Origin of the sequence: Mycobacterium sp. 852002-53434_SCH5985345, from assembly GCF_001667155.1 — a bacterium.
Taxonomy (GTDB): domain Bacteria; phylum Actinomycetota; class Actinomycetes; order Mycobacteriales; family Mycobacteriaceae; genus Mycobacterium.
Genome location: NZ_LZIE01000074.1, coordinates 226,164 through 282,739 on the forward strand (window position 1 = coordinate 226,164; position 56,576 = coordinate 282,739).

A 56,576-nucleotide genomic window follows, 5' to 3' on the forward strand; every position below is an offset into this window, starting at 1 on the left:
CAACGGCGACCCCGGTATTGCGCCTATCGAACCGGTTCGCGCCACAGAGTGAGCAGGCCGTCGCGCCGCCCGGCGATCAGCCGCTCGTCCCGCAGTGCGGACCCGACCGCCACCCCGCCCTGCCCGCGCCAGGCGGTGACAAGGGCGTCGACGGAGCGGATCTGCTTGTCGGTCAGGCCCGTTGCGCCGCCCGCCAGGAGCCAGCCGCGGATCACCCGGCGCCGAACCGGGACGGGCAGCACGGCCAGCGCCTGCGTCTGCAGTCCCGCGCCCGCCTTCGCCTCGGGCAGCGCCTGGGCCGCGAGCGAGTCGATGAGCTCGGTGTCCTCCCGCAACGCCGTGGCCGTGCGGGCCAGCGCCTCGGCCACCCCACCGCCCAGCACATCCTCGAGCAGCGGCAGCACCTCCAGGCGCAGCCGGGTCCGGGTGAAGCGGTGATCGACGTTGTGCGGGTCCTGCCACGCGGTCAGCCCCAGCTCGCGGCACGCGGCGTGGGTCACAGCGCGCCGCACACCCAGCAATGGCCGGCCCCAGGGCGCGTCGTACGGGCGCATCCCGGCGATCGACCGCACGCCCGACCCGCGGCCCAGCCCCAGCAGCACCGTCTCCGCCTGATCGTCGAGCGTGTGGCCCAACAGCACCGGTCCGCCGTGGTACGCGCTCAACGCCGCATACCGGGCGGCACGGGCGGCGGCCTCTGGACCGCCTTCATTTCCGACGTGCACGCGAACGACCTGTGCCGCAACGCATCCCAAGGTGACGGCTTGCGCCCGGGCGGTCTCGGCGACCGCGGCGGAGTCGGGTTGCAGGCCGTGATCGACGATCACGGCGGTGGTGGGCAGCAGCTGGGCCGCCACCGCCGTGAGCGCGAGGGAATCCGGGCCGCCGGACAGCGCCACGCACCATTGTTCGGCCGTGGCGACATGGGCCTGGATGAACGCCTCGACGGCAGCGCGCAGCTGCCCTACAGCACCCTGTCGATCCATCGCTGGGGTTCCTCGATTTCGGCGGGCAGGGGCAGCGTATCGGGACCCGTCCAGATCGCGTTGAACCGTTCCATGCCGACCTTCCCCACCACGTGGTCGACGAACGCCTTGCCGCGCGTGTACTGGTTGAGCTTCTCGTCGAGCCCCAACAACGCGCGCAGCAGGCGCTGCAGCGGCGGTTGCTTGCGATTGCGGCGCTCGTCGAATCGACGGCGGATGGTGGTCACCGACGGCACCACCATCGGCCCCACGGCGTCCATCACGTGGTCGGCGTGGCCCTCCAGCAGCGTGCCGAGCACCAGCAGCTGATCGAGGGCCTGCCGCTGCGGCTCGGACTGCAGCGCACGCACCAGACCCACGATTCCCGACGAGCTGCCGTCGGCCGTCCCGTTGCCGCGGGTGCGGACGTACTCAGCCAGCCGGCTCGCCACCTGCGCGATGTCTTCACCGGCGTCCCGCGTCAACAGCGCCAAGGCGCGGGACATGTGCTCGGACAGCCACGGGTTGGCGGTGAACTGCACCCGGTGGGTCACCTCGTGCAGGCAGACCCACAACCGGAAGTCGGAGGGATTGACCCGTAGCTGCCGCTCGACGGCGATGACGTTCGGATACACCAGCAGCAGGCAGCCCTCTTTCGCGGCGGCGAACGGGTCGTACTGACCGAGGATTCCGGACGACACGAACGCCAGCACGGCGCCCGTCTGCGCGCCGGTGACGCGGCCCGTCAGGAACCCACGCGGCTTCTCGGCCCCGTTCATCATCACCCGCATCGACTCGGCCGCCGCGCCGATCCATTCGGGGCGGTCGACGATGCGGGCCGCGGGCACGACACCGTTGGTGACCAGGCCCGTGACCTCGCGCACCGGCGGTTCGGCCTTGGCGGCCGAACTGGTGAGCTCGTCGATCACCTGACGCCGGGTGTATTCACTGGACGGCGGACCGGGCCGGGCCAGCCGCTGACCGACGGTGGCGGCGAAGCGCCAGTCGACAGCGGTACCGAGGGTCAGCTCCGAGGGCGCGCTCATGAACAACCACACGACCAGAGCCGGCTGGCCAGGGCGTCCATCACGTTGCGGCCGTTCGGACCGGCGGCGTTGGAGATGACGGCGAACGTGAGCACCCGCCCGCTGCGGTCGGTGAGCACCCCGGCCAGGGCATTGATGGCGGTCAACGAGCCGGTCTTGGCGCGCAACCAGCCGGCCGGCCCCTGATTGGAGGCCGCGTCGGTGAAGCGGTCGGCCAGCGTCCCGCTACCGGCGGCGATCGGGAGCAGATCCAACAGCGCCCGCAGCGTCGGCTGGTCGGGTCCGGCGGCGGCCTGCAGCACACCGTCGAGGGTCTTGGCGGTGAGCCGGTCGTCGACGGAAAGGCCGCTGGAATCCATCAGCGTGACGCCCCCGGTGTCGACGTGGGCGGTGCTCAACCGGTTCGTCACCGCGTCGGCCGCTCCGGCGAAGCTGCGCGGGCGGTTGATCGCGGCCGCCACCTCGCGGGCGATGCACTCGGCCATCACGTTGTCCGAGTGGTCCATCATCTCGGACAGCCGCTGCACCAGCGGCGCCGACTGCACGACGGCGAGCTGCCGCGCCCCCGAGGGTGCCGTCGCGATCGTCACGGCGCCGGGATCGAGGCCCAGCGCCTTGGCCAGCTCTCGCCCGGCGTCGAGCGCCGGGGTTCGCGACCGCCGGGAGTTGACCGTGCTCGGCTGGATGCGCCCGGCGTCGATCATCACCGACTCGATCGGCGCGATGTCGCCGTTGTCGACGTCGGCCCCATCCCAGCCCTGCGCCATCGTCGGCCCGGCGAACGCCGAGGTGTCCACCTGCACCGCCGTCGGCGTCACGCCGCTGCGGCGGATCTGCTCGACCAGGTCGCCGAGCCGAGCGGATCCCCGATACCAGGTGTCCACGCCGGGCGGCGCCGCCGACAACACCGGGTCGCCGGCACCGACCAGCACGACGGGGCCCTGGGCGTTCTGGCTGCCGGCCACCACCCGCGTGCTGATCCGCGCCTGGTGGTCCAGGGTCAGCAGGGCCGCGGCCGCGGTCAGCACCTTGTTGGTCGAGGCCGGCACCAGCGGCATGTCGTCGGCCACCTGCCAGAGCTCTTTCCCGGTCAGGGCGTCGGTGACCCGGGCGCCCAACCTGCCCAGGTTCGGATCGGCCGCGATGGGCGCCAGCGCGGCGGCCACCCCGGCCGGGCTCGGCGTCTCGGCGGTGTCACTGACCGGGATCATCCCCGGCTTGACCGTCGGCGCATGCGGGGGCGGTATCGGGGCGTGCGAGCTGTTGCCGCCGTGCCCCGCCGAGGTGAAAAACGTTGCCGCCGCCACCACGGCGGCGACAAACGCCAGCACGGCCAACCCGACGAACACGTGGGTGGATTTCTGCCAGCGAGTGGGACCCATCGCTCTCCTGACTCTCTTCAGCCCATTCTGCCGAATCCGCCGCAAATGCCTCGACTAGGGTGATCCCCGACGCAGACGGACCACCGCGATACGCCCAGATCTAAGGAGCACACAGTGCAATTCGACGTGACCATCGAAATTCCGAAGGGCCAGCGCAACAAGTACGAGGTCGACCACGAGACCGGCCGGGTGCGTCTGGACCGCTACCTCTACACCTCGCTGGCCTACCCCACCGACTACGGCTTCATCGAGGACACACTGGGTGAGGACGGCGACCCACTGGACGCCATGGTGCTGCTGCCGCAGTCTGTGTTCCCGGGCGTGATCGTCGAGGCGCGCCCCGTGGGCATGTTCCGGATGGTCGACGAGGCCGGGGGCGACGACAAGGTGCTGTGCGTGCCGGCTGGCGACCATCGGTGGGACCACATCCAGGACATCGGCGACGTGCCCGAATTCGAACTGGACGTGATCAAGCACTTCTTCGAGCAGTACAAGGCGCTGGAGCCGGGCAAGTTCGTCAAGACCGCCGACTGGGTCGGCCGCGCGGAGGCCGAAGCCGAGGTTCAGCGTTCGGTCGAGCGGTTCAAGTCGAACGGGCACTGACCGCTTACCTGCGGTAACGCTCGTGGCATAACCGCACGCCGATTTCCGGTGGCATCCTGGCGATGTGACCCCGGTGCTGCATTTCGCCACCAATTTCTGGTGGCTGGTTTTCCCGCTGGGCGGTGCGATCGGCGGCGGCCTTCGGGCCATAGCCGCCGCGAACGAGCGTCGGGCCGAGCGTCGGCTGGAACGATATCGGCTGAAGCAGCAGGCCAAGATCGCGGTGGCCGAGGCATCGGGCCGGGCACGGACCAACGACGAAAGTGATCGGCGAGAGATCGCCAAACTCGTTGCGGCGCATGACCGTACCGACATCCGGTGGTTCGACTACGAAGTCGATATCGCGCGATTGCTGGATTTCCCGATGATGACCGATATGCGGGCCCCGCTGACCATCGCGTTCCATCGGGCGAAGCGGCACGCGGATTTGCTGCGGCCCGAACCGCCCGAGAGCCTGGTCGGCAACCGGGACGCGTTGGTGGAATACCGCGACGCCGTCCACGAGTACATCAGTGCGTTCGAGATCGCCGAGGCCGAGGCGATCCGCCGGCGTCGCAGCGACTTCTCTGCGGACGAGCAGCAACGGATGGCGCGGGCCCAGAGCTTGCTGCACCTGGCGCAGGACGAGGCGGCCACCCGCGACGAACGACAGAATGCCTACGCGCGGGCGAGCAAGGAACTCGACGGCCTGATCGTGCTGCCGGCCCCCGCAAGAGCCGGCATCGAAAGGCGCATCGCGGGCCAGATCGAGGCCTAAGCGGCCGACGCGGCCTTTGCGTTGCGCCGATTGCGCAGCACGCTCCAGCTCAGCGCCGCGCCGATGAACACCACTCCCACCGACGCGGTGATCGCCTCGGGAACCTGGTATCGCGGGTTGACGGAGAGCAGCATGATCACGGCAAGCACCCCGATCGCCCAGTGTGCGCCGTGCTCCAGGTACACGTAGCGGTCCAGCGCATCCTGCTTCACCAGGAAGATGGTGATTGACCGGACGAACATCGACCCCACCAGTCCGAGGCCCAGCGCGATGACGATCGGGTCCGACGTGATCGCGAATGCACCGGTGACCCCGTCGAACGAGAAGGCGGCGTCGAGGACCTCGAGATACAAGAACAACGTCAAGCCGGCCTTGCCGACCGCCGTGCCGGCCGACACCGCCTCGAGGTCCGGCGGGCGAAACGCCCGGCTGAGACCGTTGACGACCAGATAGGTCACCAGGCCCAGCAGTCCCGCGGTGAGCACCGTCTGGCCCTCGTCGGTGGAGTGCGTCAATCGCGTCCCGACGAGCACCAGCGTCACGACGGCCACCGCCACCGATACCTGCCCCAGCCGCCCGATGCGGGCGAACGGAGCCTCAATCCACTTGAGCCATTTGATGTCTCGGTCGTAGACGATGAAGTCCAAAAACAGCATCAGCAGGAACGTCCCGCCGAACGCCGCGATCTGTGGGTGCGCGGCGACGATCAGCTTTTCGTAGCTGGGCGAGCCATCGGGGAACTCCAGCGCGCCGTGCGGCGGCGGGTGCAGCGCCAACTCCATCGCCCGGACCGGATCGAGGTGCGCGGTGGCCCAGACGATCAGCAAGGGGAAGATCAGCCGCATCCCGAACACGGCGATGAGAATCCCGACGGTCAGGAACATCTGCCGCCAGAACGGGCTCATCTGCTTCAGAATCGCGGCGTTGATGATGGCGTTGTCGAACGACAGCGACACCTCGAGGGTGGCCAGCACCAGCAGGAGAAAGAGGTCCTTCAGGCCGCCGTGGGCATACCCGACCGCGAGGGCCGCGATGCTGACCAACAGCGAGATCCCGAAGATGCGCAAGGCGGCCAAGGTGTCCTTTCCGACAGCCGCCCACGATAGCGAACCCCGGTTGCCGCCACCGACCAGCATCCACGGCCACTTACTATTTTCGAATTGTGGCCATGCCCGAAGTCGGCGGTACCCAAGCCTCCACTGGCGCCGGTCCGATCACGCGCGGCAGCGTGGCCCGGGTCGGCGCCGCGACGGCGCTGACCGCCCTGTGCGGTTACGCCGTGATTTACCTGGCCGCCCGTGACCTGGCGCCGGGCGGCTTTTCGGTATTCGGGGTGTTCTGGGGGGCATTCGGCCTGGTCACCGGCGCCGCGAACGGGTTGCTTCAAGAGACCACCCGGGAGGTCCGCTCCAGCCGCCACCTCCCGGCGGCCTTGCCGGGCGGAGACGAACCCCGGACCCATCCGCTGCGGGCCGCCGCGCTGGTCGGCCTGGGCGCGGCCGTGGTGATCGCCGGTAGCTCGCCGCTCTGGAGCGGGCGGGTATTCGTCGAGCAGCGCTGGCTGTCGGTGGCGCTGCTCAGCGTCGGGCTGGCCGGGTTCTGCGTGCACGCCACCCTGCTGGGCATGCTGGCCGGCACCGATCGGTGGACCGGGTACGGGGCGCTGATGGTGACCGACGCCGTCATCCGGGTGACCGTCGCCGCGGCCACCGTCGTGCTCGGCTGGCGCCTGGTCGGCTTCCTGTGGGCCACCGTCGCGGGCGCGGTCGCCTGGCTGATCATGCTGGTGGCGTCGCCGTCCGCGCGGGCAGCCGCCCGAATGCTGACGCCCGGTGGCGCCCAGACCTTCCTGCGCGGGACCGCCCATTCGATCACCGCCGCGGGCGCGAGCGCGATTCTGGTCATGGGTTTTCCGGTGTTGCTCAAGCTGACCAGCAACGAGCTGGGAGCCGAAGGCGGGGTCATCATCCTCGCCGTGACGTTGACGCGGGCGCCGCTGCTGGTGCCGCTGACCGCCATGCAGGGCAATCTGATCGCCCATTTCGTCGACGCGCGCAGCAATCGGGTTCGTGCCCTGATCGCGCCGGCAGGGATCATCGGCGGCATCGGTGCGGTCGGCGTGGTGGCCGCCGGGATCGTGGGCCCGTGGCTGCTGCGGGTCGGCTTCGGGCCGCAGTACCAGGCCAGCGGCGCGCTGCTGGCCTGGCTGACCGCGGCCGCGGTGGCGATCGCCATGCTGACGCTCACCGGCGCCGGCGCGGTAGCGGCGGCGCTGCACCGGGCGTACTCGCTGGGCTGGGTCGGCGCGACGGTGGCGTCGGGGTTGCTGCTACTGCTGCCGCTGCCGCTGCAGACGCGGACCGTCGTCGGCCTGTTGTGCGGTCCGTTGGTGGGAATCGGTGTTCATCTGGTGGCGCTCTCGCGCGCCGAGCGCTTGACCGGCTGATCCTGGCTAACCTTGTGGGCTAGATGGTTACTGACTCCAAATACTCGGGCGCCTGGATCGTCATCCCCGCCTTCAACGAAGCCACCGTCATCGGCGAGGTGGTCGCCGATGTGCGCTCGATCTTCGACAATGTCGTCTGTGTGGACGACGGCAGCACCGACGGCACCGGCGAGGCGGCCAGGCGGGCCGGTGCTCATCTGGTGCGGCATCCGATCAACCTGGGCCAGGGCGCGGCCATCCAGACCGGCGTCGAATACGCCCGCAAACAGCCTGGGGCGCAGGTGTTCGCCACGTTCGACGGCGACGGGCAGCATCGGGTCAAGGATCTGGCCGCGATGGTGGACCGGCTTTGCGCGGAGGACGTCGACGTGGTCATCGGGACGCGGTTCGGCGCGCCCGGTGGCACCCGGCCGCCGTTCGTGAAGCGGCTGGTTCTGCAGACCGCCGCGCGCCTGAGCCGTCGTGGTCGCCGACTTGGCTTGACCGACACCAACAATGGGTTGCGGGTCTTCAACAAGAAGGTTGCCGACGGACTGGATATCACCATGAGCGGCATGAGCCACGCCAACGAGTTCATCATGCTGATCGCCGAAAACCATTGGCGCGTTGTCGAACAACCGGTCGAGGTGCTCTACACCGATTACTCCAAGTCGAAGGGACAGCCGCTTCTCAACGGCGTCAACATCATCTTCGACGGGTTCCTGCGAGGGAGGATTCCAAGATGAACTGGATCCAGGTGCTGCTGATCGGGTCGATCATCGCGCTGCTGGTCTATCTGCTGCGGTCGCGGCGGAACGCGCGGTCCCGGGCCTGGGTCAAGGTGGGCTACATCGTCTTCGTGCTGGCCGGTGTCTATGCCGTGCTGCGGCCCGACGACACCACGGTCGTGGCGCAGTGGTTCGGGGTGCGCCGCGGCACCGACCTGATGCTGTACGCGCTCGTGATGGCCTTCTGCTTCACCACGCTCAGCACGTATATGCGGTTCAAGGACCTGGAACTGCGATATGCCCGGCTCGCCCGCGCCCTGGCGCTCGAGGGCGCGCAGGCGCCCGAACACAGCTAGACCGTCTGGCCGCTGCGGAAGTACTCGACCGTGCGGCGCACGCCGTCGTCGAGCCGGACCTGCGGACGCCACCCCAAAACCCGTTCGGCCAAACCGATGTCGAGGCACGACCGCCTCAGGTCGCCCAGGCGGTCCGGATGAAACTCCGGGTCGTCGGGCCCCCCGACCGCCGCGGCCACGGCCGAATGCAGTTGCCGGTCCGAGGTTTCCATTCCGGTGCCGATGTTGAACCGCTGGCCGCCGCCGGCCTCCCCCGCGGCCTTGACGAAGGCGTCCACCACGTCGTCGACGAACACGTAGTCGCGGGTCTTGCTGCCGTCGCCGAACACCTTGGTGGGCTTACCCGACAGCAGCGCCTGGGCGAAGATCGCCACGACGCCGGCTTCGCCGTGCGGGTCCTGCCGCGGTCCGTAGACGTTGGCCGGAGCGATGTGCGAGCAGTCCAGGCCGTAGAGGTGGCGGAAGGTGTTCAGGTAGATCTCGCCCGCCACCTTTCCCGCGGCATACGGCGAGGCCGGGTCGGTCGGCACCGTCTCGGGCGTCGGGTACACCGGCGGGGTGCCGTAGATGGATCCGCCCGACGAGGTGTGCACGATCTTGCGCACCCCCGTCCGCCGCGCCGCCTCCGCCACGCGCACCGTACCGATCACGTTGACCGAGGCGTCGAATTGCGGGTCGGCCACCGAGTGCCGCACGTCGATTTGAGCCGCCAGGTGGAACACCACCTCGGGCCGGTGCTCGTCGAGGATGGCCTGCAGATCGGCGGTGACGATGTCCGCCTCGACAAAGACGTGCGCGGGGTTGTCGGCCAGGTGCTCGAGGTTGGTCGCGCGACCGGTGGCGAAGTTGTCCAGCCCCACAACGGTGTGGCCGTCGGCCAGCAGACGGTCGACTAGCGTCGACCCGATGAATCCGGCTGCCCCGGTAACCAGTGCGCGCACCGGCCCACCATACATACTGGCCCTGGCCGCGGCGCTGATCGCCATTCAGCTGGGCATACGCGCGGTGCTGGCGTTCGGCGGCTATTTCTACTGGGACGACCTGATCCTCATCGGGAAGGCCGGCACCCACAACCTGCTCTCGCCGGCGTACCTGTTCGACGACCACGACGGCCACGTCATGCCGGGCGCTTTCCTGCTCGGCGGCCTCATCGTCCGGCTGGCTCCGCTGAACTGGACCGGGCCGGCGATCAGCCTGCTGGTGCTGCAGCTGCTGGCCTCGCTGGCGCTGCTGCGCGCCCTGTACGTCATCCTCGGCCGGCGGCCGGTGCTGCTGGTCCCGCTGACCTTCGCGCTGTTCACCCCGTTGGCGGTACCGGGGTTCGCGTGGTGGGCGGCGGCGCTGAACTCACTGCCGATGCTGGCGGCGCTGGCATGGGTGTGCGCCGACGCCATCCTGCTGGTGCGGACGGGAAACCAGCGCTATGCGATAACCGGGACGCTGGCCTACTTCGGTGGGCTGCTGTTCTTCGAGAAGGCGGCGGTCATCCCGTTCGTCGCGTTCGCGGTGGTAGCGCTGCTGCGTCACGTCGACGGCGACCGGGCGGCGCTGCTGACGGTGTGGCGCGCCGGGCGGCGGCTATGGGTAGCGACGCTGGCGCTCACCGCGGGCTGGATCGCGCTCTACCTGGCCGTCGTCAACCAAGGCCGGTGGAGCTCGGACCTGGCGATGACGGCGGACCTGCTGGCGCGATCGATCACGCACGGCATCGTCCCCGGGCTTGCCGGGGGCCCGTGGCACTGGGACCGGTGGGCGCCGGCCTCACCGTGGGCCACGCCCCCGCCGCTCGTGATGGCGCTCGGCTGGCTGGTGCTGGGCGGCACCGTGGCGGTCTCGCTTGTGCGCAAGCAGCGCATCGTACCGGTGTGGCTGACCGCGGCCGGCTACGCCGTCGCCTGCCAGGTGCCGATCTATCTGATGCGCTCGTCGAAGCTGACCGCGCTGGAACTCGCCCAAACCTTGCGCTATTTCCCGGATCTCGTCTTCGTGTTGGCGCTGCTGGCCGCCGTCGCGTTCTGCGCGCCGAACCGGCCCGCCGCGCCGCGCTGGCTGGACGCCTCACCCAGACGCACCGCGGCGACGCTGGGTGTGACGGCGTTGTTCGTGGCCAGCAGCCTGTATTCGACGGCGACCTTCTTGATCAGCTGGCGGGACAACCCGGCCCAGCGCTATCTACAGAACGCCCGGGCCGATCTGGCCGCGGCGCACGCGGCCTCCACGGCGCCGCTGCTGGACCAAGAGGTCGATCCGCTGGTGCTGCAACGGGTGGCGGCGCCGGAGAACCTGGCCAGCCACCTGTTCGCCCTGCTGCACGACCGGCCCGAATTCGCCTCCGCCACAACTCAATTGCGCATGCTTGACAGCTCGGGCCGACTGGTCAAGGCGCGGGTGACCTGGGTGCGGACCATCGTGCCCGGCCCCATGCCGCAGTGCGGCTACTTCGCGCAGCCGGACAAGCCGGCGCGCCTGGTCCTGGACGGCCCGCTGCTGCCCGCCGACTGGAGCGTCGAGCTCAATTACCTGGCCAACAGCGAGGGAACGATGACGCTGGCGCTGACGCAGGGACCCGACGTCAAGGTCCCCGTGCATCCCGGGCTCAACCGGGTCTTCGCCCGGCTGCCCGGCGCCGGGGACGCGATCACCGTGCGCGCCAACACCACCGCGCTGGCGTTATGCGTCGCGTCGGGTCCGGTGGGGTTCCTGGCGCCGGCCTAGCCGCGCACTCGCCGAGCCATCGGCACCGACGGTCACGCCGGCGTGACGCTGGACGCCGAACGTCGCCCTGGCGTGATGCTGGGTGGAGAAGAATTGTGGAGCCGCCTGGGGGAATCGAACCCCCGACCTATTCATTACGAGTGAATCGCTCTACCGACTGAGCTAAGGCGGCACACCCTCACGCCGGGCGGCACGAGTCTACGGCAGGCGGGCGGGCGCGACGAAATTAATCGCGCAGTTCCTGGCCAAAGGTGGCCACCATGGCGTCGACGGCGAACTTGGGCTTGACGTTGATCGCCAACGCCTCGCGGCACTCCAGCACCGCCTCGATGCAGCGCAGCAACCGCTGCGGCGGGGCGTGGGCGGCCAGCGCCGCCACCCGATCGGCCATATCCGGATGATTGGGCCGCACCGAGCCCGCGCCCGACGAAACCATGAGCGCGTCCCGGAAATAGTTCGCCAAGTCGATCAGCGCCCGATCCAGCGCGTCGCGTGAGGCCCGGGTTTGACGCGACTTCTGGCGCCGTTCCAGGTCTTTCATCGCGCCCGTGGCGCCCCGCATCGCCCCGGCGGTGCCCTTACCCGTGCCGCCGGCGCCCAGCGCCGTACGCAACTCCTCGGTCTCGGCCTCGGCGCGGTCCGCCGTGAGCACCAAGGCCTCGGCTTCGGCCGCGGCCACCAGCTCCTCGGCGGCGGCGTACGCCCGCGACGGCGTCGCGGCGTCGCGCACCAGCGCCAGCGCCCGCTCGCGGCGTTCCCGGGCCTCGGAATCGGTGGCCAGCCGGCGCGCCCGGCCCACGTGGCCGCCGCTGACCGACGCCGCCCAGTTCGCGGTGTCCGGAGTCAAGCCGTCGCTCTCGATCAGGACGCGCGCGATCGCCTCGGTCGGCGGGGTGACCAGCGCGACGTGCCGGCAGCGGGAACGCAACGTGATGGCGATGTCCTCGGGATCCACCGACGGCGCGCACAGCAGGAACACGGTCGACGGCGGCGGCTCCTCGACGACCTTGAGCAGCGCGTTGGCGGCGCCCTCGGTGAGCCGGTCGGCGTCCTCGATCACCACGATCTGCCGGTGCCCGGTGGCCGGACGCCGGGACGCGATCTGCACGATGGCACGCATCTCGTCCACCCCGATGGACAGCCCTTCGGGGATCACCCGGCGCACATCGGAGTGGGTGCCGGCCATGGTCGTCGTGCACGCCCGGCATTGCCCGCACCCCGGTTCCCCATCGGAGGTGCACTGCAGCGCGGCGGCGAAGCACAGCGCCGCGACCGAGCGCCCCGACCCGGGGGGACCCGTGATCAGCCATGCATGTGTCATAGTCCCGGCGCCCGCTTCGCTGTGAACCAGATCACCGCGCGCCGCCCTCGCGGCGGCGAGCAGTTCGGCCGTCACCACGTCCTGGCCTACCAGCCGCGTAAACACCCCGGACATCACGGGTAACAGTAGCCACCACCGCCGACATATACCGATCGGCCACCGTATTGGGACAATCCCGTTACATTTCGGCTCTTTTCGGCCCGAATGGGGGCCCGCCGAGATCGTTGTAAGTTTCCGACAAGTCCCTGCTGACCGATACGGTGGGATCGTGGCAACAGCGGGAGCACTGCCCGGGCGGATCAGCGCATTCGTCCGGTGGGTGGTGCGTACCCCGTGGCCGTTGTTCTCGCTGAGCATGCTCCAGGCCGACATCATCGGCGCCCTGTTCGTGCTGGGCTTCCTGCGTTACGCCCTGCCCCCCGAGGATCGCATCCAGTTGCAGGATCTGCCGGTCCTGAATCTGGCGGTCTTCGCGACCGCGCTGGTGGTGCTGTTCCTGGCCGGCTGGATGGTCAACCTGAAGCTGCTGATGCCGGTCTTCCGCTGGCAGCGCCGCGACAACCTGCTCGCCGAGGCCGACCCGGCCGCCACCGAGCTGGCGCGCAGCCGCGCCCTGCGAATGCCCTTCTATCGCACGCTGATCAGCATGGCGGCCTGGTGCATCGGCGGCGTGGTGTTCATCATCGCCAGCTGGTCGGTGGCCCGATTCGCCGCTCCCGTCGTCGCCGTCGCCACCGGGCTCGGCGCCGCGGCGACCGCGATCATCGGCTACCTGCAGTCCGAGCGGGTGCTGCGGCCGGTGGCCGTGGCGGCCCTGCGCAGCGGCGTGCCCGAGAACGTGCAGGCGCCCGGCGTCATCCTGCGGCAGATCCTGACGTGGATGCTGTCCACCGCCGTCCCGGTGCTGGCCATTGTGCTGGCGGTGATGGCGGACAAGGCATCCCTGCTGCACGCCACGCCGGAGAAGCTGTTCACCCCCATCCTGTTGCTGGCGCTGGCAGCGTTGGGCATCGGCTTCGTCAGCACCCTGCTGGTGGCCATGTCGATCGCCGACCCGCTGCGCCAGCTGCGCTGGGCGCTGTCCGAGGTGCAGCGCGGAAACTACAACGCGCACATGCAGATCTACGACGCCAGCGAGCTGGGCCTGCTGCAGGCCGGCTTCAACGACATGGTGCGTGACCTGTCCGAGCGGCAGCGGCTGCGCGACCTGTTCGGCCGCTATGTCGGTGAAGACGTCGCGCGCCGCGCCCTGGAACGCGGCACCGAGCTGGGCGGTCAGGAGCGCCACGTTGCGGTGCTGTTCGTCGACCTAGTCGGCTCCACCAAGCTGGCCGCGACCCGCCCGCCCGCCGAGGTGGTCCACCTGCTCAACGAGTTCTTCCGCGTGGTGGTCGAAACCGTGGGCCGGCACGGCGGTTTCGTCAACAAGTTCCAGGGCGACGCCGCCCTGGCCATCTTCGGTGCGCCGATCGAACACCCCGACGCTTCCGGCGGGGCGCTCGCCGCGGCGCGCGAGCTGCACGACGAGCTGCTCCCGGTCATCGGGTCGGCGGAGTTCGGCATCGGCGTCTCGGCGGGCAGGGCGATCGCCGGGCACATCGGCGCGCAGGCCCGCTTCGAATACACCGTGATCGGCGACCCGGTCAACGAGGCCGCTCGGCTGACCGAGCTGGCCAAGCTCGAGTCCGGCCACGTGCTGGCGTCGGCGATCGCCGTCAGCGGCGCGCTGGACGCCGAGGCGTTGTGCTGGGACGTGGGCGAAGTCGTCGAGCTGCGGGGCCGCACCGCCCCCACTCAGCTGGCCCGGCCGGTCAAGCTGGCCGGAGTCACGGACTCCCAGCCCGTGCGGGCCCCCGAAGAGGTGCACAGCGAGTCGATCGGTCCGGGCTACTAGCCCGGGCTAGCTGCTGCGCTTGGCGGCCTTCTTGGCCGGGGCCTTCTTGCGGGCGGCCTTCTTCGCGGGACGCTTCACCGGACCACGGGCCCGCCGATCGGCCAGCAGTTCGGCGGCGCGTTCGTCGGTGATCGACAGGACGTCGTCGCCCTTGCGCAGGCTCGCGTTCGTCTCGCCGTCGGTGACGTAGGGACCGAATCGGCCGTCCTTGATCACCATCGGCTTGCCGGTCGCCGGGTCGGCGCCCAGCTCCCGCAACGGTGGCGCGGCCGCGGCCTGCCTGCCGCGGCGTTTGGGTTCGGCGTAGATCTTCAGCGCCTCGTCGAGCGTGATCTCGAAGATCTGGTCCTCAGTAGCCAGTGAACGAGAGTCGGTGCCGCGCTTGAGGTATGGGCCGTAGCGGCCGTTTTGTGCGGTGATCTCCTCACCCGTCTGCGGGTCCACGCCGACCACCCGGGGCAGCGACAGCAACTTCAGCGCGTCCTCGAGGGTGACGGTCTGCAGGTCCATGCTGCGCAGCAGCGAGCCGGTGCGCGGCTTGGGTCCCGTCGGCTTCTTCCCCTTCTTGGCCGGGGCGCCGCCTTCGTCGTCTTCCGGTGGCGGCGGGAGGATCTCGGTCACGTAGGGGCCGTACCGGCCGTCCTTGGCGACGATCTCGTGACCAGTCTCCGGGTCGACGCCCAACGCGCGTCCCTCTTGCGGCGTGGCGAACAGCTCCTCGGCCACCTCCAGGGTCAGCTCGTCCGGCGTCAGCGAATCGTTGAGATTGGCGCGCTGCGGCCCGAGCTCACCCTCGTCGTTGGTCACCATGCGTTCCAGGTAGGGCCCGTTCTTGCCCACCCGGACGTACACGGGGCGACCCTGATCGTCGTCAAACAGCTTGATGGAGTTGACTTCTCGGGCATCGATGCCTTCGAGGTTGACGCCGACGAGCTTCTTCAGGCCGCCGGAGCGCGCCACCGAATCGGCCACTCCGTGGTCGCCGCCGAAGTAGAAGCGGTTGAGCCAGTCGGTGCGCCGCTCCTGCCCCGAGGCGATCGCGTCGAGCTCGTCCTCCATCGCGGCGGTGAAGCCGTAATCGACCAGCCGGCCGAAATGGCGCTCCAGCAAACCGATTACAGCGAACGCGACCCACGAGGGCACCAGGGCGCTGCCCTTCTTGTGCACGTAACCGCGGTCCTGGATGGTCTTGATGATCGACGAGTACGTCGACGGCCGGCCGATGCCCAGCTCCTCGAGCGCCTTCACCAGCGACGCCTCCGTATAGCGTGCCGGCGGGTTGGTGGCGTGGCCGTCGGGCGTCAGCTCGATGGCGTCCAGCCGCTGGCCCTGCGTCAACTGCGGCAGCCGGCTCTCGGCGTCATCGGCCTCGCCGCCGGCCAATTCGTCGACGGTCTCCACGTAGGCCTTCAAGAAGCCGGCGAAGGTGATGGTGCGCCCGCTGGCGCTGAAGACGACCTGGCGGCCGTCGGATTCGCCGTTGATCCGCAGGCTCAGCGTCGTCCCGCGCGCGTCGGCCATCTGCGAGGCCACGGTGCGCTGCCAGATCAGCTCGTAGAGCCGGAATTCGTCGCCGTCGAGCTCGCGGCGCACCGCGTCCGGGGTGGCGAAGGTCTCACCGGCGGGCCGGATCGCCTCGTGCGCCTCCTGAGCGTTCTTCACCTTGCGGGTGTACTGGCGCGGCGACGGGGAGACGTACTCCTCGCCGTAGAGCTGCCGCGCCTGCGTGCGCGCGGCGTTGATGGCCGACTGCGACAGCGTCGTCGAGTCGGTACGCATATAGGTGATGTAGCCGTTCTCGTAGAGCCGCTGGGCGATGCTCATGGTGCGCTCCGAGGAGAACCGCAACTTGCGGCCGGCCTCCTGCTGCAGCGTCGACGTCATGAACGGCGCGTAGGGCCGGCGGGTGTAGGGCTTCTCCTCCACCGAGGCGACCGACAGCTGCGCCCCGTGCAGCCCGCTGGCCAGCTCGGTCGCCCGGGCCTCGTCCAGCACGGTCACCTCGTCGGCCTTGCGCAGCTGGCCCAGCGAGTCGAAGTCGCGGCCGGTGGCAACGCGCAGGCCGTCGACGCTGGTCAGCCGGGCGGTGAAGGTCGGCGGTGCGGCCTGCGGGTCGGACACGCTGGCGTCCAGCCGGGCCAGGATGTCCCAGTAGGAGGCGCTGCGGAACGCCATGCGGTCGCGTTCCCGCTGCACGATGATGCGTGTGGCCACCGACTGGACCCGCCCCGCCGACAGCTTCGGTGCCACCTTCTTCCACAGCACCGGGCTGACCTCGTAGCCGTACAGCCGGTCCAGGATGCGGCGGGTTTCCTGCGCGTCGACCAGGTCGATGTCCAGGTCACGGGGGTTCTCGGCGGCCTCCAGGATCGCCGGCTCGGTGATCTCGTGAAACACCATCCGCTTGACCGGGACGTTCGGCTTCAGGGTCTCCAGCAGGTGCCAGGCGATGGCTTCGCCCTCGCGGTCACCATCCGTGGCCAGGTAGAGCTCGTCGACGCCCTTGAGCAGGCCCTTCAGCTCGCTTACGGTGCTCTTCTTCTCGGGGCTGATGATGTAGAGCGGCTCGAAGTCGTGATCCACGTTGACACCGAGGCGGGCCCACGGCTCCGACTTGTATTTCGCCGGCACGTCGGCCGCGGCGCGGGGCAGGTCGCGGATGTGGCCACGCGAGGATTCGACGATGTAGTTGGAGCCCAGGTAACCGGCCAATTTGCGCGCTTTGGTCGGCGACTCGACGATGACGAGTCGCCTACGGCTCCCAGCCCGGCCGCTCTCGCGGTCCTTGAGATTCGGGTCGGCCAACTACGCTTACGCTCCATCCTTGATCCCGGCCCCCCTGCGAGGCCGCCCCGCAGAAGAATGACAGGCCGGCGTCAAAAATTCCGCGGAAATTCAGATACGCCAGCGTTCCTTCGCCCTCGGGCACCTGACAATTTCGCACCCTGAGGCGCGACTGCGCAAACCGGCCGCCGGAAACACAAATCTTTTTCGACGGTTATACCCGCGGCCACACCGATGACGCGTCGACGCCGTCGGGGGCGTCCCCCACGTTCTCTACCAGGCGCGATAGCCGGCGACGGCCGCTGATCCGCAGTGCCGGCCTGCCGCCGCGGGTGCCGATCAATGTGGGGGCGATTCCGACCCGCATCAAAGCCGACGCCAGTGGGGAATGGGTATCGGGCGCGTGGGGATCCAGGCCCAACAGGTAATGGTCGCCCTCGGGATGACCGGCCGCCAGCGTCCAGGCCCGCAATTCCCGCGGCCCGGGCAGCCAGCGCGGCGGCACCGTTTTGACCGCGCCGCGCGTCCATTCGGCGGCCAAACTCACCAATGCGGCGGTGACCGCCGTCCGCACCAGCGGGGTGTCCTCGTCGGTGTGGCCGATCTCGGGCTCCAGCCCCGCTTCGCGGATCATCTCGGCCAGCGCGGCGGCCCGCCAGGCCTGGTCCACCACCACGGAAAGTCGCGCGCCCTGCGCCCCCGGACCGCCGACCATGACGATCTGACCGGAAGCCGCCAGCACCCCGGAGAGATCGGCTACCGCGGGCGGCACCGACTCCGCTGTGAAGAAGGAAAGCTGGCTCACGCCACCGACAGTAGGCCAGGTCGACCATCCGCGTCTTGAGGCAACCGGCGCGGCGGCGCTTCGGGACCGGACGGAATACGAAAACCCCCCGACGGGCCCGCTGGGCGGGACTGCACGGGGGGTTCGTGGAAGACCTGCTCCGGTTAAGCGGGGCGGACTCCGGTGGCCTGGGGGCCCTTAGGGCTGTGGCCGATTTCGAACTCGACCTTCTGGTTTTCTTCGAGGGTACGGAAGCCCGAACCCTGGATCTCCGTGTAGTGGACAAAAACATCTGCGGAACCGTCTTCGGGGGCAATGAACCCGAAGCCCTTCTCCGCGTTGAACCACTTCACAGTTCCCTGTGGCATCTCTCGATCTTTCCTTTTCTTCTGGGTGCGGGGCACCGCCTGCCGATGCCCCGGGCCTGGTACGACCGCCATACCTCGCTCAGTCGCCGGAACTTCACCCGACCGATTAACCTCGCAGGAACCGCGGCCGCAACGTCGATCCTGCGAAAGTTTGCACGAACACAGAAGCTGCGACCGCGAATAGTCAACCATGTTCATCGCTTCGGCGACAGACTTGCGTCTTGGACTCATTCCAAGCCGATCCCAGGAGGGTGCGAATGGCGAGTTTCGGCAGCGACCTGCTCGCCGCCGCGCTCGCCGGTACCGACGCCGACGAGCATCCACTGCGGCACGTCGCCGAACTGCCGCCACGAAGCGGCCGTCCGCACAGTTGGCCGGGTTGGGCCGAGCCGGACGTGGTGCGCGCGTTCACCGACCGCGGGGTGATTTCGCCCTGGTCACACCAGTCGGCCGCCGCGGAACTGGCGCACGCCGGCCGTCATGTGGTGGTGAGCACCGGGACCGCGTCGGGCAAGTCATTGGCGTATCAGCTTCCCGTTCTCAATGCGCTGACCATCGATCCGCGCGCCCGGGTGTTGTATCTGTCCCCGACGAAGGCGCTGGGCCACGACCAGTTGCGGGCCGCGCACGCGCTGACGGCCGCCGTTCCACGGCTGCATGACGTGGCGCCCACCGCCTACGACGGCGACAGCCCCCCGGAAGTCCGCCGGTTCGCGCGGGAGCGATCCCGGTGGCTGTTCTCCAATCCCGACATGATCCATTTGTCGATTTTGCGCAACCATGCCCGCTGGGCCGTGCTGCTGCGCGGTCTCCGCTTCGTGATAGTCGACGAATGCCATTACTACCGTGGGGTTTTCGGCTCCAACGTGGCGATGGTGTTGCGGCGGTTGCTGCGGCTGTGCGCGCGCTACTCGTCCGCGCCCACGGTCATCTTCGCCAGCGCGACCACCGACGAACCGGGCGCGACGGCCGCCGAGCTCATCGGGCTACCGGTCGAGGAGGTCACCGAGGACGGTTCGCCGCAGGGCGCCCGGACGGTCGCGTTGTGGGAACCGGCGCTGCGCGCCGACCTGCTCGGTGAGAATGGCGCGCCAGTGCGTCGCTCGGCCGGAGCGGAGGCGGCGCGGGTGATGGCCGACCTGATCGCCGAAGGGGCGCAGACGCTGACGTTCGTGCGGTCGCGCCGCGCCGCTGAGTTGACGGCGTTGGGCACGCAGGCGCGATTGGACGAGATCGCCCCCGGGCTCTCCGGCAAGGTGGCGTCGTATCGGGCCGGGTATCTCGCCGAGGACCGCACCGCGTTGGAGCGGGCCCTCGCAGAGGGCCGGTTGCGCGGCCTGGCCACCACGAACGCCCTGGAGTTGGGTGTCGACATCGCCGGGCTGGACGCGGTGGTCCTCGCCGGGTTCCCGGGCACGGTCGCCTCGTTCTGGCAGCAGGCCGGCCGGTCGGGCCGGCGCGGGCAGGGCGCGCTGGTGGTGCTGATCGCCCGCGACGATCCGCTGGACACGTATCTGGTGCACAATCCCGCCGCGCTGCTGGGCAAGCCGGTCGAGCGGGTGGTGATCGACCCCGCCAACCCCTACATTCTGGGGCCCCAACTGCTCTGCGCCGCAACCGAAATGCCACTCGACGAGGCCGAGGTGCGCGACTTCGGGGCAACCGAGGTGGCCGAGGGTCTGATCGACGACGGACTGCTGCGGCGGCGCAACGGCAAGTACTTTCCCGCGGCAGGCCTAGAACCGCATGGGGCGGTGGACATCCGGGGGTCGTCGGGTGGCCAGATCGTCATCGTGGAGGCGGACACCGGGCGGCTGCTGGGCAGTACCGGTGTCGGTCAGGCCCCGGCATCGGTCCATCCGGGCGCCGTCTACCTCCATCAAGGGGAGAGCTATGTCGTCGACTCGTTGAACCTCGAGGATGCGATCGCCTTCGTGCACGCCGAGGACCCCGGGTACGCGACGTTTGCGCGGGAAATCACCGACATCACCGTCACCGGTACCGGCGAACGCACGCGGTTCGGGTCCGTCACCCTGGGTCTGGTGCCCGTCACCGTCACCCACCAAGTGGTGGGGTATCTGCGTCGCCGCCTTTCCGGTGAGGTGATCGACTTCATCGAGTTAGACATGCCGGAACACACGCTGGCGACTACCGCGGTCATGTACACCATCACCGAAGAGGCCTTGCTGCGCAAGGGGATTGATGCGCCGCGGATCCCCGGATCACTGCACGCCGCCGAGCACGCGGCGATCGGCCTGCTGCCGCTGGTGGCCAGCTGCGATCGGGGCGATATCGGCGGCTTGTCCACCGCGGTGGGACCGGACCCGGCCGGTCTGCCCAGTGTCTTCGTGTACGACGGGTATCCGGGCGGCGCCGGGTTCGCCGAGCGCGGTTTTCGCCAGGCGCGTACCTGGCTGGGAGCGACCGCCGCCGCCATCGAGGCATGTGAGTGCCCCCGGGGTTGTCCGTCCTGCGTGCAGTCCCCGAAATGCGGCAACGGCAACGACCCCCTCGACAAGGAGGGTGCGGTGCGGGTGTTGCAACTGGTCCTCACGGAGCTGCCGCACGTCGAGCAATCCGGCGGATGACGACCGACCCCTCGACGGTCGACCCCACGGATGCCAGCTGACGGGCCAACGGACGCTCATCGGTGAGCGGCGACACCCCGACCTCGCGGGCGCAGCAGCAAACTACCAAGGCCACAACAACATTGGCAAGTTTCACCGGCTCACCGGCGGGGCGACGCTGAAGGCCCGCGGACGGCGCCGACATGGCCGGTAGGCCCGAGGTCCCAACAATGCGGGCCGTCGCCGTAAAATCGGCGGCATGGGCCACGACTGGTTGCTCGTGGAGACGCTGGGGGGTGAACCCACCGTGGTGGCGCAGGGACGCCAATTGAAAAATCTCGTCCCGATCACCACGTTCATGCGCCGCAGTCCCTATCTCTCCGCGGTTCGGACGGCGATCGCCGAGTCGGTACAGACTGGTCAGAGCTTGACCAGCATCACTCCCAAGCGCGACCGCGTCATTCGCACCGAACCGGTGGTGATGTCCGACGGCCATATCCACGGGGTGCACGTGTGGACCGGCCCCGCCGACGTCGAGCCGCCCGAGCGGCCGACCCCCGGGCCGCTGAAGTGGGACCTGACCATGGGTGTCGCCACCGACACCCGGGAGTCGTTGGCCAACAGCGGAAAAAATCCCGAAGTCGAGGTCACCTTCGGCAGGGCCTTCGCGGAAGACCTTCCCTCGCGCGAGCTCAACCCCAACGAGACCAAGGTGCTGGCCATGGCCGTGAAGGCCGAGCCCGACCAAACACTGTGCAGCACTTGGGATCTCACCGATTGGCAGGGCAACCCCATGCGGATCGGCTTCGTCGCGCGCACCGGCCTGGAGGCGGGGCCCGACGGCCGGGACCACCTGGTCGCGCGGGCGATCAATTGGCGTGCCGAACTCAAGGGCCCGGGGGTCTCGACAGACGATCTGGCGCAACGGATCCTGAGCGGGCTCGCTCAGGCCGGCGTCCACCGCGCGCTGATCGACCTGAAGAACTGGGCTTTGCTGAAATGGCTGGACGAGCCCTGCACGTTCTACGACTGGCGCGGCAGTGAGACCGGCAAGCCGAAGGTTCACCCCGACGATCAGCACTTGGTGTCCTCGATGACCGAAGAATTCGCCCACGGTGCGACCAGCCGGGTGCTGCGAATGCCCGGCCATGACAACGATTGGGTGCCGGTGCACGTCACGGTCAACAGGGTGGAACTCGAACCGGATACCTACGCCGGACTGGTCTCGCTGCGGTTGCCCTCGGAAGAGGAACTCGCCGCCGCCGGATTTTCGGGCGGCCCCGACCCGACGGCCTAACCCACGACGGGCAGCAAGCGGTCGGCGGCGACCGACAGCCGCTGGCCCCCGAGTTGCGGCCACGCCTGCACCGCGCAGAACGGCGCGCACTGATCCTGCGACGACCTCGTGCCGACGTGCACGCAGCACTGCACCAGCCGCTCTTCGATCATCGTGGACATGTCCATGAACGGTTTGACCGTGACCCGAACGACACGCTCACCCAGCATCCGCCTCAGTTGGCGTCGCCGCCCCGGCAGGGCGGCCGACGCCACGGTGAGCAACGTCGCCATGCCCAGATCGCAGTTCTCGCAGATCATGCGCCACACGTCCGACATCGCAGGATGCGACAACGAAGACTGCTCCGACAGCAACCCCATCAGGGATTCCCGTACGGCCAGCCGCAATTCCCGGGGAATGTCGGAGTCGGCGATCCGGTTGGCGATCAACCCCAGCTTGTCCTTGAGGTTGTCGTGGCCCATCAGTGCGACCAGCGAGCGCCAGTTCCCGTTGTCCTCACGAAGCAGGTACCCGACCGAGCAGCAATGGGGGTGCGAGCATGGCAGCGCGGTCAGATCCCGCCAGGTGACCAGGCCGGTCGTCTGCGGTCCCAACCGCTTCAGCACACCGGTGTGGGTGAGGCGGCTGGCCGGGTCAATGAGACCCGAACGCCCGGAACCGAATTGCGGCTGGATGCAAACACCACCGACATAGGGCGTGTCCAGCGCCAGCTTGACGATGTCGCCGATCTCGGTGTCGTTGACACCGAGTGCCGCCGTCATCACGAGCGTGGTGAAGACCTCGCGTTCGGAAAGTCGCCGCAGCGCCGACTCCTTGAGGCGCGATAGGTCGCCGCCACGGTGATAGCGGTGCGCGGCCGGCGAGAGCCCGTCGTACTGCAGGTACACCTCGGTGCGTTCCCGGTGCTCGGTGAGCAGGTCGAGCAGCTCGTCATCCTGAGCTATCCGGATACCGTTGGTGTTCAGCAGGATTCGTGTTATCGGTCGCGAGCTGAGCTCGGCGAGCAGCTCGGGCAGCTGCGGGTGCAGGCTGGGCTCGCCACCGCTGAGCATCACCACATCCAGGCGGCCGTTCTCCCGTGCGAGCCGCTGGTCGACGTTGGCCAGCACGTCACCCACCGCGACGACATTGCGGAGGTCCGGCGAGGAATCGGCGAAACACGTTGGGCAGCGCAGGTTGCAGGTCGCGGCGATGTCCTCCAGCAGGATGCAGGTGTGTTGAGTCTGCATCGGCGGCAGGCCGCGTAGATAGGCCGACGGGATCGGGTCGAAGTTGTCCGGCTCATCGGGGACATGCGCCTTGGTGGGCGCGGTCCACTCCTCGAGGTAGGCAAGGATCTCGGGGTCTTCGTCGTACAGCGTTCGAACGAGCCCGTGTCTCGGGCAGCCCCGTTCCAGCCAGACCTGCCCGTCGCCGCGCACGGCCAGCCAGCCGCTGAGCCGTGCCACGTCGCCCAGCGGACGATCGGGTTCCTCGGCGTGACACTGGGGGCAAAACGCGTTGACGTAGCGGTGGATTCGGTCGCCCCGCAGTTCCATGCCGCTCATCGGGTGATGTGATAGAGCATCGGGTTCAATCCGGTACAGATGCCGACGGTGAAGATCGAGGTGAGTGCCCAGCCGATCATCAATCCCATGCCGATTCCCCTCGCCCAGGCACTCGTCTTCACGAACAACAGCGCTCCCCCGCCTGCGAACGCGATCAGCCCGAGCATGACGGCTCCGGCCGCGAAGGCGATCTTCGGAGCGACGGCATTGGCGAGCCCGAACAGCACCAGCGGGCCGACGACGGTGTTGATTCCGGCATACAGCGCCATCCCGGCGATGGCCGCGCCGAAGATTTCGCCGCCGCTCGGCTTGCTCGGCGGCGGTTGCCAGCCGGGGTAGGGCCGGTTCATGTCATAGGGATAACCGGGTGGGGGCCAGTCCGGGGGGCGCCAGCCGTCCGGCGGAGGCGGACCCGGCGGTGGGTTCGTCATGCGGGAACCGCCTCCCGTCGCAGCAAGGTGTCGTAGTGGCCCCGCCGATACCCCAGGCGCAGCCGGATGGCGATGAGCAGGAGCGAGGGCAGGAGAAACCACTGCGGCCGGGTCAGGCCCAGCCACACGGTCTCGTTGGCCCGGACGAACTCGACCAGGAACCGGAACACCGCATACCCCGCCACGTAGAGGACGAACAGCTCACCCGGATGACTTATCCGGTTGCGCAACCACAGCAGGACCGCGAACGCGGCCAGCTGAAAGGCGATTTCGTAGAGGAACGACGGGTGCATTGCCACGCCCGCGAGGCAACCGGGACATTTCGGTGTGCCGGCCGGGGCGTGGATGCCCCACGGCAGGCCGGTCGGGCGTCCCGGCGCTTCGGTGAGGTGGCAGCCGACGCGGCCGATCGCCATGCCCAGCGCGACCGCCGGAGCGAACAAGTCACCCGTCTTGCCGGTGTAGCCGCCGATGCGCTTGGCGATCAGGACGCCGAGGTAGGCGCCGCACAGTCCGCCCAGAATGCTGCGCGACCCGAATTCCCAGGCCTGTAGCAGCGACGGGTTGAGGCGGACGTCGAGGTGCTCGGCCCAACCGGAGAGGCGCATGCCCACCGCGCCACCGACCAGGGCGCCGGTCACCGCCACCAACGATTGTTCGTTGACCGCTCCGCGCCGGCGGGCCTCGACGATGAACACGACGGCGGCGGCCAGGACGCCCAGCGCGACGAAGACACCATGCACCGGCAACACGAACGGGCCGATCCGCCACTGCGGCACCACGTCGACAGACTATTACGCACGGGCCCGCGTCAGCCGCTAACGGGCCCCGCCCGCGCGGCGGCGATCGCCGCGCCGCCGAAGACCGCCACCCGGACCCTGACGACGACGTCGAGATCGTCCACGGCACAACTGGCGTCGCCGGTTTGCATCTGGTGGGCCACCGCCGTCGCGCGGGCGCAGGCGGCTTCGGCCCCCGCCGGCAGCCGGGCCGCCGCGGCCAACGCCGCCAGATCGGCCGCCGCCTGCGCGCGATGCCGCGCCACCACCACCGAACCGAGGTACGCCCCGCCCCCCGTGACGCACAGCAGCACCGCGACCATCCAGGCCGCGACCAGGGTGGCCGAGCCCCGATCATCCCGACGGCTCCGCCATCGAGACCGCTTTGGCCGCGATGTCGAGCGCCGGCAACAACTTCGAGCGCGCGACGACGGTGGCCACCAGGAACTCGCCGTCGCGCTGCACCTCGACCCGCGCCCCGCCGGGGGCGATGCGGCGAGCCGCGCCGAGCGCCGTGCGTTCGTCGCCGCGGGCCGCGAGCCGGGCCGCCTCGCGGGCGGCGTCCACGCAGCGAATCTGCATCGACACCGCGGTGACGCCGGCCAGACACAGCACCAGCACGACGACCAGCGTGGCGACGCCCAGCGCCGCCTCCACGGTGCTGGCACCCGCACCGCCGGCTAGACCTTGGTGTTGAGCGCGCGACCGATGATGTTGGTCAGCGCCGACACGACGGAGTCGCCGGTCACGACTGTGTACAGGATCGCACCGAAGGCGGCGGCGGCGATCGTGCCGATGGCGTATTCGACCGTGGACATGCCCGACTCGTCGGACACCAGGACCGTCACGCGGGCCAGTAGCCCTCGAAACATGTTGTGCAGCAATGCTTCCCTTTCTTCTCACCACAATCCCGACTGCAAGACGTTGCCGGCGAGCCCGGCCACCACCGGAACGATCCCCAGGCACACGAAAGCCGGCAGGAAGCACAATCCGAGCGGTCCGGCGATCAGCACCCCCGCGCGCTCTGCGGTTGCGGTGGCCGCGTGCGCGGCGTCGTGACGGGCCTGGTCGGCCAGGTCGGCGACACCCTCGGCCAGCGCCGCACCCGAGGCCGCCGACCGCCGAGCCAGCCGCAGCAACGCTTCGGCCTGGGCATCAGCGGAGTTGGCCCGCGCATCCGGCGTAATCGTCCAGGCGACAACGGGATCGGCGCCCAGCGCCAACAGATCGGCCGCGCGCCGCAGCACGCGGGCCAACGTCGGCGGTGCGGACGCCGCGGCGGCCGCCGCGGCGGTGGCCACCGCCATGCCCGCTCCCAGGCACACGGCCAGCACGTCGAGGCAGGACGCCACCGCCAGCGGGTCGGGCCCGTGCGCCGGCCCGCTCCCCGGGCGCGCTCGGTGCTCGCGGACCGGCATCCGCGCCCGCGCCCGCACCAGCGACGGACCGGGGCCGATCCACGCGGCCACCGCCAGCAACACCGCCGCCGTCGTCATGACTCGAGCCGATCGGTGATGCGGTCGGCCCACAACAGGCCGCCGCACGCCAGGGCTGAACCGACCACCAAGAGCCATCCGCCCGCGTGCCCGCCCAGCAGGAAGGCCAGCGGTCGCGCCCCGATCAGTTGGCCCAGCAGCACGCCGAGCACCGGCAGGCCCGCCAGGATCACCGCGGTTGCGCGCGCACCGGCCATGTTCGATGTCACCCGCGCCGAGAACCGTTGCCGCTCAGCGATGTCGCGCTGCGCGGCGCGCATCAGGGTGGCTATCGCCAGGCCGTGATCGCTGGCCAGTTGCCAACACAGCGCGAGGCGATCCCATTGTGCGGGCAGCGCAGACGACTTCGCCGCCACGCGCAGGCCGGCCGCGACGTCGGCCCCCAACCTGGCGCGGGCGGCCACCGCCCGCAACGACTCCGCAACCGCGCCGGCGGATTCACCGGCGGCCACGCCGAATGCGCGCACCGGATGCGACCCGACCCGCAATTCGCCGACGAGCACGTCGAGTGCGCCTTCCAGCGCGTGGCCCTCGCGCTGGGCGGACCGGATGCGGTGGCGGCGGTGATAGCGCAGGCCCGCAGTCGCCGCAACGACCGCGACCGCCAGCAGCGTCGTCAACGGCACCAGCACGGCGGCCGCGCCCACGACCGCCGCGGCAAACCAGCCGGCCCCACCCGGCCCGGTGCGCGGGCGCCACCGACTGCCCGACGGCGCCGGCGCGAGACGGCGCCGCGGTGACGCCGGAAGGACGACGAGCGCGAGCGCCAACAGCAGCGCGCCCGCTATCGGGCCGTTCATGCCGGCATCCGGCTTTGCAACAGGCGATGCAGGAGGTCGGCGTCGTCGGTCAAGCCCGCCTCGGCATGCCACACCGTGACCGCGCGGACTCGTCCCGCAATCTGGCGCAGCACGGCGACTTCACCGAGCCGGCGCCGCCCGCTGCGATCCCGGGTGACATGCAACAGCACCTGCACGGCCGCGGCGAGTTGACTGTGCAGCGCCGCGCGATCGAGACCGCCCAGCGCGCCCAGCGCCTCCAGCCGGGCGGGAACTTCGGCCGGATTGTTCGCGTGGACCGTGCCGGCTCCCCCGTCGTGGCCCGTGTTCAACGCCGCCAGCAGATCAACCACCTCGGCGCCCCGCACCTCGCCGACCACGATGCGGTCGGGCCGCATCCGCAACGCTTGGCGCACGAGTTGGCGCACCGGAACCTCGCCGACGCCCTCGACGTTGGCGCACCGCGCGACCAGCTTCACCAGGTGCGGATGCCGGGGCGCCAGCTCGGCGGCGTCCTCGACGCACACGATCCGTTCGGTGGGCGCGACGGCACCGAGCATTGCCGCGAGCAAGGTCGTCTTGCCGGCGCCCGTGCCGCCGCACACCAGGAAGGCCAGCCGGGCGGCGATGATGTCGGCGACCAGGGCGGCCGCCTCGGGAGTCAAGGAGCCCGCCGCGGTCAGGGCGGCCAGGTCCTGGCTGGCCGGCCGCAACACCCGCAGCGACAGGCACGTGCCGGCGGCCGCCACGGGCGGCAGCACCGCGTGTAAGCGCACCGCGAACCCGGCGCCGATGCCGGTGAGCTGGCCGTCCACCCACGGCTGCGCGTCGTCCAGCCGCCTGCCGGCGGCCAGCGCCAGCCGCTGTGCCAGGCGCCGCACCGCCGCCTCGTCGGCGAACCGAACTTGCGTGCGGCGCAAACCATTCCCGTCGTCGACCCACACCGCATCGGGCGCGGTGACCAAGACATCGGTGGTGCCGTCCGCGCACAACAACGGTTCGAGGATGCCGGCGCCGGTCAGCTCGGTCTGCAACACCCGGAGATTGGCCAGCACCTCCGTGTCGCCCAGCATCCCGCCGGACTCGGCCCGAATCGCGGCGGCCACGGCGCTCGGCCCCACGGGAGCGCCCAGCGGGGCGGCTTCGGCGGCCAGCCGCTCACGCACCCGATCGATCAGCGAACCACTCACGCGGCCCTGCCGTTTCGTGCCGGCCCTGACGAGGCACGCGGTAATACGGCTAGCACCTCGCGGGCCGCGGCGGCGAGCGCGGATCGCCGTCCGACCCGTAGGCCGCCGCGCTCCAGCTGCTCGGCGAAGCGCGGCTCCGCCCTCATGGACGCCAGCAACGGAAGCCCGGTGATGTCGGCGATCTCGCCCGCACGCAACCCACCCGGCGACGGACCGCGCACCACCAATCCCACGTTGGGGTTGACGGTGCCCAGCACCGCAGCCAGTGCGCCGGCCGCTGCGCACGAGCGCACATCGCACCGGCTGACCACGACCACGAGGTCGGCGGCATCAAGCGCCGCCTGCACCGCATCGGTGAGGCGACGCGGAAGGTCGCAGACCACCGTGACGGGGCCGCGGCGACCGGCATCGACGATGGCTTGCACGGGCCCCGCCGCCAACTCGTATCCGCGCCGCGTGCCGGACAGGAAGCTGACTCCGCGGTGCCGCGGCAGCGCCGCACGTACGGACGGCCAGTTGAGGCGGCCGCCCTGCAGCGCCAGATCCGGCCAGCGCAGGCCCGGCACGCTCTCGGCGCCCAGCAGTAGATCGATGCCGCCGCCCCACGGGTCGAGGTCCACCAACAGCGCGTCGGTGGCGGCCTGCGTCAGGGCGACCGCCAGCGACGAAGCGCCTGCCCCGCCACACCCTCCGGTGACGGCGACGACTTCGCCGCGCGACCCGTCGTCGCGCGACGACTCGGCGGCCTCGGCGAGCGCGCCTACCAATTCGCGCTCCTGCTCGGGCAGCCGCAACACAAGCCCGGCCCCCACCGCAACGGCAGCCGCCCATGTCGCGGTCGCCGGGTCGGCCGCCGTGAGCACAATCACATGCGGGCGGCGGGGAAGCGTCGCCCGCCCGCACCTGTCGGCCGCTGCCTCGTCCAGCACCACGGCCGCGGCGGCAGACCACGTCTTGCGACTCAGGGCGCCGCCGGCGTGGACCACCCGGACACCGACGGCCGCGGCCACGCGATCCAAATCCCCGCGCAGTCCCGGGTCCGCCAGCACCGCCAAGAGGCCCGCGGAAGCCCCCACTTCGGGCGGGGAGGTGCTCGTCACGCGCCCACTCTGGCGGGTTCGCGATGTTGGACGCCAGTCCCAAATGCGGATCTGGGGATAGAGACGCGAGTGTGCACAAAGACATCGACCGGCGCTCGGTCGGCGTAAAGGAGATGGAATGTCCGCAACCAATTGAGCGGTCGCGTCGCGCGGTCCGTATGCGCGGAACCGGCCTTGAAAAGACCTGAAAAATACCCCAGAAAAGGGACGACCCCCGCCAGGGGGGGAGGAGGCGAGGGTCGTCGTGCATCAGCCCCGGGGGGTCGGGCTGATACACCCTCGGCTCAGGCCGAGTAATGCTTACTATACACATGACAAGCCGCGATAACGCAATAGCTCTTTCTATGAAAGAACACGTTGAGCCGCAAAAACACTGGCGTTACCAGTGGTCCCACTTTGCTGAGCGGCCTTTTCGGGCCCAGAATCTCGGCGCCGCCGCGCGACCGACCTATGCTGGGTCGGTGACCGTCTTCGACCCGGCCGCGGAGCAGCACACGGCGGCAACGTCCGCTTCCCGGGCCCGCACCGCGGCCTTCTTCGATCTGGACAAGACGATCATCGCCAAGTCCAGCACGCTGGCGTTCAGCAAACCGTTCTTCAACCAGGGACTGCTGAACCGCCGCGCCGTGCTCAAGTCGAGCTACGCGCAGTTCATCTATCTGCTCTCCGGTGCCGATCATGACCAGATGGACCGGATGCGCCTCCATATGACCAACATGGTCACCGGGTGGGATGTCGATCAGGTCAAGTCGATCGTCAACGAGACGCTGCACGACATAGTCACGCCGCTGGTATTCGCCGAAGCCGCGGACCTGATCGCCGCCCACAAACTGTGCGGCCGCGACGTGGTGGTGGTCTCCGCCTCCGGCGAGGAGATCGTGGCTCCGATCGCGCGGGCGCTCGGCGCCACCCACGCGATGGCAACCCGCATGGTCGTCGAGGACGGCCGGTACACCGGCGAGATAGCGTTCTACTGCTACGGCGAGGGCAAGGTGCAAGCGATCCGCGAGCTGGCCGCCCGCGAGGGCTACCCGCTGGAGCATTGCTACGCGTACTCCGACTCGATCACCGACCTGCCGATGCTCGAATCCGTCGGCCATCCCAGCGTGGTGAATCCAGACCGCGGATTGCGCCGGGAAGCCGTCGAACGTGGTTGGCCGGTGCTGTCGTTTTCGCGACCGGTATCGCTGCGCGACCGCATCCCGGCGCCGTCGGGGGCGGCGATCGCGACGACCGCGGCGGTGGGCGTCAGTGCGCTGGCCGCCGGCGCGGTCACCTATTCGCTGTTGCGCCGCTTCGCGTTCTAGCCCCGGCCAAGGAAGTCAGCAAACACATTTCGGCATGGCTTCGCAATTTTTGCAAAATTGGGCCTTGCTGCGCTAAGGGTCTAGTAGTACAAAGGAACCACGGAAGCCCGGTGAGGCCTAGGTCGATCCGGAGGAGAAGGTTCGATCTCCCGACCCGGGCGCCCAGCACGGTGCTCGGCACCCACGCGGAGTCATAGCCGCGATAATGGCAGAAGTGTTGCGGGCCTGCGTAATTGCGAAATGTGGACGGTGTCGACGGCCCTTTGGGTGGGGTTGCGACCGGAAGCATCGCAAGATCGCCGAGGCCAACCCACGCAGCCCCGAAATGCACGCATGGTAACCGAGTTCCGTGCTAGCGGGCGGCGGACCGAATACTTCGGGACGTCGCCCGCTTCGTATTGTCCGGTGGCGTTTCTGCGGCCGCCCGGCTACCGATTCAGCTATCGGTTCGACAGCGACTCGGCGATCGTCACAGCCTCCTGCGCGCCGGCCCGCATCGCCCGGCAACACAGCACCAGCCAGGCTCCCACCCCGGCCGGCGTGCCGTCCGCGAAGCCTTGTGCGGCGTCGCGATAGTCGGCCGGCTGGCGCATCCAACTCACCTCGGGCACACCCAATCCGTGTGGATCCAACCCGCTGGCAATGGTCACCAACCGCGACACCGCGCGGGCGACCACACCGTCGGCGCTGCCGAACGGCTTCAGCGTCAGCAGTTCGCCGTGCGCGACCGCGGCGACCACCGGCGCAGGCGCCTGGGTGCCGCCGCTTACCAAATCCGCCAGCAACTCCAGTCGCGGCCCGACGCCGGCATCGGCGCGGGGCCGGCCCAGCCGGTCCTCGTCCACCTGGTCGGCCGCCGCCAGCATGTGCAAGCGGGCCAGCGCCTGCAGTGGTGCCCGCCGCCAAATCCCGACCAGGGGGCCCTCTCCGCCTTCCAGCGCCTGGGCCACCCGCAGCGCCCCGCCGAACACCGGATCGCTGACGGCCCCGGCGTCCGCGAGGTCTTCCAGCCGGACTGGACCACCGTCCAGCACCGACGAGGCTCGGGCCGCCCGCAACGCCGCTTCGGCTGCGGTCACCGGCCATCCGCGCAGGTTGGCTCGGTGCCGGTGGGCGCGGCCCAGCGCGTCGCGGGCCCGGTCGCTGGCCTCGGCGACGCCCGGCAACTCCATCAACGGAGCGAGTGGATCAGCCGTCACAGGTTGCCAACCTATCCCGGCTTCAACGATCGGATGCCGGCACGTGCGGGATGGCCTCCAGCAGCCGGCGGGTGTATTCGTGCCGGGGCCGGGTGAACAGCTCGTCGGTGGCGGACTGCTCTACCACCCGACCGGCGCGCATCACCAAGACGTCGTCGGCGATCTGCCGGATCACCGCCAGGTCGTGGCTGATGAACAGGTACGTGAGGCCCAGTTCGGCCTGCAGCTCGGCCAGCAAATCCAAGATCTGGGCCTGCACCAGCACGTCGAGCGCGGAGACCGCCTCGTCGCAGACCAGCACCTCGGGCCGCAGCGCTAGCGCCCGGGCGATCGCGACTCGCTGCCGTTGGCCACCCGACAGTTCCCGAGGCAGCCGCCCCAGAACCGATGACGGCAGCGCCACCTGGTCGACGAGTTCATGCACCGCTCGCGCGCGTTCCCCGCGGTCGCCGACGCGGTGGATGCGCAGCGGTTCCTCGATGGCGCGAAACACCGTGTACATGGGATCCAGGCTGCTGTAAGGATTTTGGAAGACCGGCTGCACCCGCCGCCGGAAGGCCAATTGCTGATCCCGGCCCAGTGCGTCGTCGATGCGGGTGCCGTCGAAAACGACCGTGCCCGAGCTCGCCGGCAGGAGGCCGAGCACCATCTGCGCCAGGGTGGACTTGCCAGAACCCGACTCCCCGGCGATCGCCAGCGTGCTCGCCCGCCGCAGCCGAAACGAAACCCCGTCGACGGCACGAAATTCCGCTCGCCGCCACGGCGCGCCTTGCGACTCGCGGTAGACCTTGGTCAGCTCCGAGGCGACCAGGATGTCGTCGGACGCCCCGCGATCCGCCGGACGCTGCCGGGCCGGGCTGTGCACCGTCAGCGACGGCGCGGCGGCCACCAGCCGCCGGGTGTACTCGTGCCGCGGCTCCCGCAAGATCGACCGCGTCGCACCGGATTCCACCACGACGCCCTCGCGCATCACGACGACGGACTCGGCGCGTTCGGCGGCTAGCGCCAGGTCGTGGGTGATCAACAGCAGCGCGGTGCCGAGCTCCGCGGTGAGCTCCTGCAGGTGGTCGAGCACCTGGCGCTGGACGGTGACGTCGAGCGCGGACGTCGGCTCATCGGCGATCAGCAGCCGCGGCCGTCCCGCCAACCCGATCGCGATCAGGGCCCGTTGACACATGCCGCCGGACAGCTGATGGGGATAGCGACCCGCTTGTTTCGCCGGGTCCGTCATGCCCGCCTGCGCGAGCAGCTCCACCGCGCGCCGCCGCGTCCGCCGGTCGGAGGTGTTGGCCCGCAACGCTTCCGATACCTGGAATCCGACCTTCCAAACCGGGTTGAGGTTGGTCATCGGGTCCTGGGGTATGTAGCCGATCTGGCGCCCCCTGATGGAGCGCAGCGTCCGGCGGTCGGCCCGGGCGATGTCCGATCCGTCGAAGACGATGCGCCCGGCGGTAATTCGGCCGCCGGGGGGAAGCAGCCCGAGGATCGCCGCCGCCGTGGTGGACTTCCCCGATCCCGACTCGCCCACCACCGCGACCGTGTGGCCCCCCAAGACGGTGAAATCGACGCCGCGGACCGCAGCGTGATCGCCGAAGCCTACTTTGAGGCCCTCGACCGACAGCAGCGGCGTGTCGTTCATGGCCGCCACGCCCGCGACGCCGGATCGAGGGCGTCGCGCAATGCGTCGCCCATCATCATGAAGGCCAGCACCGTGGTCGCCAGTGCGCCGGCGGGATAGAACAGGATGGGTGAGCCCGCCCGCAACCGCGTCTGGTCGAGGTTGATGTCGCCGCCCCAGGACACCACCGACGTTGGCAGTCCGACGCCCAGGTAGGACAGCGTGGCCTCGGTGACGATGAAAACGCCCAGGGCGATGGTGGCCATCGCGATGACCGGACCAAGGGCGTTGGGCATTGCGTGGCGCACCAGAATTTGAAAGCGGCTCAGCCCCAGCGCTTTCGAGGCGAGCACGTAATCGCTGCTGCGCACTGCGAGCACCGATCCGCGCGCGATGCGGGCGATCTGCGGCCAGCCGAACAAGGCCAGGATGGCGATCACGGTCCACACCGTGCGGTGGTGCATGACCTGCATGAGCACGATGGCGGCCAGCAGCAGCGGCAGGCCGAAGAACACGTCGCTGATGCGGGAGACCACCGCGTCGATCCAGCCTCCGTAGAACCCGGCCACTGCGCCGAGCGCACCGCCGACGACGAACACGACCAGGGCGGCCCCCAACCCGACGGTGACCGAGGCCCGCGCGCCGTAGACGGTGCGGGCGTAGACGTCGTGACCCTGCAGGTCGGTGCCGAACCAGTGCGCGCGCGAGGGCGGAAGGAGGCTCTGGCCGGGGTCGGCGTAGGTGGGGTCGGCCCCGGTGAACAACGCCGGAAACATCGCGACCGCGACGATGAAAAGGATCAGCAGGCCGGCGACGACGAACTTCGGGCGGCCGCGCAGCCCGCGCCACGTGTCGCGCCAAAAACCCGACCGCTCAGCCATACCGGATCCTCGGGTCCAGCGCGGCGTACAGCAGGTCCACCGCCAGATTGGTGATCAGGTAGATCAGCACCAGCACCGTGACTATCGACACCACTGTCGGCGCCTCCTGCCGGGTGACGGCCTGATACAGCACACCGCCGACGCCGTGGATGTTGAAGATGCCTTCCGTCACAATGGCTCCGCCCATCAGCGCCCCCAGGTCGGCGCCCAGGAAGGTGATCACCGGGATCAGCGAATTGCGCAGGATGTGCACCGTCACCACGCGCTGCCGGGACAACCCCTTGGCGGTGGCGGTGCGGACGTAATCGGCGTGCGCGTTGGCGGCCACCGCGGACCTGGTCAGCCGCACCACATAGGCGAACGACACCGAGCCCAGCACGATGCCGGGTAGCAGCAGACGCCCGAACGTCGAGCGCTCCCCCACGGTGACCGGTGCGATGCCCAACCGCACCCCGAAAACGAATTGGGCAAGGAACCCCAGGACGAAAATGGGGATCGCGATGATGACGAGTCCGGCGATCAGGACGGTGGAATCGAAGACTCCCCCCGTGCGCAGTCCGGCGATCACGCCGAACCCGATGCCCAGCACCGCCTCGACGGCCAGGGCTATCAGCGCCAGCCGCACCGTCACCGGAAAGGCATGTGCGAGAACGTCACTCACCGGCAACCCGGAGTAGGACCGGCCCAAGTCGCCGTGCAGCACGCCGCCGAGGTAGCGCAGGTACTGCACCAGGAACGGATCGTCGAGGTGGTAGCGGGCCCGCAGTTGCGCGGCGACCTCGGGAGTGAGCGGGCGGTCCCCGGCGATCGCGGCCACCGGGTCACCGGGCAACAGGAAGACCATGCCGTAGATCAGCAGCGTGGCGCCGAGGAAGACGGGCACCATGACGGCGATCCGGCGCGCGATGTACCAACCCATCTGTCAAGCCTTGACGATATTCTCGTAGTCGGGCAGACCGTTCCAGGTGAGCTTGACGCTACCGACCTGTGGCGACCATCCGACCACCGCGATGTAGTACCACAGCGGCACAGCGGGCATGTCGTGCAACAGGATTCGCTGAGCCTCGTTGACCAGCACATCCGCTTGCTGCAGATTTGGCGCGGCCTCGGCGGTGGCCAACCCGGCGTCGAATTCCCGGCTCGAGTACCCGACGTCATTGGATCCCGCCCCCGTGGCGTACAGCGGGGCTAGGAACTCGATCATCGACGGGTAGTCACCGATCCAGCCCGCGCGGAACGCGGTATCGATGGTGCGGTTAGTGATCTGGGTGCGGAAGCCCGCGAACGTGGGGTGCGGCGCGCCGACGGCGTCGATGCCCAGCACGTTCTTGATGCTGTTGGCCACCGCGTCCACCCATTCCTGATGGCCGCTGTCGGCGTTGTATGCGATCCAGTACCGCCCGCTCCAGGGCGAAATCGCGTTGGCTTGCGCCCAAAGTTGGCGTGCTCGTTCGGGGTTGAAGTCCAATCCGGCGTTGCCCGGGATGTTCCGATCGAAGCCGGGCAACGAGCTGGCCGTGAAATCGCGGGCCGGGCTGCGGGTGCCGTTGAAGATCTGCTGGCAGATCTGCGGCCGGTTGATGGCCGCCGACAGCGCCAGGCGGCGCAGTCGGCCTTCTTCGCCGCCGAAGTGCGGCAACCGCAATGGCGTGTCGAGCGATTGGCTGACCGCGACGGGCCCACTCGCGGCGTTGCCGCCGAGGTCACGCTGGTAGATCGTCAGCGCGCTGGACGGAATCGTGTCCAGCACATCAAGATTGCCGGACAGCAGGTCGGCGTAGGCGGTGTCCAGGTTGGCGTAGAACTCGAACCTCAGACCTTTGTTGTGGGGTTTGCGATTGCCGTGGTAGTCGGGGTTGGGTTTCAAGTCGATCTTGACGTTGTGTTCCCAGGCCGGCCCGTCGGTACCGCTCGCCAACTCGTACGGGCCGTTGCCGACCGGGTTGCGGCCGAACGCGGCCATGTCCCGAAAAGCCGTGGCCGGTAACGGGTAAAACGCATTGTGTCCCAGCCGCAACGCGAAGTCGACGGTCGGCGCCTTGAGCCGCACGTCGAACTCGAGATCGTTGACCACTTGCAGCCCGGACATGGTGGTCCGGGCCGGCTTTCTGTCTCCCTTCAGGCCGGCGACCTCGTCGTACCCGACGATCGGACTGAAAAAGCTCTGTTGCAGTTGCGCATTGGTACTCAGCGCCCCGTAGTTCCACGCGTCGACGAACGAATGGGCCGTCACCGGTGAGCCGTCGGTGAACTTCCAGCCGGGCTTGAGGATGATTCGGTAGTTGATGTTGTCGGTTGTCTCGACCGACTGCGCCACCTCCGGCGACGGTTTGCCGGCGGCGTCATAAGACACCAAGCCGGCGAACAGCCGATCCAGAATGCGCCCTCCGAGGCTGTCGTTGGTGGCGGTCGGGATCAGCGGGTTGGGCGGTTCACCGCCGTTGACCACCACCGACTCAGGGGTCAACGCGCCGCCGCCGCAACCCGTCAGCGACGCGGCCGCAAGGAAGCCGGCGGCCGCCATCCCGGCGGAAAGGGTCCGCATGCGACGCATGACACCCGACCCTAGGGCCTGCGACCCGCGGCCGGTGAAGTGCCCGCGCCCACTTCATCAACCTAGAATCCCGTCGTGACCGTCGCGTATCTGGCCTCGGACGAATCGGCTGAGCTAGCCGGCCGATTGATCTTCGCGGTCGGCCTTCCCGCAGTCGGCTTGGTCTGTCTGATCATTGGCCTTCTAGAGCGCTCGCGCAGGCGTCGGCAGTCCCCGCCGCCGTACCACCCCGGCTACCCGTATCGGCCGCCGCCGCCTCCGGCCATCGAGTATCCGGGCCCGTATCCCGCTCCACCGCCCTATCCCGGTTACCCTCCCGCGGTACCGCCACCGCGGCCGGCGAGCAAGTCGGCCATCGCGCTGATCACCATCGGTATCGTGCTGTTGACGTTGGGCGGGCTGAACGTCCTCGTCCACGTTGCGCGCGCCGTGTCGCGCGACGATCGTGGCTCGCACACGACCGCCCAGCCAACCCCATCGGCCAGAGCCGCGATGCCCGAAATCGGTTAGTGCTTCACCGAATTCGAGGTCCAAATGGGTTCGCTCAACCAACCGACCGACTGCGGTGATCCTGTGGCGACCTATGAGTTCGCCGCCATAGGCGGGCCGACGGCGACGTGCCCCGACAACAAGCGCGGCGGCTCTGTTTACGCGCGCCTCACCAACGAATCCCACACGCTGTGTTTTGTCCCGAACCTCAAACAAGGACTCTGCTACCTGAGGACGGGCCAGCGTGAGACGACGACGTTGACACCGGCCGATTGCGGTGAAGCACGCTACGCAAGATTAAGGGTCGACAAGCGCATCGACGGCAGCGCCGACGAAACGCAGTGTCCGCCGGGGACAAAGGCCAACGCGTATCCCACGCCGCCGCGGGTCTACTGCTTGGTGCAAGCCGAGTCGTGACGTCGATCAGACGGGCGTTACCGGATGCACCTGCAACGCGCAGGCATCGATGGCGGCCGGCACAGTCAGCACCACGGTCGTGTCCGGCGGGTTGACCAGCAGCTCGGTATAGGTGGGGCAGGGCTCGCCGTTGACGTCGATGGCGGTGCCCTCAACGATGGCCTGCGCCTGGGTGGACAGGGACAGGATGACGGTGGGCGGCACCTCGGCGCCCCCCGGCAGGCCCCCCATGTAGCCGCGCAGCGTGGGCTGGGCGTGTATGGGCGGCCCGCCCGCGCCCGAGTCGACCCCGGGGTACCCGGTCAGCGTGCAGGGCTCCGCGCCCCCGGCGAGGCTGAACACCAGGGTCGCCGCGCGGTGGCCGACCGCGGCCTGCGTCGACGAGGCGGTGACCGCGATCTGGTCCGACCAGCATGGGGTGGGCGCGTCGGCGGTGTCGGTCGGCATGGCCCACGCCGGGGATCCCAGCATGGCGGTGGCCGCGTAACCCGTTGCGGCCGCGGCGAAGCTGGGAGCTAGTCGGCGGTTGCGCCGCCCGTGACCGGGCACACCGGTGATTATCCGCTACGGGGCCGGCTTTGACCTTCGATTTGCAGCTTCGCTTTTCACCTTGTGGGGCTAGGCTCTCTGACGATTGACGAGCCTCGACACCAGGAGGAAGCCAGTGACCGCCACAGACGCCGTAGGCCCGTCGTCGTATCCGCCGCCGCCGGCGTTCGCCGAACAGGCCAACGCGGGTGAGGAGCTCTACCGCGAGGCCGACGAGGACCGGCTGGCCTTCTGGGCCAAGCAGGCCAATCGGCTCTCCTGGTCGACGCCGTTCACCGAGGTGCTCGACTGGTCGCAGGCGCCCTTCGCCAAGTGGTTCGCCGACGGCAAGCTCAACGTCGCCTACAACTGCGTGGACCGTCACGTGGAGGCCGGCCACGGCGACCGCGTGGCCATCCACTGGGAGGGCGAGCCCGGCGACAGCCGCAGCCTGACCTACGCCGACCTGCAGGCACAGGTGTGCAAGGCGGCCAACGCGCTGACCGGCCTGGGCCTGGTCGCCGGTGATCGGGTCGCGATCTACATGCCGCTGATTCCCGAGGCGGTGATCGCGATGCTGGCCTGCGCCCGGCTCGGCGTCATGCACAGCGTCGTGTTCGCCGGTTTCACCGCAAAGGCGCTGCGGGCCCGGATCGCCGACGCGCAGGCCAAGGTGCTGATCACCAGCGACGGGCAGTTCCGCCGCGGCAAACCGGCACCGCTGAAGGACGCGGCCGACGAGGCGGTCGCGTCGGGCACAGACGGTGACAGTCCCGTCGAGCGCGTTCTGGTGGTGCGGCGCACCGGGATCGACGTGTCGTGGAACGACGATCGGGACCTGTGGTGGCACGACGCCGTCGACGCCGCGTCGCCCGATCACACGCCGGAGCCCTTCGATGCCGAGCAGCCGTTGTTCCTGCTGTACACCTCCGGCACCACCGGAAAGCCCAAAGGCATCGTGCACACCAGCGGCGGCTACCTGGCCCAGACCTCCTACACGCACTACTACGTCTTCGATCTCAAGCCAGAGACGGACGTGTTCTGGTGCACCGCCGACATCGGCTGGGTAACCGGGCACACCTACGGTGTCTACGGCCCGCTTTCCAACGGCGCCACCGAGGTTCTCTACGAGGGCACGCCCGACTCACCCACCCAGCACCGCCATTTCGAGATCATCGAAAAGTACGGTGTGACAATCTATTACACCGCACCGACGCTGATCCGGACGTTCATGAAGTGGGGTCGCGAGATCCCTGACGCCCATGACCTGTCCAGCCTGCGGCTGCTGGGCACGGTGGGCGAGCCGATCAACCCCGAGGCGTGGCGCTGGTACCGCAAAGTGATCGGCGCCGAGCGCCTTCCGATCGTGGACACCTGGTGGCAGACCGAGACGGGCGCGGCGATGATCTCCCCGCTGCCCGGGGTGGCCGCGGCCAAACCGGGCTCGGCGATGCGGCCGCTGCCGGGCATTTCGGCGAAGATCGTCGACGACCACGGCGTCGAGCTGGTGCCGGGCATCCACAAGGGCGAGCACGTCACCGGCTACCTGGTCCTGGATCAACCGTGGCCGTCCATGCTGCGCGGCATCTGGGGTGATCCCGACCGATACGTCGAGACGTACTGGTCCCGGTTCGCCGAGCAGGGCTGGTACTTCGCGGGCGACAGCGCCTATTACGACCGCGACGGCGCCATCTGGGTGGTGGGCCGCATCGACGACGTGATGAACGTTTCGGGGCATCGGCTCTCGAGCGCCGAACTGGAGTCGGCGCTGGTCGGTCACCACGGGGTGGCCGAGGCCGCGGTGGTCGCGAAGACCGACGAGACCACGGGCCAAGCCGTCTGCGCGTTCGTCGTCTTGTGCGCCGAGTACGAGGTGCACGACGGGGTCGTCGACGAACTGCGCGCCGAGGTGGCCCGGGAGATCTCCCCCATCGCCAAGCCACGTGAGATTCACGTGGTGCCAGAGCTGCCCAAGACCCGCAGCGGCAAGATCATGCGCAGGCTACTGCGCGACATCGCCGAAAACCGCGAGCTGGGTGACACATCGACGCTGCTCGACGCCAGCGTCTTCGACGCGATCCAAGCCGCCAAGTAGCACTCAGGCCGGCTAGGCCGGTAGCGGCGTGAACCCGGCACCGGGGCGGTGCTTGGCATTGATGTCGGCCAGGACCGCGTTGAACGACTGGACGACCGCAGGCGTGTGCAGCGGAATGTACTTGATGACGCAGGTCGGCAGGTTGTCGCTGAACGCCCCGTGGATCATGCCGACCAGCAGGTTGTTCACGGTCACCGGCGCCCCGGAGTCCCCCGGCTGGCCACAGACCTGCATGACGATGGTCCCCGGGTCCTGGCCCGGTCCCCAGGTGACCCCGCACGAGTTTCCGGTGGTTCGGCCCTGCTTGCAGGCGATCTCACCGAAGGCCGGATCCGGGCCGAGGCCATTGATCGCGAAGCCGTTGTAGTTGGCCGTCGGCGTCACCTTGGCGGGATCGAATTTGATGACGGCGTAGTCGAGGTTGTCGTTGCCGGCCACCATGGTGCCCAGCACGCCGGCGTTCTCGGCGCCCTCGGCGGCCACCTGCGCGCCCGGACCACCGCAGTGCGCGGAGGTGAAACCGATCAGCTCACCGGCGGCATCGCCCCCGATGGTCGTCAGGGTGCACATCGTGTCCCCGTTGATCACGATGCCGGCGCCACCGCCCATCGGGATCCGGACATCGGCGGCCGCGGCGCGAGCGGGGCAGCCCACCAGGACCAGGAGCACCGCCGCGATTGCCGCCGCGAAGCACCGGTGCGCCGTCTGCACAGCACTACTCCCATCGACAGGCCGGACCCGGACCGGCGTGACCATTCTAGTCGGCCGGGCGTCCCGTTCGCCGTGCCCAGCGCGGCCGAAGGCCCGCACCGACCGCTCCCGTTGTGCCCGTTGCGCATCTGAGCGGAATGAAACCCCACGGCACGGCGGCTCGCTGACCCCATAGAGGTTTGGAAACTGTCCGCGTGGGCATCTGGTTGAACGCCCTCGCGACGCCGCCGGTCGACCTCCGACAGGCGCCGGGCCGGCCGCCGCCTTCGGCTGGCCTCGTCTGGCATCACGCCGCATGGCAACATGAACCGCGACGACAGCGCCGGGCAGTGACGAAAGAGGGGACCGTCTGTGAGCAAACCCGATGGCAAGAACGGTGTGCCCAGCACCCTGACCACGATCCCCCTGACCGACCCGCACGCCCGGCCCGCCGAGCCCTCGATCGGTGACCTGATCAAGGACGCCACCACGCAGGTCTCCACGCTGGTGCGCGCCGAGGTCGAATTGGCGCGGGCGGAGATCACCCGGGACGTGAAAAAGGGCTTGACCGGCAGCGTCTTCTTCATCGCCGCGCTGGTGGTGCTGTTCTACTCCACGTTCTTTTTCTTCTTCTTCGTCGCCGAACTGCTCGACACCTGGCTCTGGCGCTGGGTGGCGTTCCTGATCGTGTTCGCGGTCCAGGTGGTGGTCGGGGCGCTGCTGGCCCTGCTGGGCTTCCTCAAGGTGCGCCGGATCCGGGGACCGCGGGAGACGATCGAATCGGTCAAGGAGACGCGCACCGCGCTCACCCCGGGCCACGACAAGGCGCAGGGCGCCCCCAAGCAGCTCGCCGACCGTGGCAGGCACGAAAAGCCCGAAACCGATCCATCGGGTTGGTAAATGGCACCGCCGGATCCGTCGGTAACCCGCATCGACGGGCCGTGGCGCCATTTCGACGTGCACGCCAACGGCATCCGGTTCCACGTGGTCGAGGCCCTACCCACCGGCGCTGACACGACCGCACCGCCCACGGCCCGGCCGCTGGTGATGCTGCTGCACGGTTTCGGTTCGTTCTGGTGGTCGTGGCGTCATCAATTGCGGGGACTGACCGGGGCGCGGGTGGTAGCAGTCGACCTGCGCGGCTACGGCGGCAGCGATAAGCCGCCCCGCGGCTACGACGGCTGGACGCTGGCCGGCGACACGGCCGGCCTCATTCGGGCGCTGGGACACTCGTCGGCGATGCTCGTCGGTCACGCCGACGGCGGGCTGGCCTGCTGGGCCACCGCGCTGCTGCACGCGCGATTGGTGTCGGCCATCGCGCTGATCAGCTCGCCGCACCCGGCGGCGCTGCGCCGGTCCACGCTGACCCGGCGCGACCAGGGGTATGCACTGCTGCCGACGTTACTGCGCTATCAAGTGCCGATCTGGCCGGAGCGCCTGCTGACCCGCGACAACGCGGCGGAGATCGAGCGCCTGGTCCGCAGCCGTAGCTGCCCCAAATGGGTTGCCTCCGAGGACTTTTCCGAATCCATCGGTTACCTGCGGATGGCCATCCAGATTCCGTCGGCGGCGCACTGCGCTCTGGAGTACCAGCGCTGGGCGGTGCGCAGTCAGCTGCGTGACGAAGGCCGCCGCTTCATGAAATCGATGGGCCGGCAACTCAGCGTGCCGCTGCTGCACCTGCGCGGCGACGCCGATCCCTACGTGCTGGCCGACCCGGTCAACCGCACGCGGCGCTATGCTCCGCAGGGGCGTTACGTATCCATCGACGGTGCAGGGCATTTCAGCCACGAAGAGGTGCCTGAGGAAATCAACAGACACTTGATGAAATTCATCGACTACGTGGTCAGCTGACGCAGGCCCCGGTGGTCACCTGCTGAGTGTCACCGATTTTGGCGAGCTGACTGGCCACCTCGTCGGCCGTCAACACGAAGCCGGTGTCGGGATCGTCGACGGCCGCGCCGAACACCACGCCGAGCACCTGACCGCTGAGGTCGATCAACGGCCCACCCGAATTGCCTTGTTCCACATTGGCTCTGATGGTGTAGACGTCGCGGGTTACCGGCGCGGGGTCGCGGTAGATGTCGGGTCCGCTGAGCTTGATGACCTCGCGGATGCGGGCCGGGGTCGCGGTGAAGTTACCGCCGCCCGGATACCCCAGCACCACAACGCTTGTGCCCGTTTTCGCCTCGGCCGACGCGAAGGCCAGCGGCTGCGGCGGCAGGTTGGGGACGGCAAGGATAGCGATGTCTACCGACGGATCGTAGGAAACCACGGTGGCGTCCAGGGGACTGCCGCTGGCGTAGATCTGCACGCTGTTGGAACCGGCCACCACGTGCGCGTTGGTCATCACACGGTCGGGAGCGATCACAAATCCGCTGCCCTCCAACACTTTCTGACAGCTCGGCGCCAGGCTGCGAACCTTGACGACGCTGGCCGCGGTGGCCTGCACCACCGGATTGTTGGCCAGCGCGGGATCGGGCGAGGCGACCGGAATCACCGGAGTCCGGCTGAACGGCTCCAGCACCGCCGGCAGGCCGGAGGTGTTCAGCAATGCCGACAACCGCTTGGGCACCGTCTTCAGCCACGGCGGGGCGACCTCGTTGACCTGGGCCAGCACCCGCGAGCCGCGGACCGCGGCGGCCAGCTCGGGCTGGTCCTTGGACTGGGTCAGCGGCGTCGCCAACAACCACGCCGCGGTCAACACCACCACGAGCTGGACGCCCACCCCGATGAACGAGTCGACCGTCCGGATCGTGCGGCTGCGGATCGCGCCGCGAACCGCCCGCCCCAGCACCACTCCCGCGACCTCGCCGACGACGACCAGCGCCAGGATCAGGAAGAGGGCGGCGAACAACTTGGCCCGCGGCGCGGCGATGTGGCTGACGAGGTGGGGCGCCAGCAGCACGCCCGCGATCGCGCCCAGCAACACACCCACGAACGAGAACAGCGACCCCACCGCGCCGGAACGCCAGCCCGATACGGCCGCGATGAAGGCGACCGACAGCACGGCCACGTCAAGCCACTGTGACGGGGTCATCGAGTTCATGTTCATCGGGTGGGGCCGCCCTGCTCGCCGACCAGCGCCATCGCCGCGTCCAGCTCGCGGACGTCGGTGATGTCCCAGGGCTGGGCCCAGCCGGCGACGTCGAGCATCGCACAGATCACCTGGCCAGTGAATCCCCAGACCAGCATCTCGTTCAGCAGAAACGCCGGGCCGGCCCACCGGCGGCCGAGGTCACCCCGGTAGACCATCAGCCGGTTGGCCGGGTTTATGAAGGCGCGCAACGGAACTCGCGCCACGATCGCGGTTTCGGCCTCGTTGACGACGGCCACCGGCCCGGGATCCGGCGAGTAGGCCAGCACCGGGACGACGTGAAACCGCGACGGCGCAATGAACGTGCGCTCCATGGTGACCAAGGGACGCAACCGCGAAACGTCGATCCCGGTTTCCTCCTGGGCTTCGCGCAAGGCGGTGGTGACCGGGCCGTCATCGGTGGGATCGGAGGCGCCGCCGGGAAACGCCGCCTGGCCGGCGTGGTGGCGCAAGGTCGAGGCCCGCACGGTGACCAGGAGGTCGGCGTCGTCGGGGACTCCGCCGTCGGCCGGCGCGGTCTCCGGGCCCGAGAACAGCACCAAGACTGCGGCTTCGCGACCGCTGCCGCGCATCGCCGACAAAGACGACGCGGCCTTGCCGGTGATCATCGCCAGCACGTCGGCCGGCAGCCGGCGCCGGTACGCGTCCGGCATCCGCTCGACGTTGTCGACCAGGGGGCGCAGCCACGGCGGGGAGGCGTCGGGGCTCAGCGCCACCGTCCCGCGCGCGTGGGTGCGGTTACCACCTCCCGCGGGCGGGGGGGTACCCCCAACACTCACGGGGCGCTCCAGTCGGTCCAATTTTCGGCTTATCCCTTGTCATTTCCGACCGCGGCGGCGATCTCGTCGGCGCTGTCGAAGGCCCGCGGCAGCATCTGGGCAACGCTACCGTCCGGCCGCAGAACCACCGTCGCGGGCATCACGTTTACCACGCCCAGCGCCGCCGCGACCCGCCGGCGACCGTCCTGCAGGGTTGGCAGCCGAACGCCCAGTTCGGCCAGCCGCAGCAACGCGGCCGTCTCGTTCTCGTCCTGATGCACCGTCACCACCATCACGTCAGACCCGACTCGCCGTTGATACTCGGCCATCGCGGGCAGTTCGGCCGCACACGGCGCGCACCAATACGCCCATAAGTTGAGGACCACCCGCCGCCCGGCCAGCGCGCGGGCGACGTCGACAACCGAACCGTCGGCGGCACACTCGGCCGTGACACCGCGCAGCGCGGGGGGGCCCGGGCCATCACCGGCGGCGGGACAGGGCGCCAGGTCGGCCCGTTGCCGCGGACCCGCCAGCGCGGCCGCCGTGTCGGCGTCGCGGTGTTCGCGGTCGGGTGGGCTCACGGCCGTGCCGGGCTTCGGGGCCGGCGCGGACTCGTCGCGCAGCTGGGCGACGAGGGCCGCCGCCAGCGCCGCCACCACCGCGAGGATCGCGATGGTCCAGCGCGTGGTCCGCGTCAAGGTGGTAGGCGCCTACAGGCCGGCCAGGGCCAGCAGGTGCTCGGTTTCCGGGCCCCGCACCAGGGGCGCGGCCAGTAGCGGTTCGGTGGGGCCGAGGCCGAAGGAGGGGCAGTCCTTGGCCACCACGCACACACCGCAGGCCGGCTTGCGCGCGTGGCACACCCGGCGGCCGTGGAAGATCACGCGGTGGCTCAACATGGTCCACTCGCTGCGTTCGATCAGTTCGCCGGCCGCGCGCTCGATCTTCACCGGGTCCTTGTCGCTGGTCCAGCGCCACCTGTGCAGCAGCCGCGCGAAGTGGGTGTCGACCGTGATGCCGGGGACGCCAAAGGCGTTGCCCAGGATGACGTTGGCGGTCTTGCGGCCCACCCCGGGCAGCGTGACCAGTTCCTCCATGGTGGAAGGCACCTCGCCGTCAAACCGTTCGACCAGCGCCTGCCCGAGGCCGAGGAGGGAGGTCGCCTTATTGCGGAAAAACCCCGTCGGACGGATCAGGGCTTCCAGTTCGTCGCGATCCGCCTGCGCATAGTCCAGCGCCGACGGGTACCGCTTGAACAACGCCGGCGTGGTCAGGTTCACCCGTTTGTCCGTGCTCTGCGCGGAAAGGATCGTGGCGACGGTCAGCTCCAGCGGCGTGGTGAAGTCCAGCTCGCAGTGCGCGTCCGGAAACGCCTGCGCCAGCGCCCGATTCATCCGGCGGGCCCGCCGCACCAAGCCGGCCCGCGTCTCCTCAGACCAGCGCCGTGCACCGTTGCCACCCGGTGGGACCGAGGTGGACTTCGAGCGCCCGGACGACTTTGCCGCTGTCACCTACGACAGAGTACTGATTTCGTGATCTCGCCGAGACCACGTGTTGATTGAAGTCCATGTTTACTCTCCTTGTGTCGTGGTTGCTGGTGGCCTGCGTTCCGGCGTTGCTGATGCTGGCGGCGCTCGGATTGGGGCGGCTCGAACGGGGGCTCGCCCGCGAAGACGTCACCATGCTCGCGGTCACCGAGCTTTTCGAGTACGCCGAACTTGTCGACGTGCGCACCCTGGCCCGGGAGGGCATGCCGGAGGCGGTGGAATTTCTGCACCGGCGCGAGGCCCGGGAACTTTCCGAGGCCGCGCTGGCCGGGCTGACGGCCGGGCCGCGGCATGCGGCGCCGTCGTTTGCCGCCAGCTTCATTGACCCTGCCGAGCTGACATTGCCGACGCGAATACAAGCGCATTCGCAGATCAATCCGCAGTTTAAGGCCACTCGACACGTCAATCGTGTGTAGCGTTGCACGTTGGACAAAATGTCCTACCGCTAGACTCATCACGCGAGCAAGGGATTAACCTGCCCGTACACAAATCATTGGAAAGCTGAAGAGGCAACGTGGACGAGATCCTGGCAAGGGCAGGAATCTTCCAAGGGGTTGAGCCCGGCGCGGTCGCCGCGCTGACCAAGCAACTGCAACCCGTCGACTTTCCCCGTGGGCACACGGTCTTCGCCGAAGGCGAGCCGGGTGATCGGCTGTACATCATCGTCTCGGGGAAGGTCAAGATCGGCCGTCGCTCACCCGATGGCCGGGAGAACCTGCTGACGATCATGGGCCCGTCGGACATGTTCGGCGAGTTGTCTATTTTCGACCCCGGCCCACGGACTTCCAGCGCCACCACCATCACCGAGGTGCGCGCCGTGTCGATGGACCGCGACGCGTTGCGGGCGTGGATCGCCGACCGTCCCGAGATCGCCGAGCAGCTGCTGCGGGTGCTGGCCCGCCGGCTGCGCCGCACCAACAACAATCTGGCCGACCTCATCTTCACCGATGTGCCCGGCCGGGTGGCCAAGCAGCTGCTGCAGCTCGCCCAGCGGTTCGGCACCCAGGAGGGTGGCGCCATGCGCGTCACCCACGACCTGACCCAGGAGGAGATCGCCCAGCTGGTGGGGGCGTCCCGGGAGACGGTGAACAAGGCGCTGGCCGATTTCGCCCACCGCGGCTGGATCCGTCTGGAAGGCAAGAGTGTGCTGATTTCGGACTCCGAAAGGCTCGCGAGGCGCGCGAGGTAAGCGCGCGAATTGCGTCGAGATCGACGTTTTTCGACACGTTCACTCGAACTTTTCCGCGATAGCGGCGATTTCGGCGCGAGTTCAGCGCTGCAAATAGTCCAGCTGCGCCTGAACGGACCATTCGGCCGCGTCCCAGAGTTTCTCGTCGACGTCTACATAGACGTGTTCGACGACTTGGCGCGCGGTGGCGTCGTCGCCGATGTCCCGCAACGCGGCGCGCACCTGTTCCAGCCGTTCCTGCCGGTGCACCAGGTAGCCGGACGCGACGGCCTGCAGGTCGGGCAGGTCGGGCCCGTGGCCCGGCAGCACCGTACGTCGCCCCAGACCACGCAAGCGCCGCAACGACTCCAGGTAGTCGGCCAGGCTGCCGTCTTCGGAATCAATGACGGCGGTGCCGCGGCCCAGCACGCTGTCGGCGGTTAGGACGGCGTCGTCGAGCACGAACGAGAACGAGTCGGCGGTGTGGCCGGGGGTGGCCATCACCCGGATCTTGAGGCCGGCCGCGTCGATCACCTCACCATCGGTGAGGTGATCGCCGATGCCGCGCAGAAACCCGCTGCCCGCCGACCGCACGGTCGCGCCGGTCCGCTCGACCAGCTTGTCGATGCCGTCGGTGTGATCGCCGTGCCGGTGGCTGATGAGCACCAGCGTGATACGGCCCAACTCAGCGACCCGGGCGATGTGGTCGTCGTCGTCGGGCCCGGGGTCCACCACGACCAACTCGTCGCTGCCCTTGCCGCGCAGCACCCACGTGTTGGTGCCCTCGAGCGTCATCAACCCGGGGTTGTCGGCCAACAGAACCGAGGCAGTGTCGGTGACCGCCCGCAGGGTGCCGTATGCGGGATGACTCGGCGACTCCGGCGCATCGGTCACGGTCGCGAGCCGACCTCCACGATCAGCTCCACTTCGACCGGCGCATCCAGCGGCAGCTCGGAAACGCCGACGGCCGACCGTGCGTGTGCGCCGTCCTCGCCGAACACCTCGGCGAGCAGCTCCGAAGCGCCGTTGATGACGCTCGGCTGGCCGTTGAAACCCGGAGCGGAGGCGACGAAGCCGACGACCTTGACCACTCGGGTCACCGCGTCGATGCCCACCAGCGAATCGACGGCCGCGAGGGCGTTGAGCGCGCAGATCCGCGCCATCGCCTTGCCTTCTTCCAAGCTGACCTGCGCCCCGACCTTGCCGGTCCCGGCCAGCTGTCCCGCCTGCAGCGGCAGCTGACCGGCGGTGTACACCAGGTTGCCCGTCCGCACCGCGGGCACATAGGCGGCCAGCGGCGCCACCACCTCCGGAAGCGCGACCCCGAGTTCGGCGAGCCGGGCGGAAGCAGTCATCTACTTGGGGCGCTTCAAATACGCGACGTGTTGCTCACCGGTTGGCCCGGGCAGTACGGACACCAACTCCCAGCCGTCGGCACCCCACTGGTCGAGAATCTGTTTGGTGGCGTGCGTGAGCAGCGGGACGGTGACGTATTCCCATGCGATCGGTTGGCTCATGGCGCGAGCTTATCGGTCGGATGTGAACGGCTCTGGCCTGCCCGGGGGCCGGACGCCGGTCGGGCTAGCATGCGAAGGTGGCAAACACATCGAGCGGCGGTAGCGCCGTCGGCTGGCCGGCGCGGCTCTCAAAGGCCCGCCTGCATTTCGTCACCGGTAAAGGCGGCACGGGCAAGTCGACGATAGCGGCCGCACTGGCACTGACCCTGGCAGCCGGGGGCCGCAAGGTCCTTCTGGTGGAAGTCGAAGGGCGGCAAGGCATTGCGCAACTCTTCGACGTCCCGCCGCTGCCCTACCAGGAGGTCAAGATCGCGACCGCCGAACGCGGCGGTCAGGTCAACGCGCTGGCAATCGACATCGAGGCCGCGTTCCTGGAATACCTGGACATGTTCTACAACCTCGGCATCGCCGGGCGGGCGATGCGGCGCATCGGCGCCATCGAGTTCGCGACGACGATCGCGCCCGGCCTGCGCGACGTGCTGCTCACCGGAAAGATCAAGGAATCGGTGGTGCGGCTGAACAAGGGGACCAAGAACCCCGTCTACGACGCGGTCGTCGTAGACGCACCACCGACGGGACGGATCGCCCGCTTCCTGGATGTCACCAAGGCTGTGTCGGATCTGGCCAAGGGCGGCCCGGTGCACTCGCAGAGCGAGGGGGTGGTGAAGCTGTTGCACTCCGAGCAGACGGTCATCCACCTGGTCACCCTGCTGGAGGCGTTGCCGGTGCAGGAAACCCTGGAAGCCATCGAGGAACTCGCCGAGATGGAGCTCCCGATCGGTAGCGTGATCGTGAATCGCAACATCGCGTCTTATCTGCAGCCCGCCGACCTGGCGAAGGCCGCCGAGGGGCACGTCGACGCCGACTCGGTGCGGGCGGGGCTGGAAATGGCGGGGATCAAGCTGAACGACACCGAGTTCGCCGGACTGCTGACCGAGACCATCGAGCACGCGACGGTCATCGCCGCGCGGGCCGAGGTCGCGCAGCAACTCGACGCGCTGCACGTGCCGCGGCTGGAACTGCCGGCGATCTCCGACGGCGTCGACCTCGGAAGCCTCTATGAGCTTTCGGAATCGCTTGCACAGCAGGGGGTTCGATGAGCACCACGCCGAATAGGCTTGACATGGCCTCGATCTTGGCCGACACGACCAACCGGGTGGTGGTGTGCTGCGGCGCCGGCGGGGTGGGCAAGACCACCACCGCCGCCGCGATGGCGTTGCGCGCGGCCGAATACGGCCGCAACGTCTGCGTTTTGACGATCGACCCGGCCAAGCGGCTCGCTCAAGCGCTGGGGGTCAACGACCTCGGCAACACCCCGCAGCGGGTGCCGCTGGCGTCCGGGGTTCCCGGCGAGTTGCACGCGATGATGCTCGACATGCGCCGCACGTTCGACGAGATGGTGGTCCAGTACTCCGGAAACGGCCGGGCGCAAGCGATTCTGGACAACCAGTTCTATCAGACGGTCGCCAGCTCGCTCGCCGGCACGCAGGAATACATGGCGATGGAGAAGCTGGGTCAGCTACTGGCCGAGGATCGTTGGGACCTGGTGGTGGTGGACACCCCGCCGTCGCGCAACGCGCTGGACTTCCTAGACGCGCCCAAACGGTTGGGCAGCTTCATGGACAGCCGGCTGTGGCGGCTGCTGCTCGCGCCCGGCCGCGGCATAGGCCGATTGGTCACCGGCGCAATGGGTTTGGCGATGAAGGCGATGTCCACCGTGCTCGGCTCACAGATGCTGAGCGACGCCGCGGCTTTCGTGCAATCGCTGGACGCCACCTTCGGCGGTTTCCGGGAGAAGGCGGACCGGACGTACTCGCTGCTGAAGAGGCGCGGCACGCAGTTCGTCGTGGTGTCGGCGGCCGAACCCGACGCGCTGCGCGAGGCCTCCTTCTTCGTCGACCGGCTGTCCACCGAAGGCATGCCCCTGGCCGGGCTGATCTTGAACCGCACCCACCCAACGTTGTGCTCGCTGCCCGCCGAGCGGGCGATCGACGGAACCGAAACGCTGGCGGCCGAGCCGGATTCCGAGGCGGCCTCGCTGGCCGCGGCCGTGCTGAGGATTCACGCCGACCGCGCGCAGACCGCCAAGCGGGAGATCAGGTTGCTGTCGCGGTTCACCGGTGCCAACCCGCACGTGCCGGTGATCGGCGTTCCCTCGCTGCCGTTCGACGTCTCGGACCTGGAAGCGTTGCGCGCGCTCGCCGATCAGATCACGTCGGCGGGCGGCGACGCGGCCCACGCCACGGCCCAGGGGCCTCTGCACTAGGAGCCCGGCCGAACCGCCGGGTCAGCCGACGCTGCGGGTTCTGCTCTTGTCGAAGAAGTCCGACCAGGACACCACTTCCGGGTGCTGCTTGAGCAGCGCCCTGCGCTGACGTTCGGTCATGCCGCCCCAGACGCCGAACTCGACTTTGTTGTCCAGCGCGTCCGCCCCGCACTCCTGCATGACCGGGCAGTGCCGACAGATGACGGCGGCCTTGCGTTGGGCGGCCCCTCGGACGAAGAGTTCGTCGGGGTCCGTGGTCCGGCACAGTGCTTTGGAAACCCAGGCGATCCGTTCTTCGGCATCAACGCTGCGGAGTACCCCTTGTGCGGCCGCAATGTTTGTCCTACGCGCCGCAGGCCGTGTTCCTGACACGAACGTTCCCTTCCCTACCGGCCGCTCTCACGACCGCCCTCCTGGGGTGCAGATCCTCACCTGCGATCTACGCCACACTGTGTACATCGGTGTTACCTGAATCTCACCGTGTGTCTAAGTTAGGTGGTCAGCCACCAATTGCGCAACAGTCCGATAACGCTTTTTTTGGGACGGGCGTCCCGTCTCGTCTCAAAAGGGTAGGCGTCGAAGTGATCTTGCACACGTGCGCGGGGGCCCGGCTCACTGACGCACGCGCAAATTTTATTGCACTCACGGCGGTAAAGCGCTGGTCAATGACAGGGGCAAAAAAGGGTGAACTCGCAGCGTGGCGGCGTGACTGGGGGCCGCTACTGTAGTAGCCATGTCAGACCGCCCCCCGGCCCTTCTCACGATTTTGAAGCTCGCCGGGTATTGCTTGCTGGCCGGCGTCGTCGCCACGGCGCTGATGTTTCCGTTCGCAGGCGGATTGGGACTGGTGTCCAACCGGGCCTCCGAAGTCGTCGCCAACGGCTCGGCCCAACTCCTCGAGGGTGAGGTGCCCGCGGTCTCGACGATGGTCGACGCGAAGGGCAACACCATCGCCTGGCTGTACTCCCAGCGCCGCTTCGAAGTGCCCAGCGACAAGATCGCCAACACGATGAAGCTGGCGATCGTGTCGATCGAGGACAAGCGGTTCGCCGACCACAACGGGGTGGACTGGAAGGGCACGCTGACCGGGCTGGCGGGCTACGCGCGCGGCGACGTCGACACCCGTGGCGGTTCGACCATCGAGCAGCAGTACATCAAGAACTACCAGTTGCTGGTGACGGCGAAGACGGACGCGGAAAAGCGCGCCGCGGTGGAAACCACCCCGGCCCGCAAGCTGCGCGAGATCCGGATGGCGCTCACGCTGGACAAGACCTTCACCAAGCCCGAGATCCTGACCCGCTACCTGAACCTGGTGTCGTTCGGCAACGGTTCGTTCGGCGTGCAGGACGCGGCCCAAACCTACTTCGGCATCAACGCCTCGGACCTGAACTGGCAACAGGCTGCGCTGCTGGCGGGCATGGTGCAATCGACCAGCGCGCTGAACCCCTACACCAACCCCGACGGCGCGCTGGCGCGGCGGAACCTGGTGCTGGACACCATGATCGAGAACATCCCTCAGGAAGCCGACGCGCTGCGCGCCGCCAAGGCCACCCCGCTGGGTGTGCTGCCGCAGCCCAACGAGTTACCGCGGGGCTGTATCGCGGCCGGCGATCGCGCCTTCTTCTGCGACTACGTCCAGGAGTACCTGTCCCGCGCCGGCATCAGCAAAGAACAGGTGGCCCGCGGCGGCTACCTGATCCGCACCACGCTGGACCCGGACGTGCAGATCCCGGTGAAGGCGGCCATCGACCAGTTCGCCAGCCCGACCCTGCCCGGCATCTCCAGCGTGATGAGCGTGATTCAGCCCGGCAAGACGTCGCACAAGGTGATGGCGATGGCCAGCAACCGCACCTACGGCCTGAACCTCGACGCCGGTGAAACCATGCGGCCGCAGCCGTTCTCGCTGGTCGGCGACGGCGCGGGGTCCGTTTTCAAGATCTTCACGACGGCCGCCGCCCTGGACATGGGCATGGGCACCAACGCCACGCTCGAGGTACCGAGCCGATTCCAGGCCAAGGGCATGGGGAGCGGCGGGGCCAAGGGCTGCCCCAAGGACACCTGGTGCGTGGTCAACGCCGGCAACTACCGCGGCTCGATGAACGTCACCGAGGCGCTGGCCACCTCGCCGAACACCGCGTTCGCCAAGCTGATTCAGCAGGTCGGGGTCACCCGCACGGTGGACATGGCGATCAAGCTGGGCCTGCGCTCCTACGCCGATCCCGGCACCGCCCGCGACTACAACCCCGACAGCAACGAGAGCCTGGCCGACTTCGTCAAACGGCAGAACATCGGCTCGTTCACCCTGGGCCCCATCGAGGTTAACGCGCTGGAGCTGTCCAACGTCGCCGCCACGCTCGCCTCCGGCGGCACGTGGTGCCCGCCGAACCCCATCGACAAGCTGATCGACCGGCACGGCAACGAGGTCGCGGTGACCACCGAGACCTGCGACCAGGTGGTGCCCGAAGGCCTGGCGAACACCATGGCCAACGCGATGAGCAAGGACGCGGTGGGCGGCGGCACGGCCTCCGGCTCCGCCGGTGCGGCGGGCTGGACGCTGCCGGTGTCCGGTAAGACGGGCACCACCGAGGCGCACCGTTCCTCCGGCTTCGTGGGATTCACCAACCACTATGCGGCGGCCAACTACATCTACGACGACTCCACGACGCCGACGGACCTGTGTTCGTCGCCGCTGCGCCATTGCGGCGAGGGCGACCTGTACGGCGGCAACGAGCCGGCCCGCACCTGGTTCACGGCGATGAAGCCGATCGCCACCAATTTCGGGCCGGTGCAGTTGCCGCCCACCGATCCCCGGTACGTCGACGGGTCGCCCGGGTCGCGGGTGCCGAGCGTCGCCGGCCTGGACATCGACGCGGCCCGCTCGCGCCTCAAGGAGGCGGGCTTCCAGGTCGCCGACCAGAACAACTTCGTCAACAGCACCGCGAAGCAGGGCGAGGTGGTCGGAACCACGCCGAGCGGCGCAACGATCCCGGGGTCGATCATCACCATCCAGGTCAGCAACGGCATCCCGCCGGCTCCTCCGCCGCCGCCCGAGGGCGGGCCGCCGCCGGTCGGGTCACAGGTGGTGGAGATCCCGGGTCTGCCCCCGATCACCATTCCGCTGTTGGCGCCGCCGCCGCCCGCGCCGGGGCAGCCGCCTCCGTAGGCCGCCATCTTTGGTGCTGTGGCGCAAGGTATGCGTTGCCAAAGCGCAACCGGCAGTAGGCTGCCAGCATGGCTGATGTTTTGCCCACGCTGATTCGCACCGGTGCCGCCGCACTCGGTTCGGCCGTCGCCGGCATCGGTTACGCCGCCGTCGTCGAGCGCAACGCCTTCGTCCTGCGCGAGATAACCATGCCCGTCTTGGCGCCCGGTTCGACGCCGCTCCGGGTGCTGCATATCAGCGATCTCCACATGCTCCCCAATCAGCGCCGCAAACAGGCATGGCTGCGCGAGCTGAGCAACTGGGAGCCGGACCTGGTGGTCAACACCGGCGACAACCTGGCCCACCCCAAGGCGGTGCCCGCGGTGGTGCAGGCCCTCGGGGATCTGCTGTCGCGGCCGGGTGTCTTCGTTTTCGGCAGCAACGACTACTTCGGTCCGCGCCTGAAGAACCCGCTGAACTATCTGACCAACCCGTCGCACCGGGTTCGCGGTGAGCCGCTGCCCTGGCAGGACCTGCGCGCGGCCTTCACCGAGCGCGGCTGGCTCGACCTCACCCACACGCGGCGCGAGTTCGAGGTGGCCGGCCTGCACGTCGCGGCCGCCGGCGTCGACGACCCGCACATCGACCGGGACCGCTACGAGACGATCGCGGGCCCGGCCAGCCCGGCCGCGAACCTGCGACTCGGGCTGACCCATTCCCCGGAGCCGCGGGTGCTGGACCGCTTCGCCGCCGACGGCTACCAACTGGTGATGGCCGGCCACACCCACGGCGGCCAGGTCTGCCTGCCGCTCTACGGCGCCCTGGTGACCAACTGTGGCCTGGACCGGACCCGGGCGAAGGGCCCGTCCCGGTGGGGCGCGAACATGCAGCTGCACGTCTCCGCCGGCATCGGCACCTCACCGTTCGCGCCGGTGCGCTTCTGCTGCCGGCCCGAGGCCACCCTGCTGACGTTGATCGCCACCCCGATGGGCGGCCGCGATTCGGCCAGCGACCTAAGCCGTTCGCAGCCAACAGTTTCGGTGCGTTGACCGAGCGGACCCGGATCGCGGTCCGCAGCCGCTCGCGGTGCTGGACGGACAGCGCGGTCCGGCTGATCCACGCCGACGCGCGCCGCAGCGCCGACACGCACCTGTTGCGCTACCCGCTGCCGTCGGCGTGGGGCTCGGATGGCCCCGGCGCTCAGGTGGCGCTGTACCTCAAAGACGAGACCACGCACATCACCGGCAGCCTCAAGCACCGGCTGGCCCGCTCCTTGTTCCTGTACGCGCTCTGCAACGGGTGGATCGACGAGGGCACCACGGTGGTCGAGGCCTCGTCGGGTTCGACGGCGGTGTCGGAGGCGTATTTCGCGGCCCTGCTGCGCCTGCCCTTCGTCGCCGTGATGCCGGCGTCCACCAGCTCGGCCAAGGTGGCGCTAATCGAAGCCCAGGGCGGCCGTTGCCATTTCGTGCAGAACTCTTCGGAGGTGTACGCCGAGGCCGAGCGCGTCGCCCGCGACACCGGTGGGCATTACCTGGACCAGTTCACCAACGCCGAACGCGCCACCGACTGGCGGGGCAACAACAACATCGCCGAGTCGATCTTCGAGCAGATGGGCGAAGAGACGCATCCCATCCCGGAATGGATCGTGGTGGGCGCGGGCACCGGCGGCACCAGCGCGACGATCGGCCGCTACATCCGCTACCGCGGGCACACGACCCGGCTGTGCGTCGTCGACCCGGAAAACTCCGCGTTCTTTCCGGCCTACGCCGACGACCGCTACGACGTCACGATGCCCGTCTCGTCTCGGATCGAGGGCATCGGCCGGCCGCGGGTCGAGCCGTCGTTCCTGCCCGGTGTGGTCGACCGCATGGTGTCGGTGCCCGACGCGGCGTCCATCGCCGCCGCCCGGCACGTGAGCGCCGTTCTCGGGCGCCGCGTGGGGCCGTCGACGGGTACCAACCTCTGGGGCGCCTTCGGCTTGCTCGCCGA

At 69.0% G+C, this 56,576-nt stretch carries 56 protein-coding genes and 1 tRNA gene (1 of these 57 only partly in view); 22 read left to right on the forward strand and 35 right to left on the reverse strand.

All coding sequences use genetic code 11. The annotated features are described in order from the left end of the window. Positions 1–23: 23 nt before the first annotated feature. From tilS to dacB, 3 genes are read right to left on the reverse strand one after another with little or no spacing between them, the layout of a single operon-like run. On the reverse strand, positions 24–986 hold the full coding sequence (tilS, locus tag A5756_RS18620) for a tRNA lysidine(34) synthetase TilS (protein WP_066955582.1): 963 nt from the start codon (positions 984–986) through the stop codon (positions 24–26). Further along, positions 965–2,011 (reverse strand): zinc-dependent metalloprotease, encoded by a 1,047-nt coding sequence (locus tag A5756_RS18625; protein WP_066955585.1) that lies wholly within the window; start codon positions 2,009–2,011, stop codon positions 965–967. The genes tilS and A5756_RS18625 overlap by 22 nt, the downstream gene beginning before the upstream one ends. Then, entirely contained in the window at positions 2,008–3,393 is a 1,386-nt protein-coding gene (dacB, locus tag A5756_RS18630; protein WP_066955588.1) for a D-alanyl-D-alanine carboxypeptidase/D-alanyl-D-alanine-endopeptidase, read from the reverse strand. Before dacB ends, A5756_RS18625 begins: the two co-directional genes overlap by 4 nt. Before the next feature lie 114 nt (positions 3,394–3,507). On the opposite strand from dacB, the gene A5756_RS18635 reads away from it, so the two are divergent. Both A5756_RS18635 and A5756_RS18640 read left to right on the forward strand, forming a co-directional pair. Next, positions 3,508–3,996, forward strand: a complete 489-nt coding sequence (locus A5756_RS18635; RefSeq protein WP_066955591.1) for an inorganic diphosphatase — start codon at positions 3,508–3,510, stop codon at positions 3,994–3,996. A 64-nt stretch (positions 3,997–4,060) separates the two neighbouring features. Then, positions 4,061–4,753, forward strand: a complete 693-nt coding sequence (locus A5756_RS18640; protein ID WP_066955594.1) for a hypothetical protein — start codon at positions 4,061–4,063, stop codon at positions 4,751–4,753. On the opposite strand, the gene A5756_RS18645 is transcribed toward A5756_RS18640, so the two are convergent. Then, positions 4,750–5,829: a DUF475 domain-containing protein gene (locus tag A5756_RS18645; RefSeq protein WP_066956004.1), complete on the reverse strand. Its 1,080-nt coding sequence runs from the start codon at positions 5,827–5,829 to the stop codon at positions 4,750–4,752. The genes A5756_RS18640 and A5756_RS18645 overlap by 4 nt on opposite strands. Before the next feature lie 92 nt (positions 5,830–5,921). Between A5756_RS18645 and A5756_RS18650 the strand changes: the two genes are divergently transcribed. Genes A5756_RS18650 through A5756_RS18660 form a run of 3 tightly spaced genes read left to right on the forward strand, consistent with a single transcriptional unit; the run spans position 5,922 to position 8,262 of the window. Beyond that, entirely contained in the window at positions 5,922–7,199 is a 1,278-nt protein-coding gene (locus A5756_RS18650) for a hypothetical protein (RefSeq protein WP_066955597.1), read from the forward strand. 23 nt (positions 7,200–7,222) lie between these two features. Then, complete coding sequence (locus tag A5756_RS18655; protein WP_066955600.1) at positions 7,223–7,924, forward strand: glycosyltransferase family 2 protein; 702 nt, start codon at positions 7,223–7,225, stop codon at positions 7,922–7,924. Further along, the gene (locus tag A5756_RS18660) at positions 7,921–8,262 is read left to right on the forward strand and encodes a DUF2304 domain-containing protein (RefSeq protein ID WP_066955604.1); all 342 of its coding nucleotides are present in this window, start codon (positions 7,921–7,923) and stop codon (positions 8,260–8,262) included. The genes A5756_RS18655 and A5756_RS18660 overlap by 4 nt, the downstream gene beginning before the upstream one ends. Here the strand turns inward: A5756_RS18660 and A5756_RS18665 are convergent. Beyond that, on the reverse strand, positions 8,259–9,203 hold the full coding sequence (locus A5756_RS18665; protein WP_156659636.1) for an NAD-dependent epimerase/dehydratase family protein: 945 nt from the start codon (positions 9,201–9,203) through the stop codon (positions 8,259–8,261). The two genes, A5756_RS18660 and A5756_RS18665, sit on opposite strands and share 4 nt — an antisense overlap. Here A5756_RS18665 and A5756_RS18670 point away from each other — a divergent pair. Beyond that, complete coding sequence (locus A5756_RS18670) at positions 9,169–10,977, forward strand: hypothetical protein (protein WP_232005359.1); 1,809 nt, start codon at positions 9,169–9,171, stop codon at positions 10,975–10,977. The two genes, A5756_RS18665 and A5756_RS18670, sit on opposite strands and share 35 nt — an antisense overlap. 96 nt (positions 10,978–11,073) lie before the next feature. Here A5756_RS18670 and A5756_RS18675 read toward each other — a convergent pair. Together A5756_RS18675 and A5756_RS18680 are read right to left on the reverse strand one after the other, a co-directional pair. Then, positions 11,074–11,149 (reverse strand) — tRNA-Thr (locus tag A5756_RS18675). A gap of 54 nt (positions 11,150–11,203) precedes the next feature. Next, positions 11,204–12,412 carry a DNA polymerase III subunit delta' gene (locus A5756_RS18680; protein WP_066955610.1) on the reverse strand — a complete coding sequence of 403 codons (1,209 nt, stop codon included), beginning with the start codon at positions 12,410–12,412 and terminating at the stop codon, positions 11,204–11,206. Positions 12,413–12,518: 106 nt separating this feature from the next. Between A5756_RS18680 and A5756_RS18685 the strand changes: the two genes are divergently transcribed. Beyond that, on the forward strand, positions 12,519–14,192 hold the full coding sequence (locus A5756_RS18685; protein ID WP_231989174.1) for an adenylate/guanylate cyclase domain-containing protein: 1,674 nt from the start codon (positions 12,519–12,521) through the stop codon (positions 14,190–14,192). Between the two features lie 6 nt (positions 14,193–14,198). Here A5756_RS18685 and topA read toward each other — a convergent pair whose 3' ends face one another. From topA to cspA, 3 genes are all read right to left on the reverse strand, one after another. After that, positions 14,199–16,997 carry a type I DNA topoisomerase gene (topA, locus tag A5756_RS18690; RefSeq protein ID WP_066955615.1) on the reverse strand — a complete coding sequence of 933 codons (2,799 nt, stop codon included), beginning with the start codon at positions 16,995–16,997 and terminating at the stop codon, positions 14,199–14,201. 193 nt (positions 16,998–17,190) lie between these two features. Continuing rightward, positions 17,191–17,781 carry a hypothetical protein gene (locus tag A5756_RS18695; protein WP_066955618.1) on the reverse strand — a complete coding sequence of 197 codons (591 nt, stop codon included), beginning with the start codon at positions 17,779–17,781 and terminating at the stop codon, positions 17,191–17,193. A 143-nt stretch (positions 17,782–17,924) separates the two neighbouring features. Continuing rightward, positions 17,925–18,128, reverse strand: a complete 204-nt coding sequence (gene cspA / locus A5756_RS18700; protein ID WP_066955621.1) for a cold shock protein CspA — start codon at positions 18,126–18,128, stop codon at positions 17,925–17,927. A 257-nt stretch (positions 18,129–18,385) separates the two neighbouring features. On the opposite strand from cspA, the gene A5756_RS18705 reads away from it, so the two are divergent. Both A5756_RS18705 and A5756_RS18710 read left to right on the forward strand, forming a co-directional pair. Beyond that, complete coding sequence (locus A5756_RS18705) at positions 18,386–20,716, forward strand: DEAD/DEAH box helicase (protein ID WP_066955624.1); 2,331 nt, start codon at positions 18,386–18,388, stop codon at positions 20,714–20,716. A gap of 238 nt (positions 20,717–20,954) precedes the next feature. Continuing rightward, a complete protein-coding gene (locus A5756_RS18710) occupies positions 20,955–21,992 on the forward strand; it encodes a PAS domain-containing protein (protein ID WP_066955626.1) in 1,038 nt (345 codons plus the stop codon). On the opposite strand, the gene A5756_RS18715 is transcribed toward A5756_RS18710, so the two are convergent. From A5756_RS18715 to ssd, 10 genes are read right to left on the reverse strand one after another with little or no spacing between them, the layout of a single operon-like run. Then, a complete protein-coding gene (locus A5756_RS18715; RefSeq protein WP_066956010.1) occupies positions 21,989–23,530 on the reverse strand; it encodes a radical SAM protein in 1,542 nt (513 codons plus the stop codon). The genes A5756_RS18710 and A5756_RS18715 overlap by 4 nt on opposite strands. Positions 23,531–23,535: 5 nt before the next feature. Next, on the reverse strand, positions 23,536–23,970 hold the full coding sequence (locus tag A5756_RS18720; RefSeq protein ID WP_066955629.1) for a hypothetical protein: 435 nt from the start codon (positions 23,968–23,970) through the stop codon (positions 23,536–23,538). Further along, complete coding sequence (locus A5756_RS18725) at positions 23,967–24,752, reverse strand: prolipoprotein diacylglyceryl transferase (protein ID WP_066955632.1); 786 nt, start codon at positions 24,750–24,752, stop codon at positions 23,967–23,969. The genes A5756_RS18720 and A5756_RS18725 overlap by 4 nt, the downstream gene beginning before the upstream one ends. A 29-nt stretch (positions 24,753–24,781) precedes the next feature. Next, positions 24,782–25,072, reverse strand: a complete 291-nt coding sequence (locus A5756_RS26000) for an Rv3654c family TadE-like protein (protein ID WP_369817289.1) — start codon at positions 25,070–25,072, stop codon at positions 24,782–24,784. A 31-nt stretch (positions 25,073–25,103) separates the two neighbouring features. After that, positions 25,104–25,406 carry a TadE family type IV pilus minor pilin gene (locus tag A5756_RS26005; RefSeq protein WP_156659638.1) on the reverse strand — a complete coding sequence of 101 codons (303 nt, stop codon included), beginning with the start codon at positions 25,404–25,406 and terminating at the stop codon, positions 25,104–25,106. Between the two features lie 23 nt (positions 25,407–25,429). Beyond that, the gene (locus A5756_RS18740; RefSeq protein WP_066955635.1) at positions 25,430–25,621 is read right to left on the reverse strand and encodes a DUF4244 domain-containing protein; all 192 of its coding nucleotides are present in this window, start codon (positions 25,619–25,621) and stop codon (positions 25,430–25,432) included. 27 nt (positions 25,622–25,648) lie between these two features. Further along, positions 25,649–26,245 carry a type II secretion system F family protein gene (locus A5756_RS18745; protein ID WP_197505408.1) on the reverse strand — a complete coding sequence of 199 codons (597 nt, stop codon included), beginning with the start codon at positions 26,243–26,245 and terminating at the stop codon, positions 25,649–25,651. Further along, entirely contained in the window at positions 26,242–27,045 is an 804-nt protein-coding gene (locus tag A5756_RS18750) for a type II secretion system F family protein (RefSeq protein WP_066955638.1), read from the reverse strand. Before A5756_RS18750 ends, A5756_RS18745 begins: the two co-directional genes overlap by 4 nt. Continuing rightward, positions 27,042–28,214, reverse strand: coding sequence for a TadA family conjugal transfer-associated ATPase (locus A5756_RS18755; protein ID WP_066955641.1), 1,173 nt, complete (start codon positions 28,212–28,214; stop codon positions 27,042–27,044). Before A5756_RS18755 ends, A5756_RS18750 begins: the two co-directional genes overlap by 4 nt. Next, positions 28,211–29,263: a septum site-determining protein Ssd gene (ssd, locus tag A5756_RS18760; protein WP_066956013.1), complete on the reverse strand. Its 1,053-nt coding sequence runs from the start codon at positions 29,261–29,263 to the stop codon at positions 28,211–28,213. The genes A5756_RS18755 and ssd overlap by 4 nt, the downstream gene beginning before the upstream one ends. Positions 29,264–29,775: 512 nt before the next feature. Between ssd and A5756_RS18765 the strand changes: the two genes are divergently transcribed. Then, positions 29,776–30,621, forward strand: a complete 846-nt coding sequence (locus A5756_RS18765) for an HAD-IB family hydrolase (protein ID WP_066955644.1) — start codon at positions 29,776–29,778, stop codon at positions 30,619–30,621. A gap of 440 nt (positions 30,622–31,061) precedes the next feature. On the opposite strand, the gene A5756_RS18770 is transcribed toward A5756_RS18765, so the two are convergent. Genes A5756_RS18770 through A5756_RS18790 form a run of 5 tightly spaced genes read right to left on the reverse strand, consistent with a single transcriptional unit; the run spans position 31,062 to position 36,873 of the window. After that, on the reverse strand, positions 31,062–31,820 hold the full coding sequence (locus A5756_RS18770; RefSeq protein WP_066955647.1) for an oxidoreductase: 759 nt from the start codon (positions 31,818–31,820) through the stop codon (positions 31,062–31,064). Between the two features lie 22 nt (positions 31,821–31,842). Further along, on the reverse strand, positions 31,843–33,459 hold the full coding sequence (locus A5756_RS18775; RefSeq protein WP_066956020.1) for an ABC transporter ATP-binding protein: 1,617 nt from the start codon (positions 33,457–33,459) through the stop codon (positions 31,843–31,845). Beyond that, complete coding sequence (locus A5756_RS18780) at positions 33,456–34,319, reverse strand: ABC transporter permease (RefSeq protein WP_066955650.1); 864 nt, start codon at positions 34,317–34,319, stop codon at positions 33,456–33,458. The genes A5756_RS18775 and A5756_RS18780 overlap by 4 nt, the downstream gene beginning before the upstream one ends. Further along, on the reverse strand, positions 34,312–35,238 hold the full coding sequence (locus A5756_RS18785; RefSeq protein ID WP_066955653.1) for an ABC transporter permease: 927 nt from the start codon (positions 35,236–35,238) through the stop codon (positions 34,312–34,314). Before A5756_RS18785 ends, A5756_RS18780 begins: the two co-directional genes overlap by 8 nt. A 3-nt stretch (positions 35,239–35,241) precedes the next feature. Next, positions 35,242–36,873 (reverse strand): ABC transporter substrate-binding protein, encoded by a 1,632-nt coding sequence (locus tag A5756_RS18790; protein WP_066955656.1) that lies wholly within the window; start codon positions 36,871–36,873, stop codon positions 35,242–35,244. A gap of 75 nt (positions 36,874–36,948) precedes the next feature. Between A5756_RS18790 and A5756_RS26515 the strand changes: the two genes are divergently transcribed. Together A5756_RS26515 and A5756_RS26520 are read left to right on the forward strand one after the other, a co-directional pair. Next, positions 36,949–37,383, forward strand: a complete 435-nt coding sequence (locus A5756_RS26515; protein WP_232005360.1) for a hypothetical protein — start codon at positions 36,949–36,951, stop codon at positions 37,381–37,383. A gap of 24 nt (positions 37,384–37,407) precedes the next feature. Continuing rightward, entirely contained in the window at positions 37,408–37,779 is a 372-nt protein-coding gene (locus tag A5756_RS26520; protein WP_232005361.1) for a hypothetical protein, read from the forward strand. Between the two features lie 6 nt (positions 37,780–37,785). Here the strand turns inward: A5756_RS26520 and A5756_RS18800 are convergent, their stop codons facing one another. Then, positions 37,786–38,328 (reverse strand): DUF4232 domain-containing protein, encoded by a 543-nt coding sequence (locus A5756_RS18800; RefSeq protein WP_197505409.1) that lies wholly within the window; start codon positions 38,326–38,328, stop codon positions 37,786–37,788. Positions 38,329–38,443: 115 nt separating this feature from the next. On the opposite strand from A5756_RS18800, the gene acs reads away from it, so the two are divergent. Then, positions 38,444–40,402: an acetate--CoA ligase gene (gene acs / locus A5756_RS18805; protein ID WP_066955662.1), complete on the forward strand. Its 1,959-nt coding sequence runs from the start codon at positions 38,444–38,446 to the stop codon at positions 40,400–40,402. 12 nt (positions 40,403–40,414) lie between these two features. Here acs and A5756_RS18810 read toward each other — a convergent pair whose 3' ends face one another. Beyond that, positions 40,415–41,113 carry a peptidase gene (locus A5756_RS18810; protein WP_066955665.1) on the reverse strand — a complete coding sequence of 233 codons (699 nt, stop codon included), beginning with the start codon at positions 41,111–41,113 and terminating at the stop codon, positions 40,415–40,417. A 351-nt stretch (positions 41,114–41,464) separates the two neighbouring features. Between A5756_RS18810 and A5756_RS18815 the strand changes: the two genes are divergently transcribed. Beyond that, positions 41,465–41,992, forward strand: coding sequence for a phage holin family protein (locus tag A5756_RS18815; protein ID WP_066955668.1), 528 nt, complete (start codon positions 41,465–41,467; stop codon positions 41,990–41,992). After that, entirely contained in the window at positions 41,993–42,946 is a 954-nt protein-coding gene (locus A5756_RS18820) for an alpha/beta fold hydrolase (protein WP_066955671.1), read from the forward strand. Here A5756_RS18820 and marP read toward each other — a convergent pair. Genes marP through nth form a run of 4 tightly spaced genes read right to left on the reverse strand, consistent with a single transcriptional unit; the run spans position 42,939 to position 46,338 of the window. Continuing rightward, entirely contained in the window at positions 42,939–44,132 is a 1,194-nt protein-coding gene (marP, locus tag A5756_RS18825) for an acid resistance serine protease MarP (protein WP_156659640.1), read from the reverse strand. The two genes, A5756_RS18820 and marP, sit on opposite strands and share 8 nt — an antisense overlap. An 11-nt stretch (positions 44,133–44,143) precedes the next feature. Continuing rightward, positions 44,144–44,968, reverse strand: coding sequence for a CoA pyrophosphatase (locus tag A5756_RS18830; protein ID WP_066955677.1), 825 nt, complete (start codon positions 44,966–44,968; stop codon positions 44,144–44,146). A 29-nt stretch (positions 44,969–44,997) separates the two neighbouring features. Then, complete coding sequence (locus A5756_RS18835) at positions 44,998–45,645, reverse strand: TlpA disulfide reductase family protein (RefSeq protein ID WP_066955680.1); 648 nt, start codon at positions 45,643–45,645, stop codon at positions 44,998–45,000. A 12-nt stretch (positions 45,646–45,657) separates the two neighbouring features. Beyond that, complete coding sequence (gene nth / locus A5756_RS18840; protein ID WP_066955683.1) at positions 45,658–46,338, reverse strand: endonuclease III; 681 nt, start codon at positions 46,336–46,338, stop codon at positions 45,658–45,660. Between the two features lie 173 nt (positions 46,339–46,511). Here nth and A5756_RS18845 point away from each other — a divergent pair, with 173 nt between their 5' ends. Together A5756_RS18845 and crp are read left to right on the forward strand one after the other, a co-directional pair. Further along, a complete protein-coding gene (locus A5756_RS18845) occupies positions 46,512–46,907 on the forward strand; it encodes a hypothetical protein (RefSeq protein ID WP_066955686.1) in 396 nt (131 codons plus the stop codon). A 98-nt stretch (positions 46,908–47,005) separates the two neighbouring features. Continuing rightward, positions 47,006–47,680, forward strand: coding sequence for a cAMP-activated global transcriptional regulator CRP (gene crp, locus A5756_RS18850; protein ID WP_044508824.1), 675 nt, complete (start codon positions 47,006–47,008; stop codon positions 47,678–47,680). Between the two features lie 81 nt (positions 47,681–47,761). Here the strand turns inward: crp and A5756_RS18855 are convergent, their stop codons facing one another. Genes A5756_RS18855 through A5756_RS26010 form a run of 3 tightly spaced genes read right to left on the reverse strand, consistent with a single transcriptional unit; the run spans position 47,762 to position 49,176 of the window. Then, positions 47,762–48,553: an MBL fold metallo-hydrolase gene (locus tag A5756_RS18855; protein ID WP_066955690.1), complete on the reverse strand. Its 792-nt coding sequence runs from the start codon at positions 48,551–48,553 to the stop codon at positions 47,762–47,764. Then, entirely contained in the window at positions 48,550–49,014 is a 465-nt protein-coding gene (locus A5756_RS18860) for a RidA family protein (protein WP_066955693.1), read from the reverse strand. The genes A5756_RS18855 and A5756_RS18860 overlap by 4 nt, the downstream gene beginning before the upstream one ends. Continuing rightward, positions 49,015–49,176 carry a DUF4177 domain-containing protein gene (locus A5756_RS26010; RefSeq protein WP_073871548.1) on the reverse strand — a complete coding sequence of 54 codons (162 nt, stop codon included), beginning with the start codon at positions 49,174–49,176 and terminating at the stop codon, positions 49,015–49,017. Positions 49,177–49,253: 77 nt separating this feature from the next. On the opposite strand from A5756_RS26010, the gene A5756_RS18865 reads away from it, so the two are divergent. After that, positions 49,254–50,276, forward strand: a complete 1,023-nt coding sequence (locus tag A5756_RS18865; RefSeq protein WP_066955696.1) for an ArsA-related P-loop ATPase — start codon at positions 49,254–49,256, stop codon at positions 50,274–50,276. Next, a complete protein-coding gene (locus A5756_RS18870) occupies positions 50,273–51,442 on the forward strand; it encodes an ArsA family ATPase (RefSeq protein ID WP_066955699.1) in 1,170 nt (389 codons plus the stop codon). The genes A5756_RS18865 and A5756_RS18870 overlap by 4 nt, the downstream gene beginning before the upstream one ends. 21 nt (positions 51,443–51,463) lie before the next feature. Here A5756_RS18870 and A5756_RS18875 read toward each other — a convergent pair whose 3' ends face one another. After that, entirely contained in the window at positions 51,464–51,814 is a 351-nt protein-coding gene (locus A5756_RS18875) for a WhiB family transcriptional regulator (RefSeq protein ID WP_066955702.1), read from the reverse strand. 361 nt (positions 51,815–52,175) lie between these two features. Here A5756_RS18875 and ponA2 point away from each other — a divergent pair, with 361 nt between their 5' ends. The 3 genes from ponA2 to A5756_RS18890 form a co-directional block, all read left to right on the forward strand. Continuing rightward, positions 52,176–54,605 (forward strand): transglycosylase/D,D-transpeptidase PonA2, encoded by a 2,430-nt coding sequence (ponA2, locus tag A5756_RS18880; RefSeq protein WP_066955705.1) that lies wholly within the window; start codon positions 52,176–52,178, stop codon positions 54,603–54,605. 68 nt (positions 54,606–54,673) lie between these two features. Continuing rightward, on the forward strand, positions 54,674–55,633 hold the full coding sequence (locus A5756_RS18885) for a metallophosphoesterase (protein WP_066955708.1): 960 nt from the start codon (positions 54,674–54,676) through the stop codon (positions 55,631–55,633). Further along, positions 55,630–56,576, forward strand: partial view of a PLP-dependent cysteine synthase family protein gene (locus A5756_RS18890; RefSeq protein ID WP_066955712.1) — the 5' portion only. Its footprint extends 169 nt past the window's final position; only the first 947 of its 1,116 coding nucleotides appear in the window; it begins with the start codon at positions 55,630–55,632; its stop codon lies beyond the right edge, outside the window. Before A5756_RS18885 ends, A5756_RS18890 begins: the two co-directional genes overlap by 4 nt.

What these genes read in the sequence shown, in the direction of transcription:
- A5756_RS18705 (WP_066955624.1), top strand. Translation starts at nt 18,386, where the DNA reads ATGGCGAGTTTCGGCAGCGACCTGCTCGCCGCCGCGCTCGCCGGTACC.
- A5756_RS18820 (WP_066955671.1), top strand. Translation starts at nt 41,993, where the DNA reads ATGGCACCGCCGGATCCGTCGGTAACCCGCATCGACGGGCCGTGGCGC.
- marP (WP_156659640.1), bottom strand. Translation starts at nt 44,132, where the DNA reads ATGACCCCGTCACAGTGGCTTGACGTGGCCGTGCTGTCGGTCGCCTTC.
- A5756_RS18785 (WP_066955653.1), bottom strand. Translation starts at nt 35,238, where the DNA reads ATGGGTTGGTACATCGCGCGCCGGATCGCCGTCATGGTGCCCGTCTTC.
- A5756_RS18660 (WP_066955604.1), top strand. Translation starts at nt 7,921, where the DNA reads ATGAACTGGATCCAGGTGCTGCTGATCGGGTCGATCATCGCGCTGCTG.
- A5756_RS18885 (WP_066955708.1), top strand. Translation starts at nt 54,674, where the DNA reads ATGGCTGATGTTTTGCCCACGCTGATTCGCACCGGTGCCGCCGCACTC.
- A5756_RS18625 (WP_066955585.1), bottom strand. Translation starts at nt 2,011, where the DNA reads ATGAGCGCGCCCTCGGAGCTGACCCTCGGTACCGCTGTCGACTGGCGC.
- tilS (WP_066955582.1), bottom strand. Translation starts at nt 986, where the DNA reads ATGGATCGACAGGGTGCTGTAGGGCAGCTGCGCGCTGCCGTCGAGGCG.
- A5756_RS18650 (WP_066955597.1), top strand. Translation starts at nt 5,922, where the DNA reads ATGCCCGAAGTCGGCGGTACCCAAGCCTCCACTGGCGCCGGTCCGATC.
- A5756_RS18775 (WP_066956020.1), bottom strand. Translation starts at nt 33,459, where the DNA reads ATGAACGACACGCCGCTGCTGTCGGTCGAGGGCCTCAAAGTAGGCTTC.
- A5756_RS18780 (WP_066955650.1), bottom strand. Translation starts at nt 34,319, where the DNA reads ATGGCTGAGCGGTCGGGTTTTTGGCGCGACACGTGGCGCGGGCTGCGC.
- A5756_RS18745 (WP_197505408.1), bottom strand. Translation starts at nt 26,245, where the DNA reads ATGACGACGGCGGCGGTGTTGCTGGCGGTGGCCGCGTGGATCGGCCCC.
- A5756_RS26000 (WP_369817289.1), bottom strand. Translation starts at nt 25,072, where the DNA reads ATGGTCGCGGTGCTGCTGTGCGTCACGGGGGGCGGGGCGTACCTCGGT.
- A5756_RS18860 (WP_066955693.1), bottom strand. Translation starts at nt 49,014, where the DNA reads ATGACTGCTTCCGCCCGGCTCGCCGAACTCGGGGTCGCGCTTCCGGAG.
- cspA (WP_066955621.1), bottom strand. Translation starts at nt 18,128, where the DNA reads ATGCCACAGGGAACTGTGAAGTGGTTCAACGCGGAGAAGGGCTTCGGG.
- A5756_RS18790 (WP_066955656.1), bottom strand. Translation starts at nt 36,873, where the DNA reads ATGCGTCGCATGCGGACCCTTTCCGCCGGGATGGCGGCCGCCGGCTTC.
- dacB (WP_066955588.1), bottom strand. Translation starts at nt 3,393, where the DNA reads ATGGGTCCCACTCGCTGGCAGAAATCCACCCACGTGTTCGTCGGGTTG.
- A5756_RS26520 (WP_232005361.1), top strand. Translation starts at nt 37,408, where the DNA reads ATGGGTTCGCTCAACCAACCGACCGACTGCGGTGATCCTGTGGCGACC.
- A5756_RS18710 (WP_066955626.1), top strand. Translation starts at nt 20,955, where the DNA reads ATGGGCCACGACTGGTTGCTCGTGGAGACGCTGGGGGGTGAACCCACC.
- A5756_RS18670 (WP_232005359.1), top strand. Translation starts at nt 9,169, where the DNA reads ATGAATCCGGCTGCCCCGGTAACCAGTGCGCGCACCGGCCCACCATAC.
- A5756_RS18870 (WP_066955699.1), top strand. Translation starts at nt 50,273, where the DNA reads ATGAGCACCACGCCGAATAGGCTTGACATGGCCTCGATCTTGGCCGAC.
- A5756_RS18655 (WP_066955600.1), top strand. Translation starts at nt 7,223, where the DNA reads ATGGTTACTGACTCCAAATACTCGGGCGCCTGGATCGTCATCCCCGCC.
- ponA2 (WP_066955705.1), top strand. Translation starts at nt 52,176, where the DNA reads ATGTCAGACCGCCCCCCGGCCCTTCTCACGATTTTGAAGCTCGCCGGG.
- A5756_RS18750 (WP_066955638.1), bottom strand. Translation starts at nt 27,045, where the DNA reads ATGAACGGCCCGATAGCGGGCGCGCTGCTGTTGGCGCTCGCGCTCGTC.
- A5756_RS18845 (WP_066955686.1), top strand. Translation starts at nt 46,512, where the DNA reads ATGTTTACTCTCCTTGTGTCGTGGTTGCTGGTGGCCTGCGTTCCGGCG.
- A5756_RS18680 (WP_066955610.1), bottom strand. Translation starts at nt 12,412, where the DNA reads ATGTCCGGGGTGTTTACGCGGCTGGTAGGCCAGGACGTGGTGACGGCC.
- A5756_RS18715 (WP_066956010.1), bottom strand. Translation starts at nt 23,530, where the DNA reads ATGGAACTGCGGGGCGACCGAATCCACCGCTACGTCAACGCGTTTTGC.
- A5756_RS18720 (WP_066955629.1), bottom strand. Translation starts at nt 23,970, where the DNA reads ATGACGAACCCACCGCCGGGTCCGCCTCCGCCGGACGGCTGGCGCCCC.
- A5756_RS26010 (WP_073871548.1), bottom strand. Translation starts at nt 49,176, where the DNA reads ATGAGCCAACCGATCGCATGGGAATACGTCACCGTCCCGCTGCTCACG.
- A5756_RS18740 (WP_066955635.1), bottom strand. Translation starts at nt 25,621, where the DNA reads ATGTTTCGAGGGCTACTGGCCCGCGTGACGGTCCTGGTGTCCGACGAG.
- nth (WP_066955683.1), bottom strand. Translation starts at nt 46,338, where the DNA reads ATGAATCGGGCGCTGGCGCAGGCGTTTCCGGACGCGCACTGCGAGCTG.